General features: G+C 60.2%; 48 protein-coding genes and 1 pseudogene (1 of these 49 only partly in view). 15 read left to right on the forward strand and 34 right to left on the reverse strand.

Annotation, left to right across the window (positions count from 1 at the left end; genetic code table 11):
* Positions 1-159: 159 nt before the first annotated feature.
* The gene (locus FJD34_RS07690; RefSeq protein ID WP_032863355.1) at positions 160-474 is read right to left on the reverse strand and encodes a helix-turn-helix domain-containing protein; all 315 of its coding nucleotides are present in this window, start codon (positions 472-474) and stop codon (positions 160-162) included.
* A gap of 458 nt (positions 475-932) precedes the next feature.
* Here FJD34_RS07690 and FJD34_RS28845 point away from each other — a divergent pair.
* From FJD34_RS28845 to FJD34_RS07700, 3 genes and pseudogenes are all read left to right on the forward strand, one after another.
* A pseudogene (locus FJD34_RS28845) lies at positions 933-1,211 on the forward strand (PAS domain-containing protein); the annotation flags it as partial.
* A 219-nt stretch (positions 1,212-1,430) separates the two neighbouring features.
* Positions 1,431-2,498 carry a methyl-accepting chemotaxis protein gene (locus FJD34_RS07695; RefSeq protein WP_411736489.1) on the forward strand — a complete coding sequence of 356 codons (1,068 nt, stop codon included), beginning with the start codon at positions 1,431-1,433 and terminating at the stop codon, positions 2,496-2,498.
* Between the two features lie 18 nt (positions 2,499-2,516).
* Positions 2,517-4,214, forward strand: a complete 1,698-nt coding sequence (locus FJD34_RS07700; protein ID WP_090291680.1) for a putative bifunctional diguanylate cyclase/phosphodiesterase — start codon at positions 2,517-2,519, stop codon at positions 4,212-4,214.
* Here the strand turns inward: FJD34_RS07700 and FJD34_RS07705 are convergent.
* The gene (locus FJD34_RS07705) at positions 4,187-4,954 is read right to left on the reverse strand and encodes a substrate-binding periplasmic protein (protein ID WP_032863353.1); all 768 of its coding nucleotides are present in this window, start codon (positions 4,952-4,954) and stop codon (positions 4,187-4,189) included. The genes FJD34_RS07700 and FJD34_RS07705 overlap by 28 nt on opposite strands.
* 134 nt (positions 4,955-5,088) lie before the next feature.
* On the opposite strand from FJD34_RS07705, the gene dnaX reads away from it, so the two are divergent.
* The 5 genes from dnaX to FJD34_RS07730 all read left to right on the forward strand — a co-directional run bounded on the left by dnaX (position 5,089) and on the right by FJD34_RS07730 (position 10,650).
* Positions 5,089-7,140: a DNA polymerase III subunit gamma/tau gene (dnaX, locus tag FJD34_RS07710; RefSeq protein WP_032863352.1), complete on the forward strand. Its 2,052-nt coding sequence runs from the start codon at positions 5,089-5,091 to the stop codon at positions 7,138-7,140.
* A 66-nt stretch (positions 7,141-7,206) separates the two neighbouring features.
* Complete coding sequence (locus tag FJD34_RS07715; RefSeq protein ID WP_003193199.1) at positions 7,207-7,545, forward strand: YbaB/EbfC family nucleoid-associated protein; 339 nt, start codon at positions 7,207-7,209, stop codon at positions 7,543-7,545.
* Between the two features lie 139 nt (positions 7,546-7,684).
* Positions 7,685-8,710, forward strand: a complete 1,026-nt coding sequence (locus FJD34_RS07720) for an NADP-dependent oxidoreductase (protein ID WP_090291678.1) — start codon at positions 7,685-7,687, stop codon at positions 8,708-8,710.
* Positions 8,711-8,768: 58 nt separating this feature from the next.
* Entirely contained in the window at positions 8,769-9,371 is a 603-nt protein-coding gene (gene recR / locus FJD34_RS07725) for a recombination mediator RecR (protein ID WP_032863350.1), read from the forward strand.
* A gap of 130 nt (positions 9,372-9,501) precedes the next feature.
* On the forward strand, positions 9,502-10,650 hold the full coding sequence (locus FJD34_RS07730) for an acyl-CoA dehydrogenase family protein (RefSeq protein ID WP_032863349.1): 1,149 nt from the start codon (positions 9,502-9,504) through the stop codon (positions 10,648-10,650).
* Between the two features lie 28 nt (positions 10,651-10,678).
* Here FJD34_RS07730 and FJD34_RS07735 read toward each other — a convergent pair whose 3' ends face one another.
* Together FJD34_RS07735 and fnr are read right to left on the reverse strand one after the other, a co-directional pair.
* Positions 10,679-11,227: an adenine phosphoribosyltransferase gene (locus FJD34_RS07735; protein ID WP_032863448.1), complete on the reverse strand. Its 549-nt coding sequence runs from the start codon at positions 11,225-11,227 to the stop codon at positions 10,679-10,681.
* 90 nt (positions 11,228-11,317) lie between these two features.
* On the reverse strand, positions 11,318-12,052 hold the full coding sequence (gene fnr / locus FJD34_RS07740) for a fumarate/nitrate reduction transcriptional regulator Fnr (protein ID WP_032863348.1): 735 nt from the start codon (positions 12,050-12,052) through the stop codon (positions 11,318-11,320).
* A gap of 154 nt (positions 12,053-12,206) precedes the next feature.
* Here fnr and FJD34_RS07745 point away from each other — a divergent pair, with 154 nt between their 5' ends.
* On the forward strand, positions 12,207-12,677 hold the full coding sequence (locus FJD34_RS07745) for a hypothetical protein (RefSeq protein WP_090291676.1): 471 nt from the start codon (positions 12,207-12,209) through the stop codon (positions 12,675-12,677).
* Positions 12,678-12,683: 6 nt separating this feature from the next.
* Here FJD34_RS07745 and hemN read toward each other — a convergent pair whose 3' ends face one another.
* The 16 genes from hemN to ccoN (FJD34_RS07825) all read right to left on the reverse strand — a co-directional run bounded on the left by hemN (position 12,684) and on the right by ccoN (FJD34_RS07825) (position 27,596).
* The gene (gene hemN, locus FJD34_RS07750) at positions 12,684-14,066 is read right to left on the reverse strand and encodes an oxygen-independent coproporphyrinogen III oxidase (protein ID WP_032863346.1); all 1,383 of its coding nucleotides are present in this window, start codon (positions 14,064-14,066) and stop codon (positions 12,684-12,686) included.
* A gap of 102 nt (positions 14,067-14,168) precedes the next feature.
* Entirely contained in the window at positions 14,169-14,852 is a 684-nt protein-coding gene (locus FJD34_RS07755; RefSeq protein ID WP_032863345.1) for a sulfite exporter TauE/SafE family protein, read from the reverse strand.
* Positions 14,845-15,072 (reverse strand): cbb3-type cytochrome oxidase assembly protein CcoS, encoded by a 228-nt coding sequence (gene ccoS, locus FJD34_RS07760; protein ID WP_032863344.1) that lies wholly within the window; start codon positions 15,070-15,072, stop codon positions 14,845-14,847. The genes FJD34_RS07755 and ccoS overlap by 8 nt, the downstream gene beginning before the upstream one ends.
* Before the next feature lie 22 nt (positions 15,073-15,094).
* The gene (locus FJD34_RS07765; protein ID WP_090291674.1) at positions 15,095-17,545 is read right to left on the reverse strand and encodes a heavy metal translocating P-type ATPase; all 2,451 of its coding nucleotides are present in this window, start codon (positions 17,543-17,545) and stop codon (positions 15,095-15,097) included.
* 115 nt (positions 17,546-17,660) lie between these two features.
* A complete protein-coding gene (locus FJD34_RS07770; RefSeq protein ID WP_032863342.1) occupies positions 17,661-18,200 on the reverse strand; it encodes a FixH family protein in 540 nt (179 codons plus the stop codon).
* Positions 18,201-18,214: 14 nt separating this feature from the next.
* Positions 18,215-19,630 (reverse strand): cytochrome c oxidase accessory protein CcoG, encoded by a 1,416-nt coding sequence (gene ccoG, locus FJD34_RS07775; RefSeq protein WP_032863341.1) that lies wholly within the window; start codon positions 19,628-19,630, stop codon positions 18,215-18,217.
* Between the two features lie 207 nt (positions 19,631-19,837).
* Positions 19,838-20,248, reverse strand: coding sequence for a type II toxin-antitoxin system VapC family toxin (locus FJD34_RS07780; RefSeq protein ID WP_090291672.1), 411 nt, complete (start codon positions 20,246-20,248; stop codon positions 19,838-19,840).
* Positions 20,248-20,502: a type II toxin-antitoxin system Phd/YefM family antitoxin gene (locus FJD34_RS07785; RefSeq protein WP_029300038.1), complete on the reverse strand. Its 255-nt coding sequence runs from the start codon at positions 20,500-20,502 to the stop codon at positions 20,248-20,250. The genes FJD34_RS07780 and FJD34_RS07785 overlap by 1 nt, the downstream gene beginning before the upstream one ends.
* A gap of 150 nt (positions 20,503-20,652) precedes the next feature.
* Positions 20,653-21,627: a cytochrome-c oxidase, cbb3-type subunit III gene (gene ccoP, locus FJD34_RS07790; RefSeq protein WP_032863339.1), complete on the reverse strand. Its 975-nt coding sequence runs from the start codon at positions 21,625-21,627 to the stop codon at positions 20,653-20,655.
* A complete protein-coding gene (locus tag FJD34_RS07795) occupies positions 21,624-21,809 on the reverse strand; it encodes a CcoQ/FixQ family Cbb3-type cytochrome c oxidase assembly chaperone (protein WP_003175465.1) in 186 nt (61 codons plus the stop codon). Before FJD34_RS07795 ends, ccoP (FJD34_RS07790) begins: the two co-directional genes overlap by 4 nt.
* 5 nt (positions 21,810-21,814) lie before the next feature.
* Positions 21,815-22,423, reverse strand: a complete 609-nt coding sequence (gene ccoO, locus FJD34_RS07800; protein ID WP_029300047.1) for a cytochrome-c oxidase, cbb3-type subunit II — start codon at positions 22,421-22,423, stop codon at positions 21,815-21,817.
* Entirely contained in the window at positions 22,423-23,865 is a 1,443-nt protein-coding gene (ccoN, locus tag FJD34_RS07805) for a cytochrome-c oxidase, cbb3-type subunit I (RefSeq protein ID WP_032863338.1), read from the reverse strand. Before ccoN (FJD34_RS07805) ends, ccoO (FJD34_RS07800) begins: the two co-directional genes overlap by 1 nt.
* A 545-nt stretch (positions 23,866-24,410) precedes the next feature.
* Positions 24,411-25,334, reverse strand: a complete 924-nt coding sequence (ccoP, locus tag FJD34_RS07810) for a cytochrome-c oxidase, cbb3-type subunit III (RefSeq protein WP_032863337.1) — start codon at positions 25,332-25,334, stop codon at positions 24,411-24,413.
* Complete coding sequence (locus FJD34_RS07815) at positions 25,331-25,549, reverse strand: cbb3-type cytochrome oxidase subunit 3 (RefSeq protein ID WP_032863336.1); 219 nt, start codon at positions 25,547-25,549, stop codon at positions 25,331-25,333. The genes ccoP (FJD34_RS07810) and FJD34_RS07815 overlap by 4 nt, the downstream gene beginning before the upstream one ends.
* Before the next feature lie 3 nt (positions 25,550-25,552).
* Positions 25,553-26,161: a cytochrome-c oxidase, cbb3-type subunit II gene (gene ccoO / locus FJD34_RS07820; protein ID WP_029300055.1), complete on the reverse strand. Its 609-nt coding sequence runs from the start codon at positions 26,159-26,161 to the stop codon at positions 25,553-25,555.
* A gap of 10 nt (positions 26,162-26,171) precedes the next feature.
* Complete coding sequence (gene ccoN / locus FJD34_RS07825; protein WP_029300057.1) at positions 26,172-27,596, reverse strand: cytochrome-c oxidase, cbb3-type subunit I; 1,425 nt, start codon at positions 27,594-27,596, stop codon at positions 26,172-26,174.
* Positions 27,597-27,675: 79 nt separating this feature from the next.
* Between ccoN (FJD34_RS07825) and FJD34_RS07830 the strand changes: the two genes are divergently transcribed.
* The gene (locus FJD34_RS07830; protein WP_090291670.1) at positions 27,676-28,368 is read left to right on the forward strand and encodes an alpha/beta family hydrolase; all 693 of its coding nucleotides are present in this window, start codon (positions 27,676-27,678) and stop codon (positions 28,366-28,368) included.
* An 83-nt stretch (positions 28,369-28,451) separates the two neighbouring features.
* Here FJD34_RS07830 and FJD34_RS07835 read toward each other — a convergent pair whose 3' ends face one another.
* From FJD34_RS07835 to acnA, 10 genes are all read right to left on the reverse strand, one after another.
* Complete coding sequence (locus FJD34_RS07835; protein ID WP_065942356.1) at positions 28,452-30,017, reverse strand: methyl-accepting chemotaxis protein; 1,566 nt, start codon at positions 30,015-30,017, stop codon at positions 28,452-28,454.
* Positions 30,018-30,111: 94 nt separating this feature from the next.
* On the reverse strand, positions 30,112-31,290 hold the full coding sequence (locus FJD34_RS07840) for a glycosyltransferase family 4 protein (RefSeq protein ID WP_090291668.1): 1,179 nt from the start codon (positions 31,288-31,290) through the stop codon (positions 30,112-30,114).
* Complete coding sequence (locus FJD34_RS07845; RefSeq protein WP_032863332.1) at positions 31,287-32,498, reverse strand: glycosyltransferase; 1,212 nt, start codon at positions 32,496-32,498, stop codon at positions 31,287-31,289. Before FJD34_RS07845 ends, FJD34_RS07840 begins: the two co-directional genes overlap by 4 nt.
* Positions 32,495-34,216 carry a hypothetical protein gene (locus FJD34_RS07850; protein WP_032863331.1) on the reverse strand — a complete coding sequence of 574 codons (1,722 nt, stop codon included), beginning with the start codon at positions 34,214-34,216 and terminating at the stop codon, positions 32,495-32,497. Before FJD34_RS07850 ends, FJD34_RS07845 begins: the two co-directional genes overlap by 4 nt.
* Before the next feature lie 13 nt (positions 34,217-34,229).
* The gene (locus tag FJD34_RS07855; protein ID WP_223232710.1) at positions 34,230-36,428 is read right to left on the reverse strand and encodes a heparinase II/III domain-containing protein; all 2,199 of its coding nucleotides are present in this window, start codon (positions 36,426-36,428) and stop codon (positions 34,230-34,232) included.
* 29 nt (positions 36,429-36,457) lie between these two features.
* The gene (locus FJD34_RS07860; protein ID WP_090291665.1) at positions 36,458-40,069 is read right to left on the reverse strand and encodes a glycosyltransferase family protein; all 3,612 of its coding nucleotides are present in this window, start codon (positions 40,067-40,069) and stop codon (positions 36,458-36,460) included.
* Positions 40,070-40,079: 10 nt separating this feature from the next.
* Positions 40,080-41,342: a UDP-N-acetyl-D-mannosamine dehydrogenase gene (wecC, locus tag FJD34_RS07865; protein WP_032863330.1), complete on the reverse strand. Its 1,263-nt coding sequence runs from the start codon at positions 41,340-41,342 to the stop codon at positions 40,080-40,082.
* Positions 41,339-42,490 carry a non-hydrolyzing UDP-N-acetylglucosamine 2-epimerase gene (wecB, locus tag FJD34_RS07870; protein WP_032863329.1) on the reverse strand — a complete coding sequence of 384 codons (1,152 nt, stop codon included), beginning with the start codon at positions 42,488-42,490 and terminating at the stop codon, positions 41,339-41,341. Before wecB ends, wecC begins: the two co-directional genes overlap by 4 nt.
* A gap of 263 nt (positions 42,491-42,753) precedes the next feature.
* Positions 42,754-43,545, reverse strand: a complete 792-nt coding sequence (locus tag FJD34_RS07875; RefSeq protein ID WP_032863328.1) for a CPBP family intramembrane glutamic endopeptidase — start codon at positions 43,543-43,545, stop codon at positions 42,754-42,756.
* Positions 43,546-43,754: 209 nt separating this feature from the next.
* Positions 43,755-46,496 carry an aconitate hydratase AcnA gene (gene acnA, locus FJD34_RS07880; protein WP_090291663.1) on the reverse strand — a complete coding sequence of 914 codons (2,742 nt, stop codon included), beginning with the start codon at positions 46,494-46,496 and terminating at the stop codon, positions 43,755-43,757.
* 190 nt (positions 46,497-46,686) lie between these two features.
* Between acnA and rlmM the strand changes: the two genes are divergently transcribed.
* Positions 46,687-47,760, forward strand: a complete 1,074-nt coding sequence (gene rlmM / locus FJD34_RS07885; RefSeq protein ID WP_032863326.1) for a 23S rRNA (cytidine(2498)-2'-O)-methyltransferase RlmM — start codon at positions 46,687-46,689, stop codon at positions 47,758-47,760.
* Between the two features lie 38 nt (positions 47,761-47,798).
* Positions 47,799-48,050, forward strand: a complete 252-nt coding sequence (gene tusA, locus FJD34_RS07890; protein ID WP_032863325.1) for a sulfurtransferase TusA — start codon at positions 47,799-47,801, stop codon at positions 48,048-48,050.
* Between the two features lie 157 nt (positions 48,051-48,207).
* Here the strand turns inward: tusA and FJD34_RS07895 are convergent, their stop codons facing one another.
* On the reverse strand, positions 48,208-49,590 hold the full coding sequence (locus FJD34_RS07895) for an MATE family efflux transporter (RefSeq protein ID WP_032863324.1): 1,383 nt from the start codon (positions 49,588-49,590) through the stop codon (positions 48,208-48,210).
* Between the two features lie 142 nt (positions 49,591-49,732).
* On the opposite strand from FJD34_RS07895, the gene pdxB reads away from it, so the two are divergent.
* Positions 49,733-50,878 carry a 4-phosphoerythronate dehydrogenase PdxB gene (gene pdxB / locus FJD34_RS07900; protein ID WP_032863323.1) on the forward strand — a complete coding sequence of 382 codons (1,146 nt, stop codon included), beginning with the start codon at positions 49,733-49,735 and terminating at the stop codon, positions 50,876-50,878.
* 165 nt (positions 50,879-51,043) lie between these two features.
* Here pdxB and FJD34_RS28030 read toward each other — a convergent pair whose 3' ends face one another.
* Complete coding sequence (locus FJD34_RS28030; protein WP_032863322.1) at positions 51,044-51,217, reverse strand: PA1571 family protein; 174 nt, start codon at positions 51,215-51,217, stop codon at positions 51,044-51,046.
* Between the two features lie 245 nt (positions 51,218-51,462).
* Between FJD34_RS28030 and FJD34_RS07905 the strand changes: the two genes are divergently transcribed.
* Complete coding sequence (locus FJD34_RS07905; RefSeq protein ID WP_162237660.1) at positions 51,463-53,238, forward strand: ABC transporter transmembrane domain-containing protein; 1,776 nt, start codon at positions 51,463-51,465, stop codon at positions 53,236-53,238.
* Positions 53,239-53,300: 62 nt separating this feature from the next.
* Here the strand turns inward: FJD34_RS07905 and FJD34_RS07910 are convergent, their stop codons facing one another.
* Positions 53,301-55,229, reverse strand: coding sequence for a transglycosylase SLT domain-containing protein (locus tag FJD34_RS07910; protein ID WP_090291661.1), 1,929 nt, complete (start codon positions 55,227-55,229; stop codon positions 53,301-53,303).
* A 212-nt stretch (positions 55,230-55,441) separates the two neighbouring features.
* Here FJD34_RS07910 and FJD34_RS07915 point away from each other — a divergent pair, with 212 nt between their 5' ends.
* Positions 55,442-57,358, forward strand: a complete 1,917-nt coding sequence (locus tag FJD34_RS07915; RefSeq protein WP_065942391.1) for an ATP-binding cassette domain-containing protein — start codon at positions 55,442-55,444, stop codon at positions 57,356-57,358.
* A gap of 94 nt (positions 57,359-57,452) precedes the next feature.
* Here FJD34_RS07915 and FJD34_RS07920 read toward each other — a convergent pair whose 3' ends face one another.
* On the reverse strand, positions 57,453-57,671 hold the final stretch of the coding sequence (locus tag FJD34_RS07920; protein ID WP_032863318.1) for a universal stress protein. It continues 219 nt past the right edge of the window; the window shows 219 of its 438 coding nt (coding positions 220-438); the start codon falls outside the window, past its right edge; the stop codon is at positions 57,453-57,455.

Raw genomic sequence — 57,671 nt, forward strand, 5'->3', positions numbered from 1 at the left:
GATTCTGCGAAAGGATATCGAATCCGCCTGGGGCGCGCGAGCATGCTGGCAAAAGGCGTGGCCCAGCGCCTGCCAAAAGAGGGGCTGTCCGGTCGGATCATGTCTGGAGGCTGAGGGCAGGCTGCATCAGCGGCCTGCTCTTGTTATGTCGTACGAGCTCTAAGGCTTGGACAAGGCCTGGTCTACCGCCGCTATCAGCTTTCCCAGATCCTTCGGGGTGGCTTTATGAATGACACCGAACAGATAAGCGCGCTGTTCGTCTTCATCGCCCAGATCGGCAAAAAAGACTTTCAGCTTCACTCCCAGAGCCTCCGCAAACAAGAACAGAGCGTCAACGCTGGGTGTATAGGTGCCGGTTTCGAAGCGGCTGATGGTTTTAGGGTCAAAACCGGTTTTCTCACCTAGTTCAGCCTGAGTAAGCCCCGCTACCTTTCGGTAGCGTCTGATGGCTGGACCCAAACTTGAAATTTGCATCGCTCAATTCCCATTTAGAATCAAGAACTTAACGATAAATATTGGCATTAGACAACGGCACGCACCATCACCTTTTCTTGCAAAATGTGATGTAATTCGTAGAATCGGCGTTTAGGACAAGTATTTGGCGGTGTCGTTTCACAGGGCAGCTTTATGAAACAGGAAATCATTGCTTTCTCCTCACTTTCATAAAGGTGGCTGCAAAACAGTTGCTTGGCCGCAGCGCCAGGCTTGCTCTTGCGTGCCCGTGCAGCCCCCGCCTTTCACACCAGACGCTCGAATTAAAGCCTAGTTGATCTTCGTCGAACCGAAGGTCAAGTGCTGGGTAAAACCTGGTTTGGCTGCCAAATGGCGCCAGCCAGCCGATTGACGGTTTACCCGTCTGGAAATACCTCTCTACCTACGGGACCTATCCGGTCCCGGCCGGGTAGATCGAATGCTGTCCATGGAGTTTCAAAGTGCGCGTCAACTTGCCGGTCACCACTGTTGAACAGACTTTCGGGGAGCAGCAACGGCTGATTTCCGCGACTGACATCAACAGTCATATTACCTACTGCAACGCCGAGTTTGCTGCGATGAGCGGCTTTACCCAGGCCGAGCTGATCGGCAGTACCCACAACCTGGTGCGTCATCCGGACATGCCGCCAGCGGTTTTTGAACTGATGTGGCGCTACCTCAAGGCCGGCCACAGCTGGATGGGCGTGGTCAAGAATCGCTGCAAGAATGGCAACTTCTATTGGGTCAGCGCCTATGTGACGCCGATCCTCGAAGGGGGCCGCTTGGTGGGCTACGAATCGGTGCGGGTCAAACCGACGCGCGAGCAGGTCCGGCGAGCCGAAGCGCTCTACGCACGCTTGCGTGCCGGGCGTTCGGCGGTTGCGCCGCTGCAACGCCTTGGTGCGATCAGTCAGGCGCTGGCAGTGCCCGCCCTGGCGGCGGTGGCCGCGAGTGGGGCGGTGCAATGGCTGCCCACGGGGTGGGCGCAGGCATCGACCGCGCTGCTGTTACTCGGGGTGGGTGCCTGGGCGCACCTGCGTCTGGGGCAGCAACTCAAGCAGATTGTCGAGCACACGCCCAATACCTTTTCCGACCCGATCAGCGCCATGACCTACAGCGATGCGCTGGGGCCGGCTGCGCAGTTGGAGATGATCCTGATCAGCGAAGAGGCGCGCTTGAAAACCGCCCTCACGCGCCTCAGTGACCTGGCCACGCAGATGGCTGGGGCGGCGACCGACTCCAGTGCACTGTCGGCGACTACCGAGTCGGCGCTGCTGGAACAGCGCGCCGAAACCGATATGACGGCCGCCGCCATGACCGAAATGGCCGCATCCATCGCCGAAGTGGCGGTGCACGTCCAACAGACCGCCAGCGAAGCCCGTACCGCCAATGACCTGGCTGGACACGGCAGCCAGGTGGTCGGCACCACACGCGAAGCGATTCAACTGCTGGCGGCCACCGTCACCCAGATCAACCAGGCCGTTGGCCACCTGGCCGGCCAGACCCAGGAAATCCGCGTAGCCGCGAGCATGATCCAGGCCATCGCCGACCAGACCAATCTGCTGGCCCTGAATGCCGCCATCGAAGCGGCGCGGGCGGGCGAGCAAGGGCGTGGTTTTGCCGTGGTGGCCGATGAAGTGCGGGCGCTGGCGGGCAAGACCCGGGAGTCGACCGAACAGATCCAGGGCATCATCCAGAACTTGCGCGCCGGCGCCGACGAGGCTGTTGAAATCGCCAGCACCGGCATTCGCGAAGCCGAGCAGGGCGTGCAACAGGTATTGCAAGCGCAACAGGCACTGCTGGGCATTCGCCAGGCAGTGGAGCGCATTACCGGCATGAGTCAGCAAATGGCGGCTGCCTCACAGGAACAATCCCACGTCGCAGAGGATGTTTCACAACAGATCAATAACGTCGCGGCCACGGTGCAAAAGACAGCGGGCAATGCCAACGCTGCAGTCATCCGGGGCCGGGAACTTGAAAGCATCTCTTCCGGGTTGCGTGCCCTGGTCGAGCGGTTCAACCGCTAGCCACCTAGAGCCTCATTCATGGATGAGAAATACCGCAGGGCCGTGGATGCCGCCGCCATTTTCTCCGAGACAGACCTCACCGGCCGCATTACCTACGTCAACGACCAATTTTGCGGCATGTCCGGCTACAGCCGCGACGAGTTGCTGGGGCGCAACCACCGGATCCTCAGTTCCGGGTTGCACCCTGCCGGGTTTTTCCAGGGCATGTGGCGCACCCTTACCGAGGGCAAGGTCTGGCGTGGGGAAATCTGTAACCGCGCCAAGGATGGATCGCTGTATTGGGTCGATAGCACCATGGTGCCACTGGTCGATGAACGTACCAAGCAGGTGCAGAAGTACGTGTCGATCCGTTTTGATGTCAGCGAAAAGCGCCAACTGCTGCAAACCTTGCAATGGCGGGTCGGTCACGATGTGCTGACCGGGCTGCCGAACCGGGCTTACCTGTCGGAGTTGCTGGTGCAGTCCCTGGAGTTTTCCCGCAGCGAGCACATCCCCCTGGCGGTGTGCATGCTCGACCTGGATGGCTTCAAGGCGGTCAACGACGGCTATGGCCATGCCTCTGGCGACCTGTTGCTGGTGGAGGTGGCCAGCCGCCTGCGTGACATCATCCGTGGCGAAGATGTGGTCGCCAGGCTGGCGGGTGATGAGTTCGTGCTGATCCTGCGCTATGTGCGCGATACAGATGAACTGAATCGCGCGCTGCGGCGCATCCTCTCGGCGATTTCCGAGCCTTATTCGATCCTCGGCGCGCAGATCAACGTGTTTGCCAGCATTGGCGTGACCTTGTTTCCGCTGGATGACGAGGACGCCGACACCTTGCTGCGTCATGCCGACCAGGCGATGTATGTGGCCAAGCAGAGTGGTCGCAACCGCTATCAACTGTTTGACGTGTCACTGGAGCAGGAGGTCAAGGCCACCCACCAGACCGTGCAACAGATTCGCCAGGCCCTGGCGGCGGGGGAGTTGTGCCTGCACTTTCATCCCAAGATCAACCTGCGTCATGGGCAGGTCGTGGGGTTTGAGGCACTGCTGCGCTGGCAGCATCCGATACGTGGGCTGGTGTCGCCCAAGGATTTCCTGGCCTTGATCGAGCAGACTGACCTGATCGTCGACGTCGGCGAGTGGGTGATGGATCAGGTAATGGCGCAGATGCGTGAGTGGCAAGAGGCTGGGCATTGCTGGCCGGTCAGTGTGAATATCGCGGCCCGGCATTTCCAGCGCGCGGATTTTGTCGAGCGCCTGCAACAACTGTTGGCGCAGCACCCCGAGGTTGCACCGCACATGCTCGACCTGGAGATTGCCGAGTCGGTGGCCATCGACCATATCGAGCGAGTCACCGAGCACCTTGCAGCATGCCAGGCGCTGGGGGTGCGGTTTTCCCTGGATGATTTCGGCACCGGCTATTCCTCCCTCAGCTACCTCAAGCGCCTGCCGACCCAGACCATCAAGATCGACAAGTCGTTTGTGCGCGACATCCTGCATGACAAGGACGATTTGGCCCTGACTCAGGCGGTGATCGGCCTGGCCCGGGCGTTTGGCCGCGAAGTGATCGCCGAGGGCCTGGAAACCCTGGAGCATGGCCAACTGCTGCTGCGCATGGGCTGTGAAGTGGCCCAGGGTTATTATTTCGCCCAGCCCATGCCGGCTGACGAGGTTCCGGCCTGGGCCGCCGGGTTTGATCTGCTCAACTATGGCGCCGGCGAAGAGGGAAGCTGACGTCCGCGGTCGCCGGTATAGAGCTTGATGATTGCGTCAATCTCTCCTGACATCTTCATGCGCAGCAGCGTACGCAAAATCCGTTGGACGGGCAGGGCTGGGTCGTTGCGCACGAAGCAGCCCAGGCTTTGCTCTTCGACCACTGCCACCACGTGTAACCTGCGACCCACTGGCAACTGTTGATTGAAACGCTCCAGGGTCCATTCATTGGTGACCGCGTACTTGAAGCGTCCGGCTACCAGTTTTTGCAGCACCTGCTCTTCGCTGCGGGCGTCGTCGCGTTTGAGTTGGCCTTTGGCGAATAGCGGTTCAAGGGTCGGGTAGCTGTAATTGAGCACCGTGCCGATATTCTGCGCCGCCAACTTGGGCACGCGTACCGACAACGGGGGAATATGGGCACTGACCAGCACATTGCGCTGCACCAGCAAGGGGATGCTCCACACATGATCGCCTGACAGGTCATTGAGCCACGCTTGTGCGACGTAGCAGCGCACATCGATCTCACCGCGCTCCATGGCCGGGGCGATGCGGGCCCGGGCCAGGACCTGGAACTGCGCTGGATGGCCGACCTGGGTCGCCAGGCTCAACATCAGGTCATACAAAATGCCCTGGGTCGGCTGGTCGTCCTCGATCTGCACCAAGGGCATGGCCCAACTGTCGGAAATCGAGAAGCGCAGCGGTGCAGGTGCCGCCAGGCTCAGTGTGGTTATCATCCATAAAGCGCCCAGGACTACGCGCATAAACTCTCCGGGATCAGCCCTTTGCAGGGCATGCCACTACCAGCTTAGTCAGATTAGGCGAGCGTGCCGGATGCAATTTCCCCCCTGCTCCGCTAGCATTACCGGCTTCCGCTTCCCAGTTGCGACGGTTTTCGATGAGTTATCAGGTTCTTGCACGTAAATGGCGTCCGCGCTCGTTCCGCGAAATGGTCGGCCAGACCCATGTGCTCAAGGCTCTGATCAATGCCTTGGACAGCCAGCGGCTGCACCACGCCTACCTGTTCACTGGCACCCGCGGGGTGGGCAAGACCACTATTGCGCGGATCATCGCCAAGTGCCTGAACTGTGAGACTGGCATCACGTCGACCCCCTGCGGCACTTGTTCGGTGTGCCGGGAGATCGACGAAGGGCGCTTTGTCGACCTGATCGAGATCGATGCCGCGAGCCGCACCAAGGTCGAGGACACCCGTGAACTGCTGGATAACGTGCAGTACGCGCCTAGCCGTGGCCGCTTCAAGGTCTACCTGATCGACGAAGTGCACATGCTCTCCAGCCATTCCTTCAACGCCCTGTTGAAGACCCTGGAGGAGCCGCCGCCCTACGTGAAGTTCATCCTGGCCACCACCGACCCGCAGAAACTTCCTGCAACGATTTTGTCGCGGTGCCTGCAGTTCTCCCTGAAGAACATGACCCCCGAGCGGGTGGTCGAGCATTTGACGCATGTGCTGGGTGTCGAGAACGTGCCGTTCGAAGACGACGCCCTGTGGCTGCTGGGTCGCGCCGCCGATGGCTCGATGCGTGATGCCATGAGCCTGACCGACCAGGCGATTGCCTTCGGTGAAGGCAAGGTCATGGCCGCCGACGTGCGGGCCATGCTCGGCACCCTCGATCACGGGCAGGTCTTTGATGTGCTGCATGCGCTGATCGAAGGCGATGCCAAGGCGCTGCTCGAAGCCGTGCGCCATTTGTCGGAGCAGGGCCCGGACTGGAATGGCGTGCTGTCGGAAATTCTCAATGTGCTGCACCGCGTCGCTATCGCCCAGGCCCTGCCGGAAGGCGTCGATAACGGCCACGGTGACCGCGATCGCGTGTTGGCCCTGGCGCAGGCGTTGCCGGCCGAAGATGTGCAGTTCTACTACCAGATGGGCCTGATCGGTCGTCGTGACTTGCCATTGGCGCCAGACCCGCGCGGTGGCTTTGAAATGGTCATGTTGCGCATGTTGGCGTTCCGCCCGGCGGATACCGCCGACGCGCCGAGACAGCCGCTAAAGCCAGTGGGGATCAGCCAGGCCACAGTTGATTCCGCCAAACCAGTGGCTGGCGCAGCGGTTGCTGCACCAGTGGTCGCGCCGACGCCTGTCGCACCGGAGCCGAAGCCGGTCGTCGCACAGCCTGTGGCGCCCGTGGAGGTAGCTGCGCCGGTTGCCGAGCCTGCGCCCGCGCCTGTGGTCGACCTGCCCTGGAATGAGCCGGTAGAGGCGGTGGTCGAGCAGCAGCCGGCAGTCGAGCCCGTGCTGGAAACCGCTGGCGAACAGCCCGAACTCACGCCAATGCCGACGCCAACTCCCGACAGCGTGGTGCCCGATGCGCCGGAATGGGTCGCCGCGCCCGTGCCTGAGCCGACCTTCGCCGAAGTGGATGCCGCCACGCCGGGCATTGACCTGGACGACGAGCCACCGCTGGACGAAGACTACATCGAGCCGGACATGGATTCGGCCTACAGCTACCTGGACGATCTCGCCAGCGAGCACACCGCCGAGCCTGCGCCCGAGCCCGAGGCGGAACCCGCCGCGATGCCGGCCACGGGCCTGGCCCTGCAATGGCTGGAGCTGTTCCCGAAATTGCCGATCTCCGGCATGACCGGCAGCATCGCCGCCAACTGCACCTTGATCGCCGTCGATGGCGATCACTGGCTGTTGCACCTGGACCCGGCCCACAGTGCCCTGTTCAACGCGACCCAGCAGCGCCGGCTCAACGATGCCCTGAACCAGTTCCACGAACGCACCCTGACGGTGACCATCGAGCTGATCAAGCCCGAGCAGGAAACCCCGGCCCAGGCTGCGACCCGTCGCCGTCTCAACCGTCAGCGCGAGGCCGAGGAGTCGATCCAGGCCGATCCGCTCATCCAGCAGATGATGGAGCAGTTTGGCGCGGTGGTGCGACACGATACTATTGAGCCCGTCGAAGCCCAGGCAGCACAGGGCTGATAATTGAAGGCGCCGTGCCCCAAGGCTCGGCGCCGTATTGATCCACGTACTTTTGAGGTGATTCCCATGATGAAAGGTGGCATGGCCGGCCTGATGAAGCAGGCGCAGCAGATGCAGGAAAAAATGGCCAAGATGCAGGAAGAACTGGCCAACGCCGAAGTCACCGGTAAAGCCGGTGGCGATATGGTCAGCGTGGTGATGACCGGTCGTCACGACATCAAGCGCGTGAGCATCGACCCAAGCGTATTGCCGGGCGTGGGTGAAGACGACCTGGAAATGCTCGAAGCCCTGTTCGCCGCGGCCGTCAACGACGCTGTGCGCAAGATCGAAGCCAACAGCCAGGACAAAATGTCCGGTGTGACCGCAGGCATGCAACTGCCGCCGGGCATGAAGCTGCCGTTCTGATCGGTGACATGCAATAAAAAATGCCAGGCCTCGTGCCTGGCATTTTTGTTTGTGTCGGTCAAAATCGAACGTCAGTATTGCAACAGCTGTCTGCACCCTATACCGCTGAATTCAATCACCGATAAAAGGAGCCTTGCTGATGACTCAAGCCATGACCCTTAACCAGCGCATCGTCCTGGTATCCCGCCCGCAAGGGGCGCCCGTACCGGAGAACTTCCGCCTGGAACGTGTGGCACTGCCAGACCTGGCAGACGGCCAGGTCCTGCTCAAGACCCTGTTCCTGTCCCTGGACCCCTACATGCGTGGGCGTATGAGTGACGCGCCGTCCTACGCCGCTCCAGTGGAAATCGGCGAGGTAATGACCGGCGGCGCTGTCAGCCGTATCGAACAGTCGCGCAACCCCAAGTTTGAAGTGGGTGACCTGGTGGTCGGTGCCACCGGCTGGCAAAGCCATAGCATCAGTGACGGTCGCAACCTGATGCCGGTGCCCAAGGGGTTGCCGAGCCCGTCCATGGCCCTTGGCGTGTTGGGCATGCCCGGTATGACGGCCTACATGGGATTGATGGATATCGGCCAGCCCAAGGCCGGGGAAACCCTGGTCGTGGCGGCGGCCTCCGGTGCGGTGGGCTCGGTGGTCGGTCAGGTGGCCAAGCTCAAGGGCCTGCGGGTGGTGGGCGTTGCGGGCGGCGCGGACAAGTGCCGCTATGTGGTGGATGAGCTGGGTTTTGACGCCTGTATCGACCACAAGAGCGCGGACTTTGCCAATGAACTGGCCCTGGCCTGTTTCAAAGGGGTGGATATTTATTACGAAAATGTCGGCGGCAAGGTCTTCGACGCCGTGCTGCCCTTGCTCAATGCCAAGGCACGGATTCCCCTGTGCGGCCTGATTGCCGGTTACAACGCCCATGAAGCCCCCACCGGACCCGATCGGTTGCCGGCGCTGCAACGCACCCTGCTGACCAAGCGCGTGCGCATCCAGGGCTTTATCGTGTTCGACGACTATGGCGATCGACACCCCGAATTTATCAGTGCCATGGCGCCGTGGGTGCGTGACGGCAAGGTCAAGTTCCGCGAAGACATGGTCGAGGGTCTGGAGCAGGCGCCCGAAGCCTTTATCGGCTTGCTGGAAGGGCGCAACTTCGGCAAGTTGGTCGTGCGTATTTGACGCTTATCCGAGGCGCGGGTATAAACCGCGTCTCGTTGTTTTGTCGGACCTTTGCCCCATGAGCTTCAGCCCCCTGATTCGTCAACTGATCGATGCCCTGCGCACCTTGCCGGGCGTGGGCCAGAAAACTGCCCAGCGCATGGCGCTGCAACTGCTGGAGCGTGACCGCAGCGGCGGCTCCCGCCTGGCCCAGGCACTGAGCCAGGCCATGGACGGCGTGGGGCATTGCCGCCAGTGCCGCACCCTGACCGAAGAAGAACTGTGCCCGCAATGCGCCGACCCCCGTCGCGACGACACGCTGCTGTGCGTGGTCGAAGGGCCGATGGACGTGTACGCGGTGGAGCAGACCGGCTATCGCGGGCGCTATTTTGTGCTCAAGGGCCACCTCTCGCCCCTCGACGGCCTGGGGCCGGAGGCGATTGGTATCCCGCAACTGGTCGCGCGCATTGAAGAGCAGGGCACCTTCAGCGAAGTGATCCTGGCCACCAACCCGACGGTGGAAGGCGAAGCCACGGCGCATTACATCGCACAACTGCTAAGCAACAAAGGCCTGGTCACTTCGCGCATCGCCCACGGTGTGCCGTTGGGTGGCGAGCTGGAGCTGGTGGACGGCGGCACGCTGGCGCACTCGTTTGCCGGGCGTAAACCTATCGCCCTCTAACACCGACCACAAATTCCCAGATATGAATGAGCTTATGTGGGGGATTTTTGGTGGGGTCGAAAATTTTGTGTCGCTTGATAACCAAGCAAGCGCTTGGTAAGTTCGCTCCACCTCTCCGTGGAGCTTGCCGATGTCTGCCTATCAGGAATACTTCGATCCCAGCCACCAATTGGTCCGCGACAGCGTGCGCCGTTTTGTCGAGCGCGAGATGCTGCCGGGCGTCGAGCAATGGGAGGAAGCCGAGCTCTTCCCCCGCGAGTTGTACCTCAAGGCCGGCGCGGCGGGGATTCTCGGGATCGGCTACCCCGAAGCGCTGGGCGGTAGCCACGAAGGCGATCTGTTCGCCAAGGTCGCCGCCAGCGAAGAGTTGATGCGCTGTGGCTCCGGCGGCGTGGTGGCCGGGCTGGGCTCGCTGGATATCGGCCTGCCGCCCATCGTCAAATGGGCGCGTCCCGAAGTGCGCGAGCGCGTGGCGCCGCAAGTCTTGTCCGGCGAGAAGATCATGGCCCTGGCCGTCACCGAGCCCGGTGGCGGTTCCGATGTCGCTAGCCTGCAAACCCGTGCCGTGCGTGATGGCGATTGTTATCGGGTCAGTGGCAGCAAAACCTTTATCACCAGTGGCGCGCGTGCCGACTATTACACCGTCGCCGTGCGTACTGGTGGGCCAGGGTTTGCCGGCATCAGTCTGCTGTTGATCGAGAAGGACACGCCTGGCTTCACCGTTGGTCAGCCGTTGAAGAAGATGGGCTGGTGGGCGTCGGACACTGCCGAGTTGTTCTTCGATGATTGCCAGGTGCCCGTAGGCAATCTGATTGGTGCCGAAAACATGGGTTTTGCCTGCATCATGGGCAACTTCCAGAGCGAGCGCCTGGCTTTGGCATTGATGGCCAATATGACCGCGCAGATGGCCTTGGAGGAGAGCTTGAAGTGGGCCGCCCAGCGCGAGGCCTTTGGCAAGCCGATCGGCAAGTTCCAGGTGCTCAAGCATCGCCTGGCGGAGATGGCCACGGCGGTCGAGGTTTCCCGGGAGTTCACTTATCGCCAGGCGGCGAAGATGGCGGCTGGCAAGAGTGTGATCAAGGAGATTTCCATGGCCAAGAACCTCGCCACGGACACCGCCGACCGCGTGACGTATGACGCGGTGCAGATTCTTGGAGGGCTGGGTTATATGCGCGGCAGTCTGGTGGAGCGGCTGTACCGGGACAATCGGATCTTGTCGATTGGTGGCGGCACTCGGGAGGTGATGAACGAGATCATCAGTAAGCAGATGGGTTTGTGATTGATGAGGCCCGTCCAGGCACCGCAAATCAGCGCTCAGTCAACCCAAACTGCGTCAAACAAAACGTCGGAACCCCCATATCCTCCAAACGCTGCGAGCCACCCAGTTCCGGCAGGTCAATAATCGCCGCCGCTTCGAAAATCCGCGCACCCATACGCCGTGCCAGGTTGGCCGCAGCAATCAAGGTGCCACCTGTGGCAATCAGATCATCGAACATCAATACCGAATCCCCTTCACACAGGCTGTCGGCGTGCACCTCAAGAAAGGCCTCGCCGTATTCGGTCTGGTAACCCTCGGACAATACGTCTGCCGGCAGCTTGCCTTGCTTGCGGAACAGGATCAGCGGCTTGTTCAGTTGGTAGGCGATGATCGAACCGATTAGAAAACCACGGGCATCCATCGCGCCGATGTGCGTGAACTCGGCTTCGACGTAGCGATGGATAAAGGTGTCGGCCACCAGGCGCATGGCCTTGGGCGATTGGAACAGCGGCGTGATATCACGAAAGATCACCCCAGGCTTGGGGAAGTCGATGACGGGGCGAATCAGGGATTTGATGTCGAATGAGTCGAAGGCCATCATCGGGAGTCCTGGGGGCAAAGACTCGTCAGTATACCTGCGGCCCAACCGGTTGGCTTGGCCGCAAGTGTCGCATCCCTTGTACGGCGATCAGCCGTCGAGGGAGCCGCCGGCCAGTGCACACAGCTGGATCGGGTCGAGGATGTGGACTTCCTTGCCCTCGGCGGCGATCAGTTCGTTTTGCTGGAAGCGGGTGAACACCCGGGACACGGTTTCCACCGCCAGGCCCAGGTAATTGCCGATTTCGTTGCGCGACATGCTCAGGCGGAACTGGTTGGCCGAAAAGCCACGGGCGCGGAAACGTGCGGACAAGTTGACCAGGAACGTGGCAATCCGTTCGTCGGCGGTTTTCTTCGATAACAGCAGCATCATTTGCTGGTCGTCGCGGATTTCCCGGCTCATCACGCGCATCAATTGGCGGCGCAACTGCGGCAATTGCAGGGCCAGCTCATCCAGGCGCTCGAATGGAATCTCGCACACCGACGTGGTTTCCAGGGCCTGGGCCGACACCGGGTGAATCTCAGTGTCCATGCCCGACAGGCCAACCAGCTCGCTGGGCAGGTGGAAGCCGGTGATCTGCTCTTCGCCGCTATCGCTCAGGCTGAACGTCTTCAAGGCGCCCGAGCGTACTGCATAGACGGAATCGAACTTGTCGCCCTGGCGAAACAGAAATTCGCCTTTCTTCAGTGGGCGACCACGTTTAACGATTTCGTCCAGCGCATCCATGTCTTCCAGATTCAGCGAAAGTGGCAAGCAGAGGGGCGCCAGGCTGCAATCCTTGCAGTGAGCCTGGCTATGAGCGCGCAGTTTGACTGGCTCGGACATTTCTTAAATCCTTGTGGGAAAACACACATAAGACGTAAGGGTACCGCACTGAGGGACTATCAGGCCAGCCTGTACAAAAAACCGGCAGGGGTATAAAGAATTTTACACAGCGGCCGATGGACTGCTATCGACCAAGAGCTTGGAGGCTCAAGATATGCTTTCCATCGACGGCAATCTCCCGTCCCGCACCACGGTGCCGACTCTGCTTGAGCCGAAAAAAACCAGCACCGTCAGCGAGGCGGGCGAGACCGCAGCGCTGGGTGAAACCAAGCCTGCCGAAGGTGTGAGCGTGACCTTTTCCGGTGCTTCGTTGAGGGCGGCCAACGCCGAGAAAACGGCCAACAACGATATCGAAGAAAGCGGCCTGGACGAAAACGTGCAGAAGCTGCTGAAAATGATTCGCCAGTTGAAGCAGCAGATCGCGGAAAAGATGGCTGAGATGACGGCGATCATGGCCGACAAGCGCCTGAGCCCCGACCAGGCCCAGGCGAAACTGGGCGCCGTGCAAGCGGCGTTAGGCAGCCTGCAAGCCGCATTGACCTCCGCCTATGCGTCCTTGAACGAAGTAATGAAGAACTTGAGTGCCGAGGACGCGGTGAAAGCGGCCTCGTTGATCGCCAAGTAACCTGCTTCAGATCACCCGTGAAAATCGCTGCCTGTTCTGCTGTTGCAGATAGGCATCGAACACCATGCACACCGAGCGCACCAACAGGCGCCCAGCGGGCAATACACGAATCCCCTCGGCGTCGAGTGCGATCAGGCCATCGTTGGCCATCACTTGCAGTTGCGGCCAGACTTCGGCGAAGTAACCGCGAAAATCCACGGTGAACGCCTGCTCGATGTGCTCGAAGTCCAGGCGCAAGTTACAGATCAACTGCTGGATCACTTCCCGGCGCAGACGGTCATCGGCTGTGCAGAGCAGGCCGCGACTGGTGGCCAGTTGTGCGCCGGCCAAGGCGTTCTGGTAGTGATTCAGGTCGCTGCTGTTCTGGCAGTACAAATCCCCAATCTGACTGATGGCCGAGACTCCCAGCCCGATCAAATCACAATGGCCGTGGGTGGTGTAGCCCTGGAAATTACGCTGCAGGGTCGATTCTTCCTGGGCGATGGCCAACTCGTCGTCGGGTAGGGCGAAATGGTCCATACCGATGTAGTTGTAACCGGCTGCGGTCAGTTGCTCGATGGTGTTGTGCAGCATCTGCAATTTGTCGGCAGGGGCCGGCAGGTCGTCGCTGTTGATCCGTCGTTGGGGCAGGAAGCGCTCCGGCAGATGGGCGTAGTTGAACACTGACAGGCGATCAGGCTGCAGGCTGATGACCTCGGCCACGGTGTGGGCGAAATGCTCTGGTGTCTGCTTGGGCAGGCCGTAGATCAAGTCGATATTGATCGAACGAAACTGCAGGGTACGCGCCGCATCGATCACCGCGCGGGTCTCTTCCAGGCTTTGCAGGCGATTGACTGCGCGCTGCACTTCGGGATCGAGGTCCTGCACGCCGATGCTTACGCGATTGAAGCCCAGTTCGCGCAGCAGGCCCATGGTGGCCCAGTCGGCCTCCCGGGGGTCGATCTCGATGCCGTAGTCGCCAGAGTCGTCATCCTGCAAGTTGAAGTGGCGGCGCAGTTGGGCCATCAGTTGGCGCAGTTCGTCGTGGCTGAGAAAGGTCGGTGTGCCGCCACCCAGGTGCAGTTGCTGAACTTGCTGGTTGGGGTCCAGGTGGCAGGCCACCAGTTGGATTTCCTGTTCCAGGCGTTGCAGGTAGGCCTGGGCACGGCCGCGGTCCTTGGTGATGACTTTGTTGCAGGCGCAGTAGTAGCAAATATTCGCGCAGAACGGCACGTGCACATACAGCGACAGCGGGCGTACGGCCTTGCGGCTGTCGCGCAGGGCGTGCAGCAGGTCGAAGGTGCCGACCTGGCTGTTGAACTGCGCGGCGGTGGGGTAGGAGGTATAGCGCGGCCCCGCCAGGTCGTAGCGATGAATCAGATCTGTGTCCCAACGAATGGCGTCGAGCATGCGGGCGTTCCCCGGAATGGCTAGTGGGCCGAGTCTAGGGGCATGGCTGGGCGGTCATCTTGATTTGTATCAACGGGGAGCGGCGCTATGCCACATGGCCTTTTAGTGGCCCATCAGCCAGTGCTGGTGTGGGCCGGGCAGTGTCCAGATACCGAACAGGATCACCAGCAGGCCGCCGGCCATGCGCACACTGCGCTTGCGCAAGAGCGCGGTGATGCGTTCGGCGGCGAGCCCGGTGGCCAGTAATACCGGCCAGGTGCCGAGGCCGAAAGCCAGCATCAACAGCCCGCTATCCAGTGCGTTGCCCTGGCTGGCCGCCCAGAGCAGCGTGCTGTAGACCAATCCACACGGCAACCAGCCCCAGAGCGCGCCCAGCAGCAAGGCGCGCGGCAGGCTCGACACCGGCAGCAAACGGTTGGCAACCGGCTGGATATGGCGCCACAGGCCGCGCCCGAGGCTTTCGATGCGGGTCAGGCCGCTCCACCAGCCGGCCAGGTACAGGCCCATGCTGATCAACAGCAGGCCGGCGAGGATGCGCATGAACATCGCGGCCGGGCTGTTGGCCACTGCCCAGCCGGCCAGGCCAATCAGCACGCCGGCCGTGGCGTAGCTGAGGATACGCCCCAGGTTGTAGGCCAGCAGCAGGCGAAAACGCCGGCTGCGCTGCTCCGCAGGGATCGCCAGGGTCAGCGCGCCCATCAGGCCGCCGCACATGCCCAGGCAATGACCGCCGCCCAGCAGGCCGAGGATCAGTGCGGAAACCAGCAGCGGCGCTAGCTCAAGCATGGGGTGGCGCCGGTTCGTCAGGCTTGCTCGGTGGCTGCGGATGGCTGCTGGCTTCGTCGACGGCGGCCAGGTGCTTGGGGTCCTGGTCATCGAACAGCACGCTGTGGGCCGGTCCGTCGAGGTCGTCATACTGGCCGCTGTCCACCGCCCAGAAGAAGATGTAGATGGCGATGGCGACGATCAGCAGTGCCGCTGGAATCATTACATAAAGAGCTGGCATCGCTACTCCATGCCCGTGCGGCTCAAGCCGGCAGCGGACGGGGCTGAGGGGTGGCGCTCGCGGCGCTGGCGCGCGGCAGGCGAGTCAGGCGCAGGGCGTTGAGCACCACAGTCAACGAACTGAGGGACATGCCGATCGCCGCCCAGATCGGCGTGATCCAGCCAAGGGCGGCGAACGGCAACATCAGGCCATTGTACAGCCCGGCCCACAGCAGGTTTTCAATGATTACGCGGCGCGTGCGCCGTGCCAGGCTGAAGGCTTGTACCAAGGCATCGAGGCGGTTGGACAGCAGCACCGCATCGGCGCTGGTTTTCGCCAGGTCAGTGGCCGAGCCCATGGCCACGCTGATATCGGCGGCGGCCAGTACCGGCACATCGTTGACCCCGTCGCCGAGCATCAACACCTTGCGGCCTTCCTTGTGCAACTGTTGCAGCACTTGCAGCTTGTCATCCGGGCGCAGGCCACCACGGGCTTCGTCGATGCCCAACTCGGCGGCGACGCTGGCGACCATCGGTGAGCTATCCCCCGACAGCAGCAAGGTACGCCAGCCCCGTGCTTTGCACGCGGCCAGCAGCGCCGGTGCATCACTGCGCAGGCGATCATCGAGGACAAACCAGGCCAGGGCGCCGTTGGTGTCGCCCAGCAGCAGCCATTGGCCAGCGTCTTGCGGCGAGTCGGGAATTGCGCAGCCGCTCAGTTCGCAGACAAAGGCCGGCTGGCCGATACGCAGCAGGCGCTCGCCAACCCGGCCTTCCAAGCCCAGGCCAGGCGTGCTCAGCACTTCGTCGGCGGCCATCGGCGCACGGCCGAAGGCCCGGGCAATCGGGTGTTCGGAGCGGTTTTCGAGGGCGGCGGCCAGGGCCAGGGCGAGGTCGCTGCTCATGCTGCCCAGCGGCCGAATGGCGCGCAGGGCCAGGCGGCCTTCGGTCAGGGTGCCGGTCTTGTCGAAAATCACCGTGTCGATCTGATTCAGGCCTTCCAGCACATGGCCGCGGGTCAGTAGCAGGCCGAGTTTGTGCAGGGTGCCGGTGGCGGCAGTCAACGCGGTGGGGGTCGCCAGGGACAGGGCGCACGGGCAGGTCGCCACCAGCATCGCCAGGACAATCCAGAATGCCCGTGACGAATCCAGTTCCCACCACAGCAGGCCGATCACGGCGGCAGCGATCAATGAGCACAGGAGGAACCATTGCGCAGCGCGGTCGGCGATTTCGGCCAGGCGTGGCTTTTCTGCCTGGGCCCGCTCCAGCAGGCGCACGATGGCCGATAAACGGGTGTCATGGCCCAGGGCGCGCACCTCAACGGTCAACGCGCCTTCGACGTTGAGGGTGCCAGCGGTGACGCTATCGCCGGCTTGGCGCGGTTGTGGCAGATATTCGCCGGTGAGCAGGGATTCATCGATGCTCGACTGGCCATCCAGGATCACGCCATCGGCCGGCAGGATCGCGCCTGGATGCACCAGCACCCGGTCGCCCAGGGCCAGTTCGGTGAGCAGGATGCGTTCGCTATGGCCATCGCTTTTCAGGCGCAGGCACGAGGCCGGCAGCAGGTTGACCAACTGGGCGGTGGCCGCAGCGGTGCGCTCGCGGGCCCGGCGCTCCAGGTAGCGTCCGGCCAGCAGGAACAGGGCGAACATGCCCACGGCATCGAAATACAGCTCGCCGACCCCGGTGATGGCGGTCCAGATCCCCGCCAGGTAAGCGCCGCCGATGGCCAGCGAAACCGAGACATCCATGGTCAAGTGACGGGTGCGCAGGTCACGCATGGCGCCCTTGAAAAACGGTGCGCAGCTGTAGAACACGATCGGTGTCGTCAGAAAGAGCGCGACCCAGCGCAGGATCACATGCAGTTCGGGGCTGAGGTCGATATTGAATTCCGGCCAGGTGGCCATCGTCGCCATCATCGCCTGGAACCACAACAGACCGGCAACGCCGAGTTGGCGCAGGGCCAGGCGGTTTTCGCTGGCCAACTGTTCAGCGGCACGGTCGGCTTGATAAGGGTGGGCGGCGTAGCCGATCTGGCGCAGCTCGCTGAGCACTTGGCTCAACGGCAATTGCGCGTCGGCCCAGCGTACATGCAGGCGATGGTTGGACAGGTTCAGCCGCGCCTCGGCCACGGCCGGCAGGCTGCGCAGATGTTTCTCGATCAGCCAGCCACAGGCGGCGCAGCTGATGCCTTCCATCAACAGGGTAGCTTCGGCCAGGTCGCCGTCGTGGCGCACGAAAGGTTTTTGCACATCGGCGCGGTCGTACAGCGCCAGTTCGTCGACCAGTTGCACGGGCAAGGCTTCGGGGTTGGCCGAGGCCTCGCTGCGGTGTTGGTAATAGCTCTCCAGGCCACCTGCGACAATCGCCTCGGCCACCGCCTGGCAACCCGGGCAGCAGAGCTCACGGGGCTCGCCGAGGATCACCGCAGTGAAGCGGCTGCCGGGCGGGACGGGGAGGGCGCAGTGGTAGCAGGGGATTGGGGTGGTCATGGCTTTGGATCTGTATGGGCGGGGAGGGCCTCATCGCCGGCAAGCCGACTCCTACAAGGTTATCGCACACTCCCTGTAGGAGCCGGCTTGCCGGCGATGCGCGAAGCGCAGGCTTTCAGTTCTTCAGGTCTTCGGCACCCTGCAACGGCTCGTCACCCAACTTCAGGTCGGTGCCGTGGCTGACTTCTTCCTCTTCAAACATGCGCCAGGTCCTGTCGCCTTCCACCCCCAGCAGTTCGACGAAGCGCCGGCCTTCGACCTTGTCGGTGACCTGGCCGATATACCGACCCGGCTCGCTCTCGCTACGGGTGAGCATGACCTTGCGGTCTTTCTCCGGCTGGGTCGGCGAAATCAGGTTCAGTTCCAGCGTGGCCGGCCCGCTGTTGCCGGTGAGGTGCAACTCGACTTCGCCGGTCAGCTCATCCAGGTGCATGGTGGCGCGCATTTGCAGGGTCTGGGCCAGCAATTCGCGGTCCAGGGAGCGGTTGATGCCTTTGCCGGCCTCGTAGTAGTTGTCGTTGACCAGGTTGTCCGGGTTGTTCACCGCGATGGTCACCATGGACAAGGTCAGCGTCACCGAACAGGCCAGGATGGCAATGATGATCCAGGGCCAGAGGTGCTTGTACCAGGGGCTTGCGGCAGTTGCTACGGGCATTGTTCTGCTCTCTTTCAACGAATTTGTGGGCCGATGAACCGGCTCTTGGCTTCAACGTGGACGCTGTCATCGTCCGCATCCTTGAGGATGAATTTCACCTCGTTGGTGGTCGATGGCATTTGTTCCGGCGCGCTCGACAGTTCCACCGGCATGGTGAAGATTTCCCCGGCGGCGACCTTGATCTCGCGCTTGCCTTGCAGCTTGAGGTCCGGCAGGCCCGTGGCGTCTAGCACGTAGGTGTGGTCGCGCTGGTCCTTGTTCATGATCTTCAGGCTGTAGACGTTCTCGATCCGCCCTTCGGCGTTTTCGCGGTACAGCACGCGGTCCTTGCTGACGTCGAAACCCACCAGCGAGCGCATGAAGAATGCGGTGGCCAGCAGGCTGATCATCGCCAGCAGCACCAGCGCATAGCCGATCAGGCGCGGGCGCAGCTTGTGGGTCTTTTGCCCCGACAGGTTATGTTCGGTGGTGTAGCTGATCAAGCCGCGCGGGTATTCCATCTTGTCCATGATGGTGTCGCAGGCGTCGATGCAGGCGGCGCAGCCAATGCACTCGATTTGCAGGCCGTCACGAATGTCGATACCGGTGGGGCAGACCTGCACGCACATCGTACAGTCAATGCAATCCCCCAGACCCTGGGCCTTGTAGTCGACACCTTTCTTGCGTGGGCCACGCACTTCGCCACGACGCGGGTCGTAGGACACGATCAGGGTGTCCTTGTCGAACATCACACTCTGGAAGCGCGCATACGGGCACATGTAGATACACACTTGCTCGCGCAGCCAGCCGGCGTTGCCATAAGTGGCGAGGGTGAAGAAACCGACCCAGAAGTACGACCAGCCATCGGCCTGGCCGGTGAAGAACTCGAACACCAGTTCGCGGATTGGCGAGAAGTAGCCGACAAAGGTCATGCCGGTGACAAAACCGATCAGCAGCCACAGCGTGTGCTTGCTGAGTTTACGCAGGAACTTGTTGGCGCTCATCGGCGCCTTGTCCAGCTTGATGCGCTGGTTGCGGTCGCCCTCGGTGACCTTTTCGCACCACATGTAGATCCAGGTCCACACACTTTGCGGGCAGGTATAACCACACCAGATACGCCCGGCGTACACCGTGATAAAGAACAGGCCGAAGGCCGAGATGATCAGGATGCCTGACAGCAGGATGAAGTCCTGGGGCCAGAATGTCGCACCGAAGATAAAGAATTTGCGCTCTGGCAGGTTCCACCAGACCGCCTGGTGTCCGCCCCAGTTCAGCCACACCGTACCGAAGTACAACAGGAACAGGCCGGCACCGCCGAGCATCCGCAGATTGCGGAACAGCCCGGTAAAGGCACGGGTGTAGATTTTCTCTCGCGAGGCGTAGAGATCAACGGTGTTGCTGGTTTTTTTGGCAGGTGGGGTAACGTCATGTACCGGAATCTGGTTGCTCATCATTGCATCCCACGGCAGTGGAGATTTGCCTCGGCCAGTACGTGCCAGCCGGGGTCAAAATAGGGGTGTTGCAGTGGCGTAATGATACGCCTGTAGTACCGATGAACGGGTGCGACCTTTGGTCGCGTTGGGGGAAATCAATTGATGGTGTACGTGACTTGAATCAATTGACAGGTTGAGTATGGACGGTTTTTCAGGGTCCGAAGGTCATTCGTCCCATGGATTGATCAGTGTCACACCGCTGCTTTGGAAGTCGGCGACATTGCGGGTGACCACGGTCAGGCCGTGAACCAGAGCGGTTGCGGCGATCAGCGCATCACCTTCGTTGGCACGATCCGGTACATGCAGGCTGGCGCAGCGCAATGCCACGGCAGCGTCAATCGGCAGGATCCTGGCATCGAAGGCCGGCATGACGTGGCGTTTGAGCCAGGTGCGCAAGACCTTGCCCTGCGCGGGGTCACGGCGCTCCATTCGCAGCACCCCAGTCTCCAGCTCCTTCAAGGTAATCGCCGAAATGTACATGCGTGGCGCGGCGATGGTTTTGGCCCACGCCACCACATTTTTGTCGGCCTGGGGTTTGCGTAACTCGGAAATGACATTGGTGTCGAGCAGATACATCAAGAGAGGTCCACGGGTCGATGAATAATCACGGCGCGCTCGGTTTCAAATTCGATATCCGCCGCTTCTGGCATCACCAACAGATCAACAATGTCGGCGTTGATACCTGTCAGTTTTTGGTAGTCCTCAATACTTAGCAGTACATGGGCAGGCTTGCCTCGGTCGGTGATAAAAACCGGTCCTTGGCGCGCGGCTTTTTTGGCACCGCTTGTGTCTTGGTTGAATTCGCGACTGGAGATGGTCGTAATTGTCATGGGGCGCCTCCCAGTGGATGGGTGAATGTAGTTACGTTACTACTGTGCAGTGAAAGGCTACAAGCTTCAAGCTACAAGCGGTCGATGTGTTTCACATAAAAAAGCCCCGCCAGCATGACGCTGGCGGGGCTTTTTCTTGCGGCTTGCCGCTTACTTCTGCTCTTGCTGCTCTTTGTGCGACAAACTGTAAACATACGCCGCCAGCAAATGCACCTTGTCGTTACCCTGCAACTGCTCTTGTGCAGGCATCTGGCCCTGGCGGCCGTAACGGATGGTCTGCTGCAGTTGGGCGAAGCTCGAACCGTAGATGAACGCGCCCGGGTGGGTCAGGTCAGGCGCGCCCATCGCTGGGGTGCCTTTGCCGGTCGGGCCGTGGCACGCCACGCAGTTGGCGGCGAACAGTTTCTCGCCGTTGGCCACGTCGGCCTTGGCGCCTTCCGGCAGCTTGCGGCCATCGAGGTTGGTCAGCACGAAACCGGCGACGTCGGCCACGCCTTGTTCACCGATCACTTCAGCCCAGCCCGGCATGACCGCGTGACGGCCAGCCATGATGGTGGCCTTGATGGTTTCCGGTTCGCCGCCCCAGCGCCAGTCGGCGTCGGTCAGGTTGGGGAAGCCATAGGCACCCTTGGCGTCGGAACCATGGCACACCGAGCAGTTGGAGGCGAACAGGCGGCCACCCATCTTCAGGGCTTGCGGATCCTTGGCCACTTCTTCAATGGGCATGGCGGCAAACTTGGCGAAGATCGGCCCGAACTTGGCGTCCGAGCGGGCCATTTCCTTTTCCCACTCGTGCACGCCGGTCCAGCCGCTCTGGCCGTTGGCGAACGGGGTTTGCTTCTCGTTGTCGAGGTAGGCATAACCCGGCAGCAGGCCTTTCCAGTTGCCAAGGCCCGGGTACAGCACCAGGTAGCCCAAGGCGAAGATGATGGTGCCGACGAACAGCATGAACCACCACTTTGGCAGCGGGTTGTCGTATTCCTCGATGCCATCGAACGAGTGGCCAACCGTCTCGTCCGTTTGTTCGGCGCGCTGGCCCTTGCGGGTCGACAGCAGCAGCCAGGTCAGGGCAAAAATGGTACCCAGACTGAGGACTGTGACGTACAGACTCCAGAACGTAGTCATTCTTTGTTACTCCTAGAAGCTTGCTCGACGTGCTTGATGGCTTCGGGATCATCCGCAAAAGGCAGCAAGGTCGCGTCTTCAAACTCTGACTTGCGCTTGGGGCTGAACACCCACAACGCCAGGCCGATAAAGGCCACCATCACGACAACGGTGCCCAGGCCTCGAATCATCCCGATATCCATTCAGATCACCGTTTGCTTTTGATGATGGTGCCCAGGCCTTGCAGGTAGGCCACCAGCGCGTCCATTTCGGTCTTGCCCTTTACAGCTGCCTGGGCACCGGCGATGTCTTCGTCGGTGTAAGGCACGCCGAGGGTGCGCAAGACTTCCATTTTCTTGGCAGTGTCTTTGCCGTCGAGCTTGTTTTCCACGAGGAACGGGTACGCCGGCATTTTCGACTCGGGCACCACGTTGCGCGGGTTGTACAAGTGCGCACGCTGCCAGTCATCGGAGTAACGACCACCCACGCGGGCCAGGTCCGGGCCGGTACGTTTGGAACCCCACAGGAACGGGTGGTCCCACACGCTTTCACCGGCAACCGAGTAGTGGCCATAGCGTTCGGTTTCGGCACGGAACGGACGGATCATCTGCGAGTGGCAGCCGACACAGCCGTTGGCGATGTAGACGTCGCGGCCTTCCAGTTCAAGGGCGGTGCGCGGCTTCATGCCTTCGACCGGCTTGTTGGTCACGTCCTGGAAAAACAGCGGAACGATCTGGGTCAGGCCGCCGATACTCACGGCGATGACCATGAAGAAGGCCAGCAGGCCGATATTCTTCTCGACTACTTCATGCTTCATCAGTGAGCTCCCACGACAGCGATCTTGGCGGCGGCTTCAGCGGCTACAGGGTCCGCGGCACGCACGGTGCGCCAGACGTTGTAGGCCATGAACAGCATGCCGCTGGCAAAGAACGCACCACCAAGGGCGCGCACGATGAAACCAGGATGGCTGGCTTGCAGCGCTTCGACGAAGGAGTAGGTGAGGGTGCCGTCATCGTTGATTGCACGCCACATCAGGCCCTGGGTGATGCCGTTGACCCACATCGAGGCGATGTAGAGCACGGTACCGATGGTGGCCAGCCAGAAGTGCGTATTGATCAGGCTGGTGCTGTGCATCTGCGCACGGCCGTAGAGCTTGGGAATCATGTGGTACAGCGCGCCGATGGAGATCATCGCGACCCAGCCCAGAGCGCCGGCATGTACGTGGCCGATGGTCCAGTCGGTGTAGTGGGACAGCGAGTTGACGGTCTTGATCGCCATCATCGGGCCTTCGAAGGTCGACATGCCGTAGAACGCCAGCGATACCACCAAAAAGCGCAGGATCGGGTCGGTGCGCAGCTTATGCCAGGCGCCCGAGAGGGTCATCATGCCGTTGATCATGCCGCCCCAGCTTGGAGCCAGCAGGATGATCGACATGGCCATGCCCAGGGACTGTGCCCAGTCCGGCAGTGCGGTGTAGTGCAGGTGGTGAGGACCGGCCCAGATATACAGGGTGATCAGCGCCCAGAAGTGCACGATGGACAGGCGATAGGAGTAGATCGGACGCTCGGCCTGTTTCGGCACGAAGTAGTACATCATCCCCAGGAAGCCGGTGGTCAGGAAGAACCCTACGGCGTTGTGGCCGTACCACCACTGGATCATCGCATCGGTCGCACCGGCGTAGGCCGAGTAGGACTTGAAGAAACTGACCGGCAGGGACGCGTGGTTGACGATGTGCAGCATCGCGGTTACCACGATGAACGCACCGTAGAACCAGTTACCGACGTAGATGTGCTTGGTCTTGCGTTTGACGATGGTGCCAAAGAACACGATGCCGTAGGTCACCCAGACGATCGCCAGAAGGATGGCAAGGGGCCATTCCAATTCCGCGTATTCCTTGGTGGTGGTGAAGCCCATTGGCAGGGTGATGATGGCGCCGACGATGACTGCTTGCCAGCCCCAGAAGGTGAAGGCGGCGAGGCCGTCGGAAATCAGTCGCGTCTGGCAGGTTCGCTGCACGACATAGTAGGAAGTGGCAAACAGTGCACATCCGCCGAAGGCGAAGATCACCAGGTTGGTGTGCAGTGGGCGTAGGCGTCCAAACGTCGTCCATGGCAGGTCGAAGTTCAACTCCGGCCAGACCAGTTGCGAGGCGATGAAGACACCGAGCCCCATGCCAAGGATCCCCCAGACCACCGTCATGATGGCGAACTGGCGGACTACCTTATAGTTATAAGCAGTCGGACTGATTGCTGTGCTCATTCTAAGGTTCCACGGTTTAGGTGTTTTATTAGGATAAAAATCGGCCGCAAGTATGGACAATGCGAAGTGCCATTGCAACGTAACGCTGACCTGCGTCAATGCGTTTCAAGCCAGATTCTGCGCCCTTTCCCTGTTTGGCGTAAGGACAAAATCAAAAATGAAAAGCTGACGGGTTGGACAGGAATTTTGAGGGGGCGCAGGTACTTGCAACGCGATGTGTAGGGACACGCTGCCAAGGTGACGAATGGTCGGTGGCACGATAGCCGGTAACTGTCAGCCCTTGCGCCTGTCACCCTGCTGGAATGTCTGACTCATCGCGTGCAAGTTAAGCTGCGACCGATCAACGCCGGCCCACTGTCGAAACAAGCGTAGACCCGAATGGCGAGAGGGGAAAGGTGTGCTTTAGAAGGGTGTGACAATAGGGCGCAGGGCGCAGCGGTTAGTAGCAAGCTGCAAGCGGCAAGTTTGGAGCGGGGAGAGGGAGGGCTGAAAAGGCTGCAAGAGCCGAGTTGAGGACTCTTCTCTTGCAGCGTGTAGCTTAAAGCTTACTTCTGCTCTTTCTGCGACAGACTGTAGACGTAGGCGGCCAGCAAGTGGACCTTGTCGTTGCCTTGCAGTGCTTCCTGCGCCGGCATCTGGCCTTGACGGCCGTGGCGGATGGTTTGTTGCAACTGCGCAAGGCTGGTGCCGTAGATGAAGCCGGCAGGTTGCGTCAGGTTTGGCGCGCCCATGGCTTCAACACCGTGGCCCTCTGGGCCGTGACATGCCACGCAAGTGGTGTCGTATGCTTGCTTGCCAGCGGCCAGGTCGACCTTGCTGTCAGCCGGCAGCGGCAATTTGGCCAGGTCGTGACGTACATAAGCGGCGACGTTTTTTACACCGTCTTCGCCCAGCACTTCACCCCAGGCCGGCATCGCTGCGTGGCGACCGTTCATGATGGTCAGCTTGATTGCATCAGCCGAACCACCCCAGCGCCAGTTGTCGTCCGCCAGGTTCGGGAAGCCGTAGGCGCCCTTGGCGTCGGAGCCATGGCACACCGCGCAGTTGGAGGCAAACAGGCGACCGCCCATTTTCAACGCTTGCGGGTCCTTGGCCACTTCTTCCACGGGCATGGCTGCGAATTTGGCGAAGATCGGCCCGAACTTGGCGTCGGCCTTGGCCATTTCCTTGTCCCATTCCTTGTTCTGGGTCCAGCCGTCTTCATAGCCCGGCAATACGCCTTTCCAGTTGCCCAGGCCCGGGTAGAGGATCAGATAGCCGACGGCAAACACCAGGGTTCCGGCGAACAACAGGAACCACCATTGCGGCAGGGGATTGTCATATTCCTCAATCCCGTCGAAGGCGTGGCCCATGGTCTGGTCGACGCTGCCCTTGGTCTCGCCCTTGCGGGTGCCGAACAGCAGCCAGGTCAGGCCGATCAGGCTGCCCAGGGTCAGTACACAGATCCATGTACTCCAAAAGGTAGTCATGGCCGAATGCTCCTTGTTACAGGCTCTTCTTGAGCGTCGGATGGGGTGCCAATGGCGTCAGGCTTAGGCTCATCGGCAAATGGCAGCAGGCAGGCTTCGGCGAACTCCGGGTTGCGCTTGGCGTTGAACACCCACAGCGACAGGCCGATGAAGGCAATCGCCACCACCAGCGTGCCGAGTCCGCGGATCATTCCGGTATCCAGTTCAAAACCCATGGGTCACCTCTTGCTCTTGATTGCAGTGCCGAGCACTTGCAGGTAGGAGACCAGAGCGTCCATTTCGGTCTTGCCCTTGAGGCTGTCCACGGCCGCGGTGATGTCCGCGTCGGTGTACGGCACACCGAGGGTACGCATGACCTTGAGCTTGGTTTCGGTGTGGCTGCTGTCGACCTGGGCCGTCACCAGCCATGGGTAGGCCGGCATCTTCGACTCAGGCACGACGTTGCGCGGGTTGTACAAGTGCGCGCGGTGCCAGTCGTCGGAGTAGCGAGCGCCGACCCGGGCCAGGTCGGGACCGGTACGCTTGGAGCCCCACAGGAACGGGTGGTCCCATACGCTTTCGCCGGCAACCGAGTAGTGGCCGTAGCGTTCGGTTTCGGCGCGGAACGGCCGGATCATTTGCGAGTGGCACTGTACGCAGCCTTCGCGGATGTAGATGTCACGGCCTTCCAGTTGCAGCGCGGTATAGGGCTTCATGCCTTCGACCGGCTTGTTGGTCACGTCCTGGAAGAACAGCGGGACGATCTGCGTCAGGCCGCCGATACTCACGGCCAGCACCATCAGCAGCATCAGCAGGCCGACGTTCTTTTCAATCGTTTCGTGTTTCATCATCGACTCCTCAGGCCATCTGCGCCGCAGCGGCTACTTCGGCAGGTTGTGCCGAACGCACGGTGCGCCAAGTGTTGTAAGCCATCAGGAACATGCCGCTGAGGAAGATCGCACCGCCCACCAACCGCACGATGAAGCCTGGGTGGCTGGCCACCAGGGTTTCGACGAAGGAGTAGGTCAAGGTGCCGTCTTCGTTGACCGCACGCCACATCAGGCCCTGGGCAATGCCGTTGACCCACATCGAAGCGATGTAGAGCACGGTGCCGATGGTGGCCAGCCAGAAGTGCGCGTTGATCAGGCCGAGGCTGTACATCTGCTCGCGACCGAAGACTTTCGGGATCATGTGATACAGCGCGCCGATGGAGATCATCGCCACCCAACCGAGGGCGCCGGCGTGTACGTGGCCGATGGTCCAGTCGGTGTAGTGGGACAGGGCGTTGACCGTCTTGATCGCCATCATCGGACCTTCAAAGGTCGACATGCCGTAGAACGCCAGGGATACCACGAGGAAGCGCAGGATCGGGTCGCTGCGCAGCTTATGCCAGGCGCCCGAGAGGGTCATCATGCCGTTGATCATGCCGCCCCAGCTGGGTGCCAGCAGGACCAGCGACATCACCATGCCCAGGGACTGTGCCCAGTCCGGCAGCGCGGTGTAGTGCAGGTGGTGAGGACCGGCCCAGATGTACAGGGTGATCAATGCCCAGAAGTGCACGATGGACAAGCGATAGGAGTAAACCGGACGCTCGGCCTGTTTCGGCACGAAGTAATACATCATCCCCAGGAAGCCCGCGGTCAGGAAGAAACCTACGGCGTTGTGGCCATACCACCACTGCACCATGGCATCCGTCGCACCACCGTAGAGGGAGTAGGACTTGGTCAGGCTGACCGGGATTTCCAGGTTGTTGACGATATGCAGGATCGCCACGGTGATGATGAAGGCACCGAAGAACCAGTTACCGACGTAGATGTGCTTGGTGTTGCGCTTGGCCACGGTGCCGAAGAACACGATGGCGTAGGCGACCCAGACGATGGTGATCAGGATGTCGATCGGCCATTCCAGCTCGGCGTATTCCTTGGAACTGGTGTAGCCCAGTGGCAAGCTGATTGCTGCCAGCAGGATCACCAATTGCCAGCCCCAGAAGCAGAACGCGGCGACTTTGGGCGCGAACAACTGGGTCTGGCAGGTGCGTTGCACCGCGTAGAAGGAGCTGGCAAACAGCGCACAGCCACCAAACGCGAAAATCACCGCGTTGGTGTGCAGTGGGCGCAATCGACCGAAACTGGTCCAAGGCAGGTTGAAGTTGAGTTCGGGCCATACCAACTGGGCGGCGAGAAAAACCCCGAGCCCCATGCCGACGATGCCCCACACCACCGTCATAATGGCGAATTGGCGGACCACCTTGTAGTTATAGGCGGTACTTAAAGTAGTGTTCATGGTTCCCCATCCACGGTTCAACCCAAGCAGATGCGGCACTTGGGCTGGAGTTATAGGCAGACTAAAAAGCGAGGCAAGCATGGGCAAAGAGCACAAGGCCAGTATTGACGGGGATCAATGGGCGCAGTGTGTGCGTGAACAGGGCTGGTTGTGGAATGCGGCTACGCGCGTTGGCGCAGGCCCATCACCGACGCTGATCCTGGCCCACGGTGCGGGTGCGCCGATGGACTCGGGTTTCATGAGCGATATGGCTGTACGCCTTGCCCGGCATGGGGTGAACGTGTTGCGCTTCGAGTTTCCCTACATGGCCCAGCGCCGTGTGGACGGGGGCAAACGCCCACCGAACCCAGCGCCGAAACTGCTGGAATGCTGGCGCGAGGTATATGCCCGGGTGCGACGTCATGTCGCTGGGCCTTTGGCGGTTGGCGGCAAGTCCATGGGCGGGCGGATGGCCAGTCTAGTGGCCGATGAGTTGGCGGCTGATGTGCTGGTGTGCCTGGGTTATCCGTTCTATGCGGTGGGCAAGCCGGAAAAACCGCGGGTCGAACACTTGGCTGGGCTGAAGACGCCGACGTTGATCGTGCAGGGCGAGCGCGATGCGCTGGGCAATCGGGCGGCGGTGGAGGGTTATGTGCTGTCGCCGAGCATCGAGGTGATGTGGCTGGTCGCGGGGGATCATGATTTGAAGCCGTTGAAGGCTTCGGGGTTCAGTCATGAGCAGCATTTGGAGGCTGCGGCGGTGAAGGTGGCTGGGTTTTTAGGCGCCTGTTAGAGCCTCATCACAGGCAAGCCAGCTCCCATTTTGATCTGTGAATACATTCAAAATGTGGGAGCTGGCTTGCCTGCGATAGCGATCTAGCGGTTAAACCGCTCCACCAGCGAATACTGCGTATTGGCCGTATGGGTCAGTTCTTCACTCAACTGCGCCGAATTCAACGCCTGCTCCGAGGTCTGGTCGGCCAACAGCGCAATGGTGCTGATATTGCGGCTGATCTCTTCGGCCACCGAGCTTTGCTCTTCAGTCGCCGCAGCGATCTGGGTGGTCATGTCGGTGATATGCGCCACCGCTTCACTGATCCCCACCAGCGCCGCGTCCGCTTCCATTACCCGCGCCACACCTTCTTCAGCCTGGCGATGCCCGGCATCCATGGTCTGCACGGCGGTGCTGGCGGTCTGTTGCAGCTTGGCGATCAGGGCATGGATCTGCCCGGTGGATTCGCTGGTACGTTGCGCCAGTTGCCGCACTTCATCGGCCACCACCGCAAAGCCCCGGCCCATCTCACCGGCACGCGCCGCTTCGATGGCCGCGTTCAAGGCCAGCAGGTTGGTCTGGTCGGCAATGCCCTTGATTACATCCACCACGCCGCCGATTTCGTCGCTGTCCTTGGCCAGTTGGGTCACGGTCACGCCGGTTTCCCCGACCACCACCGACAGGCGCTGGATGGCTTCGCGGGTTTCCCCGGCAATGTCGCGGCCGCGGCTGGTAAGGCGATTGGCTTCCTGGGTGGCATCCGCCGTGCGCTGTACATGACTGGCGACTTCCTGGGTGGTCGCGGCCATCTGATTGACGGCGGTGGCCACCTGTTCGGTCTCCACGCGCTGGCGCTCCAGCCCGGTGGAGCTGTTGTGCGCCAGGGTATTGGACTGCGCGGCCTGGTCGTTGAGGTGCTCGGCGGTGTCCTGCAAACGGGTCAGGCAGGTCTTCAGACGCGCTTCCTGGCTGAGGATCGACATCTCCAGTCGCGCCTGGGCGCCACGGCTGTCGGTGTACATCTGCGCGATCAGCGGGTCGGAGGTGGTCTGTTCGGCCAGGCGCAGCAGGCGCTTGAGGCCACGCTGTTGCCAGCTCAAGCCAAGCAGGCCCAGCGGCACCGACAACGCGGCGGCCAGGGCAAAGCCCCAGTGGGAATTGAGCCAGATGCCAATCAGGAAACTCAGCTGGCTGACCAGGATAAACGGCAGCCAGTCCTGCAGCACCGGCAGCCATTTATCACTGCGCGGGATCGCCGACTTGCCCTGGTTGATCCGCTGGTACAGCGCTTCGGCACGGCGGATCTGCTCGGCAGTCGGCTTGACCCGTACCGATTCGTAGCCGATCACCTGTTCGCCGTCGAACACCGGGGTCACATAGGCGTTGACCCAGTAGTGATCGCCGGTCTTGCAGCGGTTCTTGACGATGCCCATCCATGGCAAGCCTTGTTTGAGCGTCGCCCACATATGCCCGAACACAGCGGCTGGCACGTCGGGGTGACGTACCAGGTTGTGCGGGGCGCGCATCAGTTCATCCCGGGAAAACCCACTGATCTCGACAAACGCATCGTTGCAGTAGGTGATCACGCCTTTGGCATCGGTCGTGGAGATCAACCGTTGTTGAGCGGGGAAGGTACGTTCGCGCTGGGTAACGGGTTGGTTATTACGCATGATTGATCAATCCGCAAGGCTTTGACAGGTTGTCGGCCGGCGCGGGCTTTTATTTAGCTTATTTTTGCAATAATCGGCGCGGCCTTGTGCTGTTCTATGGATTGCTCCCGGTGCCCAATATGTCCAGCGCCATGCGTTGCTGGATGGTCGTACGCGTGTAATCGCGGACGAATGCTGACCGGTCGGTTGTTCCCAGATGCAGTCGCGTCAGTGCGGCAACGGCCGAATCCAGGTCGGCGGGGGTAAACACCGAGGCATTGGCGATATGCGTGTCGGTGAAGTGTTTTGCATAGCCTTCCAGGCCCGCCAGGATCGGCTTGCCGGTAGCGGCATACTCAAACAACTTGGAGGGGATGACTTTGAGGAAGGCCTTGAACGTATTGAGGTGCAAAAACAGTACATCGGCTTGGCGGTAGTAATGGATCAACTCGGCGCGGGGTGTCGGGGCAATCAGCTCGACATTGGTTATCTGCCGGCGCTCCAGCACGTCACGCAACTTTTGTACGGTGTTGCCATGCCCAATGATGTAGAAGTACGCGCGTTCAGCCAGTCTTTCTGCCAGTTGCGGGATGATCTTTTCCAGGCCCTGGCCTGCACCGATGTTGCCGGCATACACGATTTTCAAGCGGCCTTTGTTTGGGTAAAGGCCGGCAGGAGGGAGAGGCTGAAGAAACAGTTCGTCAACACCATGGGTATAAGTGGAAAAATTTTTGTCGGGATAATGCTCTTTGAAGTAAGCGAGAAACCCCGGTGAGATCAGGTTAATCCGTGATGCCTGGTTGATGGTCAGCCGTTCGACCCGTGTAAACATACCGGCCAGTATCTTGCCGACGATTCCCGGGAACAGCTCGGGCAAGACATCGACGAAGATATCGCGAATATCAAGGTACAGCGGTGTTTTGCGCCAACGCGCGATAGCGCTGGCCAGGGCCGCCGTCATCAGTCGCGAGGAGGAACCAAGGATCATGTCGTACTCCCTGTTCTTCACCGCTTTGCGCACGCCATCGGCATAGACACAAAAGCCCCATGCCTGGCCCAGAAGGCCGTTTTTATGCTTGGGCAGGGCAATGCGCGTAATGGTCAGCCCCGGGCGTGGCGGGTTGTAGTCGCCGGGGGTGTAGTGTGAGGGATAGCGGCTGGGATGGGTGGTCACTACGTCAACCTGTACGTTGTGGGTTGATTGGGCGAGTAATGCCTCCACGAGTGCTTCGATGCGAAACGCTGCAAGGTCAGGCGGGTAATGAAAGCTCAACAGCAGAATACGGACAGTCATGGATAAACCTGCGCTTTTCCCGCGAGCAGGCGCTGGTAGAGGGTTACCAATTGGCTCTCTTGCTGTTCCCAGTTCAGATGTGGCCTGGCCCTGGATGCGTTGCGAGCGTACTTGCGGCGCAGGGTGGGGGAGTCGACCAGGCTTTGGAGGGCTGTGCGCAGTTGCAGGTCGTCGCCGGCGTTGGCCAGTAGTCCTAGGTCATGGGTTTTGACGACCCGGCGGATTTCCGGAAAATCCGTAGCCACCACGGGCAGCCCGGCAATCACGTATTCGAATAGCTTGTTGGAGTCTGTGCTGAAGTGGTTCAGGCAGGTATTTTCGATAGGCTGGACGCCAATATCGGCCGATGCGGTATAGCTGGGTAAATCGGCCAGGGAAACGGTGGGGATGAAATGCACGCGTTCGCTCAAGCCCAGTTCGCGACTTAGCGCCATGAGTGGCAAGGTCAACCGGCCTGCGCCTATCAATACAAAATAGGCCTCTTGCACGTTGGCGGCTACTCGCAACAGACGCTCCAGCCCGCGCCCCTGCTGCAACCCGCCTTGATAGACGATAATTGGCCAGGCCTGTTGCAAGCCCAACTCTTCACGAATACGTTGGGTTGGCGGGCACACAGTCAATCGCGGGCGATTTTGCAGGACCAACGGGCGAACAATTCCATAGGCACGGGCAAAAAACTTTGCTCGCGTCGTCGTGGTGGTCAGGGTGGCCTGGGCCCTGGGCATCAACGTTTGCTCAATTCGCGCCACACACCCACGAAAGCGCGAGTAGCCCTCGCGGCTGGTGCTGATTTCGTGAGCGTCATAAACCAACTGCGCGCCACTGAGGCGGGCGGCCAACCAAGCGGTTGGCAGTGTATTAACGTCATGGGCGTGGATGACCGCTGCACGATGCAGGGCCATGCGTACCAGCAGGCCGACATGAGTCCATAGCCGGGCGATGAGGCGCATTGGTGACAGTGTGTTCCCCGTTGCCGATGGGGCCACGGCGTGGCCAGGCCCGGCGGCCCGTACCCGCCAGAATGGGCGCCGGGCTACGCGGATCACTTGGATGCCTTCGTTGAGGGTTTCTTTTTGCCGGGTGACGCCCGGGGTGTGCAGCGCAAACACCGTGACCTGATAGCCGGCCGCCTGCAGTGTCTGGGCCTGTTTCAATACGCGGGCGTCGTGACGGAACTCGTTCCAGACGATCATGGCGATCTTTTTCATATCCGCGACTCCTGCTGTTGCGGGGCCGTTTCCTGGGCATAGGCGGCCATGATGGGGGGAAGTAACTTGGCTGCCGAAATGAAGTGTTGCTTTGCCACAAGCCTGTCCAGCGCTGATAACAGGACTGAAAGGGTGAATAGTTGAAATGAAAGATGACGTGTGTCGTCGCGATTCAGTTGCAGGTCATGAAAAATGCCGTGCAGTTGTTGTAGCTCTTTTTTCGACGTGGGCCATCCTGCTCCGACGGGTTCGAGACTCCACAGGCCCCAGTGGCTTACATAGAGCTTGCCCTGTGGGTCGCTTAATAAATGATCTTTGTGTATGTCGAAATTTGCTATTTGCAGTGGGACTTTTTTCAAGTGGGACACTATATCTGCGCGTGCTGCTATAAACGCTTGCAGGATGTCTGCATAGTGAGTGGTGTCGATCGCTAGTTCAAATGCTGAAAGATTGTGTGGGGTGAGGCGATCCCATAGTAAGGGCTGAGAGTTTAAAAACAGCTCAGTAAGATTTGCCGCTGGCAGGGTTCTCATCATGTCTTTAAATACACTATGCATGGGGTGCTTTATGTATAAAGGGTCGCACTTTTCGAGTGAGGTCCATTCAAAGACATGACAGTTGAAATTTTCTATAGCGCTGGCCCCCAGGAACGGAAGAGTGGGTAAGTTAGTATGCTGGGTGTTCGCCAGTAACATTGCTTCACTGATGGCCAGGTTTTTTCTTTTTGAGTTGAAGATTTTTATAAGAAACCGGTGTTTCTGCGCAGTGGCCGTATGGCGGGCGGTGACCTCGAAGGCCGCAATGTCGTGTATTCCGATTTGGTGCCATTTCGCGTCGATGACGTTGTAAGAGGCTCCTGTAATTTCAGAGATGGCGTTGCCGATAAGAGAGTGGCGTACATCAGGCTTGAGAAGTGTCCATAAAATATCAGGGCTGTTGTCAGAAGTTGCGAGAAATGGCATGTTAAAAAGTAAGTTCGAAATTTTAACATGTTGAGTCATCAAGCTATGGGTGTCCTGAATCAGGATGGCCGCGCGTTGCATTATCTGGCGCGCCAACATAAGCCCAATCAATGCTGCGATTATGTTGGAGGAAGTTGTATTCAGCAGGTCGTAAAATATAAAACCGAAGGCGGCAAGAAATCCCAGTGAAGCAACGGTGTTGGGTATTTCTAGAACCTCTGTGGTGGGGGCGGGTCGTACAAATATGTACACGCTGCCCGCTAATGCGCAGATACCCAGGAGTGCGAAAAATAGTCCTTTATACATGATGCCCAGCACCATCAGGGCAGCGGTGATGAATAGCGTGTTTGCCAGGCTTCTGGTCAATCTTGAGAATGTACGGGTTGTGAGATTTTCCTGGTCTTCGAACGGAATCATATTGGCGCAGTTGACGATAAGTTGCTGGGCGCCGCGCTCGGTAAAGCTCTTGATTTTATTTTCTGCAAGCAAATGGGTCAGGTATAAAAATATTGCCGCTATGCTCAAGTAGGTAAAGAGGGTTTTGCGCCCCAGGGATGCAAGTGCTGCGGGGAAGTAATCCGGGATGAAGGGGGACCCCATCAGGATAATGGCTTTTATCGGCAGGAAAAATGCACTGAGTAAACTGAGCTGCGATACCAGCATGAGTACGATCAGCAAAAATGTATGACCGGGAACGCTGCCCACGACTTTTACGCAGACGGAGCAATACCAATGCAGTGGAGTGGCTGGGTGCATACAAGCTCCGGGTTTACGGGGTCGGCGTATTTGAAGAGGCGCTTATCTGAAAGGTTGAACACCCAGGCAGGGGGATTCTGAACGCCACCACTGTCGTTGCCTGTGCTTGCATGAAGCCGAGGCCGGCCATGGCATTCAGATCAGCGGACTCGTGCCATCCAGAAATGACGGTAAAGCGGTTGCTGCTGAGAATATCCAGGCTGCATCGTGAATGGGGGTGGGACAACTGCACCCCTTGTTCAATGGGGGTCACGATGACCCCATCGCCACAATGAAAGAGGGTGAACGCCTCGGTAGTGCCGTCACCCGTCACCGTGTCCGTGATACGAAAATCCAGTACGTCGAGGGTGCCTTCAATAGACCTTGAAACCACATATCCGTGGTAGGCAGAGTGCGAGCTGTGCATGTGGAAAATTGAATTCTCCACCGCGCCGGTGAGCTGTGCAAGATTTGGTTCAATGCTGTAATGAGCGCCCCTGATTGCGACGTTGTTATGTGCCCACGCACTTCTGAGGAATGTTTCCAGCGGTTTTTTATATTCGTGCGAGTTGAAGCTTGGATCTATCAGCCATTCAATGCCATCCATGTATAGCGTGAACGAAAGATTGTCCTCATGTTTGTGCGTCTGGCACAGAGAAGTTGCAAATAAGCACAGCATATAAGCGTGCGTTTGGTGATTGCTCTTGATGACTGCATAGCCAGCCTTTGGCAGTATCTCGACGCTATTGTTGCTGTAAGGGGTGAGTGCTCCAGGTGCGCTCGTAGGGTTGGCCTTGCGGAACGTATCGCCTTGCGCGGGGGTTCTATTGTCGGGGTACTTTAATAGCTCTGAAAACTGCATAAGCTCATGGGCTATGTCCGGGATGCTGCTGTGTCCTCCATTCAACAAGGCCAGTTCGCCGGCAAAGGTAATCAGGCGTTGCACGCCCTGATGATAGCCAATCGAATTTTCGATAAAGATGGCGTAGCCATTGTCGCGGATGATCAAGTTGTCCAACTGATCTTCAAGGCGTACCTGCGCCCTGCAAGCCCAGTTTTGCGCACAAGGCAGCTCTGGCATGGCTAATGCTGCGGCCAAGAGTGCCGTATCCTGAAACCACGCATGGTTGTGATAACGCGTCAACTGGTGCGAAGCATAAAAGGCCTCGGAGGCCAGCAACTGCGCGTGCCTGAACATTGCACTGCGTAAGCGTGACATGAAGCGTCGGTCGAAATTGTACTGTGCACCCATGTCCCACATCAGGATAAACGCGAGCATTCGCTCGGCCGTGCCGTGGTCGTACCAGGCATATTTTTTATCGGCGTCATGGGTGAAATAGCTGTGTTCGAGCCAGTTGCCGATAAACTCCCGGGCAGAAAAAACAGCGGCGATATCCTCATGGTTGCGCGCATAGACCATCAGCATTGCGGCAGGATGCAATGCGTGCCAGGAAAATCGGTAGGTTCCAGTATCTTGCAGCCTATCCGGAAGTTTTTTTTCAGCAGGCCAGGCGAGACTCACGTCACCGGACAGAGGACAGTCGCCATGGGCAAGGTAGGCTTGGACTTGCTGCTCTGAATGGGTAAAGCATTGCTCAAAATAGGCATACAGCTTTTCGATAAAAACCGCCGGTAAGCGCGATATTTTGCTTTTCTGGTTCGGGTCAATTTGATCAGGCCCGCTCGACCATGGAGGTGGCGTTGTACGTTCTCGCCAACAGATAACTTCTTCAACTTTCAGTTCGGAGCCCTCTGGCAGTGGATGCCCCTTGAAGAATATTTTTACCTCGCAAACTGTCGAATCGACGACGTGTTGCCAGTCGTTTTGTATGCCAAAAGCGAGATCGCCATAGCCAAACGAAAAATCTACCCATTGGTTGATAGCCGTGTTAGCCAGCTTTATGTGTTTATATCCTTCACTGGAGTCGTAGCCGATAGCCATGTATTTCAATGACTGCCAACCAGATATTTTAAAGCGAATGCTAAGCCCGTTTGCCACGTAGGGATTGGGGAGTGAAAGCCTTATTTGATGCGTGTTTTTGTCTTCATGGAATAAAAACGCCAAGCCGCAAACCGTTTTCCGAGCTTTGGCATTACCCTTGAATGCTGTCGCTTCAAGCGGGTAATAGTCTTCCCCGGATATCTTGTTGGTGAAATGTAAGCTGCTTTCTATTTGCCTGTCTGGAGTGCGGCATTCCGGGGGCGAGGTTTGGCTAGACGCTTTTTTTATCATGAGGTTATGTACGCTCAGTCGCTGTTTAACTAAACATCAATCAGTTTTAATTCCTGCGCCAAGATTCTGTTCATCGACGTTTGGCGTTCTATTCTTGCGCGCGCAGCCATGGATAACTCATGGAATAGTTGGGGTGTTTCTACAAGCCTGGCGATGCCCGCTGCGAGTGCTTCGGCGTCGTTGGCAGGTGCCAGGATTGCGCAACGCTCGTCGACAAATTCCGGGATGGCGGTCACGCCATTGGTGATGGGGACCAACCCTGAAGCCATTGCCTCATCGCGGGAAACACCGTGGGTATCTGCCCGACTAGGGCACAGGAAAATCCCATATTGCTTGTGTAAGGCGGCTATTTCCTGCTGCCTGAGGAAGCGGTTTTCTATCTTTACATTTGGGTATTTGCGCAGGGGGGCCAGGGTTTCCTCAAACAGGGTGCCGTCTCCCACTAGATGGAATTCCAGCTCGGCAAAGTACGGTTTGAGGGCGAGCAGTTCGATAGCCCGCACGCTCAAATCATTGGCATATTTTGCAGAGGCATAGGGGCGAATCGACAAGATTTTCCTACGCTGCTCGACGGGTTTTTCTTCATAGGAAAACAGCACTGTATCGATCGGGTTATGAATGATCTCGTACTGGGCGTCTGGCAGGCGGAAACCGAGGTCCTCCATGACTTCTTCGGCAAAATGACGGGATACGAATACCAGCTTGAGATTAGCGGGCATGGGCGCAAGCAGGTTGTGCCAGAAGTGCAGGCGCTTTTCGCTGTCAAGTTTGGCCAGTTGCCGGTGCTCTTCGCTATTGCTGTTGTATACACGACGCCACCATGGCTGGATCTCGGCGCCATGGACCCAGACGATGATGCGGATGCTCTGCGCGTACCGGCGTAGGACTTCCCACATCGACGGATCCAGGAAGTGCACCAGGACGACGTTGTACGATCCCGACTCAAGCATTTTCACCAGGCTGTCCTGGGAGCCGGTCATCACATCGACGTTTTCGAACTCCTGATAACCCGCTGATTGATTGGCGCGTAGACGGAAGACATCGACTGCAATACCGCGCTTCTGGTAGGCGATAACACGTGTGTGAACGAAACCGTTGCGATACAGGTCGTCATAGGCGGGGTAATGGTTGGTCAGCAGCAAGTGCCGGGCCTTGGCGAGCAAGGTCGAGGGTTGCAGGTTTCGATGCCCGAGCAACAGTGCCGTGATGGCTGCAGTTCCACTGCCGTAGACCCGCAGTCCCAAGCGCAGGTGCGCCGTTTCCGGCGGTATGTCACAGGTCTGATTGCGATTGGCCGGTGCCATGGAGTGTCCGATACGTTGCTCATGCGTATCCAGGAACAGGACGACCAATTGGATGTTCAGGCCGGGTGTGGCGTCCAGGCACAGTTTCAGTGGCGCGCCGCCCAGTTGCGCAACGCTCAGTACCTGCTTGGCATACCAGTACTCGTGTTTGCCATCTGCGAGGGATGAACTGATATGCCAGGTCTCCCCATCGATGCGATCCTGCAACACCCTGCTGCTGATCGGGCCAAACTGCCGGGCCAATGTCTGGCCGCTGAATTGCGCGTTGTGGGTGCTTGTTTTCAGCGCCGGGATGGCTTCTGCCCGTTGCAGTAATTGATCGAGGTGGATACCGGTATTGATCTCAAGATCGTCGACGGTCTCGCTGACCTGCTGCTCGTTGTTATTCGCGGCATTCTTGCAGTAATTGAAGGCGTCGATCGCCAGGCCCTGTGGATCCCGGTATTCAAGGGTTTGCGAGCCGTTGAGCCAATCGCCTGCGGTTTGCCTGGGCAGGGATGAGGTTTTGATCAGCGAACAACGCGCCGCGATTGCGCTTGCATGTCGGTATTCCTGATCGGCGTTGTGCAACTGGATAGCGCCGCTGTTCGCCGCGTAATGAGTCACCTTGCCGATCACCGTGGCCTGGCTGTAGCTCGCTGCCAGGGCCAGGTCCAGCAGGTAGTTGGCCCCGTAGTAGTCCTCGGCCAGCATGGTGCCGAACCAGGAGGCGTCGTTGGCCAGTTCTTCCAGCGTGAGGGTATTGAGTTGCTGATAGCTGAGTAGGCGTAAACGTGGATCCAACGGGCAGGCTTCAAAATTCACTGCAACATACATGACGACATTGGCGTAGCGCTGGCGCTGCAAGTGTCGGCCCAGGGCTTGGAACTCGGTATCGTCAGCGGCACAGGCGAGGAGGCAAATCGAGGGCAGGCTATCGTGTTTGGCACTGCCGTTTACCTTGGTCATGACATAACTCAAGCGGTGCGCGTAGGTGTGTTCCTGCATGACCTTGCGCAGCCCGGCCAAGCGCAGTTTGGCGCTGTTCTGGGGGGTGTCCGTGAGCATTGTGAGACGTTGCAGGACTTGTGCACTGTTGTCGCTGGTGATCACCAGATCGCCAAACAACAAACGCAGGCCACGGGAAAAATTGCTGACCGTCAGGGTGTTGGAACCGAGCAGCTCGAAAATGCGTCGGGCAAACATGGATTGCGATTGCTTGATCGAGTTGAGGTTGACCCCATAGCGATAGCCTTTGTAGGCCAAGTCCATGTGTGCGCTGCTCAACGTACCGACAATGTACGGTCGATACGCGAGGGGGAACTGATAGTTGGGGTCTTGTTTTTCCAGGTTGCGATCGAAGATGTCCAGCGGGCGAAACTGCGGTAGATCCCGCAGGAAATGGTCCAGATCACGGGTTCGTTCGGGATAGCGCACGTAGTACGCACCAGCAAAGCAGAGCGCATCTTTGCGCTGATACAGTTCAATCGGATTGTGCAGCACCGGTTGGCAGGCAAAAGGCAGCAAGTAGACGCGCTCATGGCCCAGTGCGCCTTTGTAACGATGAATGCAGTCGATATCGGTGGTAAAGACAGTATCGAATTGCTTGGCGGTGGAAAGGAACGTCTCAAAGTGCACCGGATCTTCTTTGTTCCAGAACACCGTGGGCACGCCGTGCGCTTTGCACCACTTCAAGACACCTCGCAGTTCCTCGCTGTTGTGCCCCACCTTGTTTTTCCATAAGGCGTCCTTGCCGCACCAGGCCGACTCGATAAACAGCAGCTCGGGTTGGAATGCCTGCAACTCGGCCAGGCTGTTGGCGGGTGTCAGTTGTAATAGCTGGCATTCGTGGCGGTACGCCTCGTAGGAAAATTCGTCCATTACACAGGCGACTTTCAGGCCCTTGCTGCTGTGGTTGGCACCAGGCAGCAGGTGATTGCGAATGTGCCTGGCATTCTCCAGGGGCTGGGGCGTGGGTGTCGCCATGATGGCGCGCACGGCCGGCAGTGGCACTCGCTCGATGCGCGCATTGGTTTGAGTGAGCGCACGGTTCTTGCGGGCCTGGCGGTACAACTTGAACAGCGTCGCCGGTAGGCGCACCCACCCGCCCAGGGTGCGAATGCCCACCTTCAGCTCATAGCCCAGCCGATAGGTCATGCTTGCGCGCGTCTTGATCAGCCGTTGCTCCGCCAGGTGGCGCCTGGCGTTGGCGGTGTGCAGTTGCTCATGGCTGGCTGAGACTTGTTCAAGGGCCTGGGCGAGGGCGGTCTGGAGCTGATGGATCTGTTCGGTGGCCGTGTGATGTTCCTGCTGGGTCTGGGACAGTTGTTGGCGCAAGGAGCGTTCGACTGCATTCATTGTCACCCCCTCAGGTCGCCAGCACGCCGGCAGCGTCAATCACTAGAAGGTCTGCGCCCCTGCTGGACATCAAGGCGAACTCGCGGTGCCTGACCAGTAATACATGAATCTGTGCGCGTTCCAGGGCATCGGCGGTATCGGTCAGTGAATGCATAGACATATCAGCCGGCAGTGCCTCAATGTTCGGCTCCACCAGCAACAGTTTTACCCCAAGCACCTCCCCCAACTGCTGGGCGATAAACAGGGCAGGGCTCTCGCGCAGATCATCAATGTCGGCTTTGAATGCCAGGCCATAGCAGGCAATGCGTACGTTGCCGGCCCGCAAGTCCGCGCGCTTGAGCAACAGGTTTGCCAGTGCCAGCTTGACCTGTTGGATGACCCACTGCGGTTTTCTGTCATTGACTTCGCGGGCCGTGCGGATCAATTGCGCCAGCTCAGGGGTCTTGCTGACGATGAACCACGGATCAACGGCGATACAGTGGCCACCGACCCCTGGCCCTGGCTGGAGTATGTTCACCCGCGGGTGATGGTTGGCCAGGCGAATCAGTTCCCAGGGGTTGATTTTCAATTGTGCGCAGATCATTGAAAGCTCATTGGCGAAGGCGATGTTGACGTCGCGAAAGCTGTTTTCAGTGAGCTTGCACATCTCCGCTGTACGCGCATCAGTCACGATGCACTGGCCTTTGACGAACGTCTGGTAGAGCTGTGCGGCGGCAGCGGAACAGGCTGGCGTGATACCACCGATGATCCGGTCATTGCTCACCAGTTCGCGCAGCACATGGCCCGGCAACACCCGCTCCGGGCAGTGGGCAACACGGATATCACTGGCTTCGCCGTGGGTGGTGGGGAAGGTCAGGTCGGGGCGGGCCCGGGCGAGCCACTGGGTCATGCGCTCGGTGGTACCCACCGGAGAAGTGGATTCGAGGATGACCAGGTCACGCCTTTTCAGGACCGGGGCTAGGGCTTCGACAGCCGCCCTGATGTAGCTCAAGTCAGGCTCATGGTTGTCCTTGAACGGTGTGGGGACGGCGATCAGGAATGCTTGCGCAGGCTCCACCGTGGTGGTTGCCCGCAGATAGCCTTGGGTGATCACCGCATGTACCAGCAGTTCCAGCTCGGGCTCGACAATATGCACGGCCCCGCGATTGATGATGTCCACGGTGCTCTGGTTGATATCCACCCCGATTACCTGCTTTTTGCGCGAGGCAAAAATGGCGGCTGTCGGTAAGCCGATATAACCGAGGCCCATCACACAAATCCTTGCAACACTCATGCAACTGCCTCGTTCTTTTGAGCAAGGCTCAACAGCGCAGCGCGAATACGGATGCATGCATCGCCGTCGCCATAAGGGTTATGGGCGATGCTCATTTGCCGATAATCGGCTTCGTTTTCGAGCAGCCTGCTCAGGTGATGGGTAATACAGCCGACATCGGTGCCGACCAGCTTGACCGTCCCCGCTTCGACCGCTTCGGGGCGCTCGGTGGTATCGCGCATCACCAGCACCGGCTTGCCCAGCGCAGGTGCTTCTTCCTGGATACCGCCTGAGTCAGTGAGGATCAGGTACGCACGGGTCATCAGATATACGAAGGGCAGATAGTCCTGGGGAGCGATCAGATGCACATTGTCGATCCCCGTCAGTAGGCGCTTTACTGGCGTCTGCACATTGGGGTTCAGGTGTACCGGATAAACAAAGGCTACCTCTGGAAAGCAGCGGGCACTGTTGGCCAGGGCTTGGCAAATGCGCTCAAAGCCGTCGCCAAAGTTTTCCCGGCGGTGGCCGGTCACCAGGACCATGCGTTGCCCCTCGGGCAGGAAGGCGAATTGGCAATCCAGCGCGATACGCAGCGGTGATAAGGGGGGGCCTAGTTTCTCTACCGTACTGAGGAGCGCATCGATCACCGTGTTCCCTGTGACATGGATGCGTTCAGGTGCGACGCCTTCATTGAGCAGGTTCTGCCGGGATGTGTGCGTCGGCGCAAAATGAATCGTCGCCAGGCTGCCGGTCAGGCGCCGATTGCCTTCCTCGGGCCACGGCGAGTAAAGGTCGTTGGTGCGCAGCCCGGCCTCGATATGGGCAATCGGGATTTTGCGGTGATAGGCCGCGAGGCTGGCGGCGAAGGTGGTGGCTGTATCGCCGTGTACCAGGATGATGTCTGGCGTGAAGTCGTCCAGTACCGCCTGCAGCCCTTGAATGATGGCCGTCGTTACATCCGCCAGGTTCTGGCCGGCCTTCATGAGGTTCAGGTCGTAGTCAGGTACCAGTTCAAACAGGTCAAGTACCTGGTCCAGCATCTCCCGGTGCTGTGCGGTGACACAGACTCTTGAGTTGAAGTGCGCGTCATTTGCCAGTTGGATGACCAGCGGGGCCATCTTGATGGCTTCCGGGCGAGTGCCAAAAACGGACAGGGTCTTGAGGGGCATGGGCGTGGACTCTTGTTCAAGGCCTGATGGAAAGACGCAGACGGGTCGTCCCTGGAAGGCGGGTGCGCGGGTTCCTTCAACGCAGATCAAGGCAAGTGAAGGCCTGGTGACTGGGTTGTGTTTATTGGTGTGGTATGAAGGGGCTGTGGGCATTGTGCCCAAAGGTGCTGGGGGTGCCTACTGACCGAACGGTTAGTCGAGTGGGGGCTCGAAAACACACAGCCGCCCGAAGGCGGCTGTGTGTTCACTGCGTGGGGGCTGGTTCAGCCCGCGAGCATCGGGTAGGTAAACAGTCCGAAATGCAGCAGATTCAAGCCAAAGTGCGTAGCAATCGCCGCGCCCAGGCCACCGAAGCGGTACGCCAGGCCATAACCCGCGCCGGCGATACTGGCCAGCAGCACCCACTGCCAGCCTGCGCCCACGTGTACCAGGCCAAACAGCAACGAAGCCAGCAACAAGGCGAGGTTTTCGCCATAGGGCAGTTGCTGGAAGCGTCGGCTCAAGCCGCCCTGGATGTAGCCGCGAAACAGCGCCTCCTCGACCAGGGTCACCAGCAACAGGTTGTTCAGCACCCATAGCCATGCCTGGTCCGGCCACTTTGGCGCCCAACTGATGATGCCCAGAAGCACCGCACCGCCGAGGGCGGCAATAGTTGTCAGGGTCAAGGCCAGGGCCGTGGCATAGATCGACAGGCGCAACGGGCGGCGGGCGACGATCCATGGACAGGCGAGCAGCAGCCACAAGCCAATCAGCGGTTTGTCCTGGTTCAAGTACATCGAGAAGGGCACCGCATCGGCGGTGAAGCGCTGCGGGTCGATCCCACGACCGTTGTAGAAACCGGGCAGCCAATGCATCGCCAGGCCCAGGGCCAGTACGATGAACAGGCCATGGCCGAGGTAGCGCGCCCATGGGTTGCGTTGTTGGCGCACGGCATACCCGGCCACCAGTAACAGGCCGATAGATACCAGGGCCAGTAAACCCAGTTGCCCGTAGGTCAGGGCCAGTCCATAGCCAATGGAAAGAAGTACCAGGTACAGCCAGGGTAAAGCGGGCATTGAGAATCCTTACACAGGTCGATGTAGGAGCGAGCTTGCTCGCGAAAAACCTCAAGGCACCTCGCGCGTCCAGGCTGCCCGCGTTTTCGTTGGCGACCTTCGCGAGCAAGCTCGCTCCTACAGGGAAATAGGTGCGCATTATAGCGGCGGTGACTGAACGCTAAAATGAAAACACCGCCCGAAGGCGGTGTTTTGTCTGGCTTGACGCGTTACGAAGCAATCAACTGGCGCAGCACGTAATGCAGAATCCCACCCGCCTTGAAGTATTCCACTTCATTGAGGGTGTCGATCCGGCACAGCACCTCGACCTTCTCGCTGCGGCCATCTTCGCGAGTGATCACCAGCGTCAGGTTCATGCGTGGCTCGATCTCGGTATCGGTCAGGCCCAGGATGTCGATCTTCTCCTTGCCGGTCAGCTTCAGCGCCTTGCGGTTCTGGTCCAGCTTGAACTGCAGCGGCAGCACGCCCATGCCCACTAGGTTGGAGCGGTGGATCCGCTCGAAGCTCTCGGCAATCACCGCCTTGACCCCCAGCAGGTTGGTGCCCTTGGCAGCCCAGTCACGGCTGGAGCCGGTGCCGTATTCCTGGCCGGCGATCACCACCAGCGGCGTGCCGGACGCCTGGTATTGCATGGCGGCGTCGTAGATCGGCATTTTCTCGCCTGTCGGGATGTAGAGGGTGTTGCCACCTTCTTCGCCGCCGAGCATTTCGTTGCGGATACGGATGTTGGCAAAGGTGCCGCGCATCATCACTTCATGGTTGCCGCGCCGTGAACCGTAGGAGTTGAAGTCCCGGGGTTCCACGCCCTGTTCGCGCAGGTAGTGGCCGGCCGGGCTGTCGGCCTTGATATTGCCGGCCGGGGAGATGTGGTCAGTGGTCACCGAGTCGCCGAGCAGGGCCAGGATATTGGCGCCTTGCACATCCTTGATCACCGGCAAGGGGCCGGCGATGTCATCGAAGAAGGGCGGGTGCTGGATATAGGTGGAGTCCTTTTGCCACACATAAGTCGCAGCCTGTGGCACTTCAATGGCTTGCCACTGCTCGTCGCCGGCAAACACCTCGGCGTATTCCTTGTGGAACATACCGGTGCTGACTTGCGCCACGGCGTTGGCGATCTCCTGGCTGCTGGGCCAGATATCGCGCAGGTACACAGGCTGGCCATCCTTGCCGGTGCCCAGGGGCTCGCTGCTGATGTCGATCCGCACGGTTCCGGCCAGCGCATAGGCCACCACCAGCGGCGGCGAGGCCAGCCAGTTGGTTTTCACCAGCGGATGCACGCGGCCTTCGAAGTTACGGTTGCCGGACAGCACTGACGCCACGGTCAGGTCGGCTTTCTGGATGGCTTTTTCGATCGGTTCCGGCAGTGGCCCGGAGTTGCCGATGCAGGTGGTGCAGCCGTAGCCGACCAGATCGAAGCCCAGTTGATCGAGGTACGGCGTCAGGCCGGCGGCGTTGTAGTAGTCGGTGACCACCTTGGAGCCCGGTGCCAGGGAGCTTTTTACCCAAGGCTTGCGGGTCAGGCCCTTTTCCACGGCTTTTTTCGCGACCAGGCCGGCGGCCATCATCACACTCGGGTTGGAGGTGTTGGTGCAGGAGGTAATCGCGGCGATCACCACCGCGCCGTTTTTCAGGCGATAGGTCTGGCCTTCGAAGTCGTAGTCGGCTTCGCCTACCAGGTCGGCATTGCCCACCGCGACACCGCCGCCGCCTTCGCTTTCCAGGCGACCGACGTCTTTATTGGCCGGCTTGAACTGCAAGTCGAGAAAGTCAGTGAATGCCTGGCTCACGTTGGGCAGCGAGACCCGGTCCTGCGGGCGTTTCGGCCCGGCCAGGCTGGCTTCGACGCTGCCCATGTCCAGGGCCAGGCTGTCGGTGAACACCGGTTCTTCACCGGCCTTGCGCCACAGGCCCTGGGCCTTGGTATAGGCCTCGACCAGCTTGACCGTGGCGTCAGGCCGGCCGGACAGGCGCAAGTAGTCCAGGGTCACTTCATCTACCGGGAAAAAGCCACAAGTGGCGCCATATTCCGGTGCCATGTTGGCAATCGTGGCGCGGTCGGCCAGGGGCAGGTCGGCGAGGCCGTCGCCATAGAACTCGACGAATTTGCCCACCACGCCTTTTTTACGCAGCATCTGCGTGACGGTCAGCACCAGGTCGGTGGCGGTGATGCCTTCTTTCAATTTGCCGGTGAGCTTGAAGCCGATCACTTCCGGGATCAGCATCGACACCGGCTGGCCGAGCATCGCCGCCTCCGCCTCGATACCGCCCACGCCCCAGCCCAAAACGCCGAGGCCGTTGATCATGGTGGTGTGGGAGTCGGTGCCCACCAGGGTGTCGGGGAAGGCATAGGTACGGCCGTCTTCGTCCTTGGTCCACACCGTGCGGCCCAGGTATTCCAGGTTGACCTGGTGACAGATGCCCGTACCCGGCGGGACCACGCTGAAATTATCAAAGGCGCTCTGGCCCCAGCGCAGGAACGCATAGCGTTCACCGTTGCGCTGCATTTCGATATCGACGTTTTGCTCGAAGGCGTCGGCATTGCCGAACTTGTCGACCATCACCGAGTGGTCAATCACCAGGTCCACCGGCGACAGCGGGTTGATGCGCTGCGGGTCGCCACCGGCCTTGGCCACGGCGGCGCGCATGGCGGCCAGGTCGACCACGGCGGGCACGCCGGTAAAGTCCTGCATCAGCACCCGGGCCGGGCGGTACTGGATCTCGCGGTCGGAGCGGCGCTCCTTGAGCCAGGCGGCAAGCGCCTTGAGATCGGCGCCGGTCACGGTTTTTTCATCCTCCCAGCGCAGCAGGTTTTCCAGCAGCACCTTGAGGGACATCGGCAGTTTATCCAGGTCACCCAGGCTCTTGGCGGCTTCGGGCAGGCTGAAGTAGTGGTAGGTCTGGCTGTCGATTTGCAGGGTCTTAAGGGTTCTCAGGCTATCAACGGATGACATTACATGACTCCTTATGGTCCGCACGGCTACGGACCTGACGGGACGAACAGAGCTTCTAACCTAGCCTTGTTTTCAGTAGCTGGCTAATAACTGGACTCTATGGACAAGTCCAAGGTTCCGAAGTCAGTTATCATGCGCGCGTTTTCATGACAGGCATTGCGATAGAGCAAGCCAGTTGCCAGGAGAGTTGATGAACACCCTTTTTATGCACTGCCGCCCGGGTTTTGAAGGCGAAGTCTGTTCCGAGATCGCGGAACACGCCGCGCGCCTGAACGTTTCGGGCTATGCCAAGGCCAAGACCGGCAGCGCCTGCGCCGAATTTGTCTGCACCGAGGAAGACGGCGCCCAGCGCCTGATGCGCGGCCAACGCTTTGCCGAGCTGATCTTCCCGAGGCAGTGGGCGCGTGGGGTTTTCATCGATTTGCCGGAAACCGACCGCATCAGCGTCATTCTCGCGCACCTGCGGGACTTCCCGGTGTGCGGCAGCCTGTGGCTGGAGATGGTCGATACCAATGACGGCAAGGAACTGTCGAACTTCTGCAAGAAATTCGAAGTGCACCTGCGCAAGGCCCTGCTGGGCGCCGGCAAACTGGTGGAAGATGCAAGCAAGCCGCGCCTGCTGCTGACTTTCAAGAGCGGCCGCGAAGTGTTCATGGGGCTGGCCGAGTCAAACAACTCGGCCATGTGGCCGATGGGCATCCCCCGCCTGAAGTTCCCTCGCGACGCACCCAGCCGCTCGACCTTGAAGCTGGAGGAGGCCTGGCACCACTTTATCCCCCGGGACCAGTGGGACGAGCGCCTGCACGGTGACATGACCGGCGTAGACCTCGGCGCAGCGCCAGGCGGCTGGACCTGGCAACTGGTCAACCGTGGCATGCTGGTCACCGCCATCGATAACGGGCCGATGGCCGAAAGCCTGATGGATACCGGTCTGGTGCAACACTTGATGGCCGATGGTTTTACCTTCACCCCCAAGCAGCCGGTGGACTGGATGGTCTGCGATATCGTCGAGAAACCGGCGCGCAACGCGGCCCTGCTGGAAACCTGGATCGGCGAAGGGCATTGCCGCGAAGCGGTGGTCAACCTCAAGTTGCCGATGAAGCAGCGTTACGCCGAAGTGAAGCGCCTGCTGGAGCGTATCGAAGAAGGCTTCAAGGCGCGGGGCATTCGGGTGGAGATCGGTTGCAAGCAGCTGTACCACGACCGCGAGGAAGTCACCTGCCACTTGCGCCGTCTGGACGTAAAGAAACCCAAGGCCCGGTAAGCGCAACCTTGTAGGAACCGGCTGTTTAGGAGTGAACGATGAGTGACATTTTTGACCCTGCCGTCGACGGCACCCTCGACGCCACCGGCCTCAACTGCCCGGAACCGGTGATGATGCTGCACCAGCACATCCGCGACCTGGCGCCCGGCGGCCTGCTCAAGGTCATCGCGACTGATCCCTCGACCCGCCGCGATATCCCCAAGTTCTGTGTGTTCCTGGACCATGAACTGGTGGAGCAGCGCGAAGAGGCGGGTACTTACCTGTACTGGATTCGCAAGAAGTCCACTTGAGGCAGGTGCCTACTGTAGGAGCGAGCTTGTCTCCGGGCGGCGTTCCGACGAAAAACGTTAACGATAACGCGAAAAAACTGACACCCCGCGTCGCTCTCAGATTTCTCGTCGGAACGCCGCCCGGAGACAAGCTCGCTCCTACAGCGGGCAGTCGCGCTTAAACCTGGCGAATGCGCTTGCGCGCACTACGTGCCAGGCGGACCACCAGCATGGCCGCCGCGCAACTGAGGCCAACGATCAGCCCCTGCCACAAGCCGCTCGGGCCGTTGGCCTGGCCCAGCCAGTCGGTCAGCCCCAGCAAGTAACCGACCGGCAGGCCCACGCCCCAATAGGCGAACAGGGTCAGGATCATCGTCACCCGGGTGTCCTGATAGCCGCGCAAGGCGCCTGCCGCCGTGACCTGGATCGCATCGGAAAACTGGAACAGCGCTGCAAACACAATCAGCATCGCCGCCACCTGGACCACCAGCGGGTCGGCGGTGTAGATCGTGGCGATCTGCTCGCGGAACAACAGCATCAGGCTGCACGATACGCAGGCATAGGCCAGTGCGGTGCCCATCCCCACGCCTGCGGCAAAGCGCGCTTCGCGGGGCTCGCCACGGCCCAGGGCCTGGCCGACGCGCACGGTCACCGCCATGCTCAGGGAGTAGGGGATCATGAACACCAGCGAGCTGAAGTTCAGGGCGATCTGGTGCCCGGCCACCACGGTCGCGCCCAGGCTGCCGATCAGTAGGGCGATTACCGCAAAGATGCTCGACTCGGCAAAAATCGCAATGCCGATCGGCAGGCCAATGCCCAGGATGCGCTTGATCACCGCCCACTGTGGCCAGTCGAAGCGCTTGAACAGCTCGCTGGCCTGATAGACAGGTGCCCAGCGGGTCCAGCCGGCGAAGCCCAGCATCATTGCCCACATCACAATCCCGGTGGCCCAGCCGCAGCCCACGCCGCCCATGGCCGGCACACCGAAATGGCCATAGATGAACACGTAGTTCAGCGGGATATTCAACGCAAGCCCGGCCAGTCCGAGGATCATGCTTGGACGTGTGCGGCCCAGGCCGTCACTGAAACAGCGCAGCACGTAATACAGCGCCACTGCCGGCATGCCCGCGGCAATGCCATGCAGGTAGCCCATGCAGGGTGCGATCAGTTCGGGGTCGACATTCATCGCATGCAGGATCGGTTCGGCGCTGATCAGCAGCACTGACGCGGTACACCCCACCACCAGCGCCAGCCACAGCGCCTGGCGCACCAGCGGGCCGATCTCGGTGTGGCTGCCGGCGCCAAAGCGCTGGGCGACTTTGGGGGTGGTGGCCAGCAAGGTGCCAGTCATCAACAGATACACCGGGATCCAGATGGAGTTGCCCAGGGCTACCGCCGCCAGGTCCCGCGAACTGACGCGCCCGGCCATCACCGCATCGACAAAGCCCATGGCGGTGGTTGCCAGTTGCCCGATCATGATCGGCAGGGCCAGCGCCAGCAGGCTACGGACTTCCCGGCGAACGCGGGCAGGGCGGGAGAGGGGCAGAGTGGCAGTGTTCACGTGCAGATGTCCGATAAGGGGGAGCGCAGGACGGCGCATTCTACGCCTTGACGGATGAGTCAGGAAAATACCTGTGTAGCGGATTTGTAAACGTTCCACGGGCCGGTGCCTGTACACTGCGGATCCGCCAAAGGAGCCTGCCATGCTGATTGTTGCCGACGAAAATATCCCGCTGCTCGATGCGTTCTTCGAAGGGTTTGGCGAGATCCGCCGGGTGCCAGGGCGTGCCATCGACCGCGCCGCCATTGAACAGGCCGATGTGTTGCTGGTGCGTTCGGTGACCAACGTCAACCGTGCGCTGCTGGAAGGCACACCGGTGCGTTTTGTCGGCACCTGCACCATCGGTACCGATCATTTGGACCTCGACTACTTTCACAAGGCCGGTATCCAATGGTCCAGCGCGCCGGGCTGTAACGCCCGGGGGGTGGTGGACTATGTGCTGGGCAGCCTGCTGACCCTGGCTGAAATCGAAGGGGCGGACCTGACCCGGCGCACCTATGGCATCGTCGGTGCCGGTGAGGTGGGTGGGCGGCTGGTCAAGGTACTCAAGGGCCTGGGCTGGAACGTGCTGGTCTGTGATCCGCCACGCCAGGTCGCCGAAGACGGTGATTACGTCAGCCTGGAGCAGATCATCGAACAGTGTGATGTGATCAGCCTGCACACCCCGCTGAAAAAGTCCGGCAGTGGCTCGACCTGGCATTTACTGGATCGCCAGCGTCTTGAGCAGCTCAAGCCGGGCACCTGGCTGATCAACGCCAGCCGTGGCCCTGTGGTGGATAACGCGGCGCTGCGCGAGGTGTTGCTGGAGCGCGAAGACCTGCAGGCGGTGCTGGACGTGTGGGAAGGCGAGCCGCAAGTGGATGTCGAATTGGCCGAGCTGTGCGTGCTGGCAACCCCACATATCGCCGGCTACAGCCTGGACGGCAAGCAGCGCGGCACCGCGCAGATCTACCAGGCGCTGTGCGCGCACCTTGGTCAGCCGGCGACTATTTCGTTGAGTGACCTGCTGCCTGAACCCTGGCTGGCCGAGGTTACCCTCAATGCCAGCACTGATCCGGCCTGGGCCCTGGCGACGCTGTGTCGCAGCGTCTACGACCCGCGCCGCGACGATGCGGACTTTCGCCGTAGCCTGGTAGGAACAGTGGAAGAACAGCGCAAGGCATTCGACCTGCTGCGCAAACACTACCCGGAGCGCCGCGAGATCGATGGTTTGAAAGTGCGGATCAACGGTGGGTCGCCAGTGTTGTCGGGCATCGTCGCCGCACTGGAAGCACAGAACATCCTGTAGGAGCGTGCTTGTCTCCGGGCGGCGTTCCGACGAAAAACCTGAGAGCCACGCTGGGTGTCAGGTTTTTCACGTTATCGTTAACGTTTTTCGCGAGCTAGCTCGCTCCTACAGGAAAGGCATAAAAAACCCGGCCACTTGGGCCGGGTCTGAAAGAGCTGGGGCGTATCAGCCTTGCTGGGCAGGCTTGACCAGTTTCTGCTCCAGTTCGGCGCACGCGCCCTGGATCATCTCTTCGGTAATCTGCACTTCGCGACCCTGGGCATCGATGTACGAGCAGGGCAACTGCTGTGGCTGGCGGATTACTTCAACTTTGTCAGTGCTGCTGGTTTGCAAGGACATGGCCTGTCTCCTCATCAGGTTGTGTACCTACTCTAATTCCCCCGCGTGACCGAGCTGTTACAACTCCAGAGCCCGTCGGTGGATCGAATGCCCAGTCCAGCAGAAATCGCCGCGGATTTCCAGCCGGACTTTAGACCGATAGCCTCTAGGACCTAGTCTTGCCGGGCATAATTAACCTGACTCATTGTGATTTACCCAAGTTCAATCCTATTGCGGTGTAGGCTTGAGGGTGTCTTCCTCAGGTGATGCTCTCCATGCTTTCAGCCCGTCAACGCCGCGCCATCCGCCTGGCCATGCGCTTTATCGCCCCGTATCGCTGGCAGGCCACCGGTGCCTTGCTCGCACTGATTGTCACTGCAGGGATTACCTTGTCCATGGGCCAGGGCATTCGCCTGCTGGTGGATCAGGGTTTCATGACCCAATCGCCGCACCTGCTCAACCAGTCCATCGGCCTGTTCATGATCCTGGTGCTGGGCCTGGCGGTGGGCACCTTTACTCGTTTTTACCTGGTGTCGTGGATCGGTGAGCGTGTGGTGGCGGACATTCGCAGGCTGGTGTTCAACCATCTGATCTACCTGCATCCAGGGTTTTATGAAAACAATCGCAGCTCGGAAATCCAGTCACGCTTGACCGCCGACACCACCTTGCTGCAATCGGTGATCGGTTCATCCCTGTCGCTGTTCCTGCGCAACGCATTGATGGTTATCGGTGGGATTGTGTTGCTGTTTGTCACCAATCCAAAACTCACCAGCATCGTGGTGGTGGCGTTGCCGCTGGTGCTGGCGCCGATCCTGATTTTCGGCCGCCGCGTGCGCAGCCTGTCACGCCTGAGCCAGGACCGGATTGCCGACGTCGGCAGCTACGTGTCTGAAACCCTGGGCCAGATCAAGACGGTGCAGGCCTACAACCATCAGGTGCAGGATGAGCAGCGCTTCGCCGTGACCGTTGAGGAGGCGTTCGCCACGGCGCGCAAACGCATCGTCCAGCGCGCCTGGTTGATCACCCTGGTGATCATGTTGGTGCTGGGTGCGGTAGGCGTGATGCTGTGGGTGGGCGGCATGGATGTGATCGCCGGGCGCATCTCCGGTGGCGAGCTGGCGGCGTTCGTGTTCTATAGCCTGATCGTGGGCAGCGCCTTTGGCACCTTGAGCGAAGTGATCGGCGAGTTGCAGCGCGCGGCCGGGGCGGCGGAGCGGATCGCCGAGTTATTGCAGTCGCGCAATGAAATCCAGGCCCCGCCCGATGGTGCGGTCAAGCTGCCAGAACGGGTCAGTGGTCACCTGGAGCTACAAAACCTGCATTTTTCCTACCCGTCGCGTCCCGATCGCTACGCCATCGATGGGCTGAGCCTGAGCATCAATGCCGGTGAAACCCTGGCTTTGGTTGGGCCGTCCGGTGCCGGTAAATCAACGATTTTTGATCTATTGCTGCGTTTCTACGACCCGCAACAGGGGCAAGTGCTGCTGGAAGGCCGGCCTCTGAGCGCATTGGACCCGTTGGACCTGCGCCGCTGTTTTGCCCTGGTATCCCAGAGCCCGGCGCTGTTTTTTGGCAGCGTTGAAGAAAACATCCGCTACGGCAACCCCAAGGCCACACCTGCCCAGGTCGAAGAAGCGGCGCGCATCGCCCACGCCCATGATTTCATCCTGCAAATGCCCCAGGGCTACCAGACACATCTGGGGGATGGCGGCATGGGCCTTTCCGGTGGGCAGCGCCAGCGCCTGGCCATCGCCCGGGCCTTGCTGGTCGATGCGCCGATCCTGCTGCTGGACGAAGCCACCAGCGCCCTCGACGCCCAGAGCGAGCATCTGATCCAGCAGGCACTGCCGCAACTGATGGAGGGGCGTACCACTCTGGTGATCGCCCACCGTCTGGCCACAGTGAAAAACGCCGACCGGATTGCGGTGATGGATCAGGGGAAATTAGTGGCGGTGGGCACGCATCAGCAACTGATCGCCACTAATCCGCTGTATGCGCGCCTGGCAGCCCTGCAATTCAACGACAATCACGACGCCCTATAAAAAATGCCCGCGTTTCACAACGCGGGCACTTGCTGCTTCAAGCTTGCCGCTTTCGGCTGTTGTTACTGATCATCAAAATAGCGCTCGTGCCAATCCACCAGCGGTTGTGGCGAGTTGAGCTTCTGCCCGTAGATCACCGAATAAGACAGCACGTTCTGCACATACTGGCGGGTTTCGTCGAACGGGATGCTTTCCACCCACACGTCGAAACTCAGGTGATCGGCGCCGCGCAGCCATTGGCGTACGCGCCCTGGGCCGGCGTTGTAGGCGGCAGACGCGAGCACGCGGTTGCCGTTGAACTGGCTGTGCACCTGGCTCAGGTAGGCGGCGCCGAGTTGGATGTTCTTGTCCGGGTCCAGCACCTGCTGCGGTGACGCCAGTGGGATGCTGAATTTGCGCGCGGTTTCCTTGGCGGTGGCGGGCATCAGTTGCATCAGGCCGCTGGCGCCAACGCCGGAACGGGCGTCATCCATGAAGGCGCTTTCCTGGCGAGTGATGGCAAACACCCAGCTCGAATGCAGGCCACGGACCTTGGCTTCACGTACCAGGGTGTCGCGGTGGGCCATGGGGAAGCGGATATCCAGGTCGTCCCAGTACTTGGCCTGGCTGATGGTGCGGATCGCCGGGAAGTACCATTTCATGTCGTAGGCGAGCTTGGCCTGGGCGACCATTTCGTCACGGTTGAAGTGGCGGCTGACGTGATACCACTCGCGGCGGCCGTCGACGATCTGGCCACGGGCATAAAACTCCAGGGCGCGGCGCACACCCGGGGTGTTGCGCACCTTGTTGATCAGGGCCTGGCTCATGACCAGAGGCTGGTTGTTCAACTGATAGGGGGCCTGGGAGCGATCCGCCGCGAGGAAGCCATAAAAATCCCGCTCCTTTGCCAGGCCTTTGTACAGCACCAGCGCTTGCGGGTTCTTCGGCTCGGCCAGTTCCAGGGCGCGGGCCTGCCAGTAGCGCCAGCGGTTGGTAGTGGCCAGGTCCTGAGGCAGCTTGCGGGTCAACTGGTAGGCATCTTCCCAGCGGGCCAGGCGCAGCAGCAGGCGCAGGCGCCATTCGGAGACGGTGTTGTCACGCAGCTCCGGGTCGTACTTGCTCATCACGTCCAGGGCGCGGGGGTCATAGCGTCGCGCCAGGGTCAGGCCGATTTCCCGGGCGATGGACACTTTTTCGTCACGGGAGAAGTGCATGCTGCTGGCATAACCATCCAGCAGGGCCATGGCTTGTTCCGGGTCCTGGCGCGCCAGGCGGCGCAGGCCCAGGCCGACGGCGTCGGACATGGCTTCAGTGGCAGGCAGGAAGCGCGAGGGGTCACTGAGCATGGCGGGCTTTTGCGCCACGTCCACCATCAGGCGGCCCTGGGCGCCCAGGGTGGGCAAGGTTTTCACCAGGCTGTTGGCCAGCGGATAGTTGCGGGCTTCGGCGGCGAGTTTGGCGCGGTCCCAGATTTTCTGCTCGGTCAATTGGCCGGCGGCGGCCCATTGGCCAAAGGTGGCATCACAGGCAGCCGGTTGGGATTTGCCGGTCATCCACAGGGCTTCGGCGGTCTTGTAGCCTTCGGCCTTGAGGTTGTTGCTCAACTGGTATTGGCCGTGCAGGCAGTCCAGCTCGGTGAAGTTGAGCTTGGCGTCGTAGTACTTTTCAAAGGTCTTCCAGTCGCCACGCTCGGCGAGCCAGCGCAACCAGCGCAGCTTCATCCAGTTGGCCTGGGGCAGGTCGCCATGCTTGGCCAGGAACTGTTCGATTTCCTGGTTGCTCGCGGATTTGAGGCGCGCGGTCAGTTCGTCGTAGGCCAGGTAAGGCGTCAACGGGTAATCGGCCAGGGCCTGGCTGTATTGCATGTACGGGCCGGTGTCGCCCTTGGCCAGGGCCCGCTTGGCTTGATCGTAATATTGGCGTTGGGTGGTCAGGTCCACTGCCTGGGCAGTCTGGACGGCGGTGGAGGAAAGAAGCAGGCAAGATAAAAAGCTGAAAAGGCGACTGCGCATGAGACGTCCGTGCAAAGAAATCAGGACTAGTGCCGGCGCCGCCGACACTGATTGCCCCTAGCTTAGCCTTTTGCCCGCAGCCGGTGAAAGCTTTGCAGGTCGCTTCGCTGAAGTTCTCAAGAAATGTCCTACAGAACGTGTCGGGCATGAAAATGCCGGCCGCTTCACCCCCCAACTCAGGTAGAATGCGCGCCCAGTTTTTGGAGAAGCGTATGACCCTGCTCAAATTCAGCGATGTGTCCCTTGCTTTCGGCGCTATGCCGTTGTTGGACAAGGTGTCCTGGCAGATCGCCCGTGGTGAGCGGGTGTGCATCATCGGCCGCAACGGCACCGGCAAGTCCAGCATGATGAAGCTGGTCAAGGGCGACCAGAAGCCCGATGACGGCTCCGTGTGGCGTGCCCCGGGCCTGAAGATCGGCGAGTTGCCGCAAGAATTGCCGGTGGCCGACGAACGGACCGTGTTCGACGTGGTTGCCGAAGGCCTCGACGGCGTAGGCGAATTGCTTGCCCAATACCATCATCTGGCGCAGAACTGCGTCACCGAGGAAGACCTGGACAAGCTGATGCACGTCCAGCAAGACCTCGAAGCCCGTGATGGCTGGCGCTTGCAGCAACTGGTCGACAGCACCTTGAGCCGCCTGCAACTGCCGGCCGACAAGACCCTTGCCGAACTGTCCGGCGGCTGGCGTCGCCGTGTGCTGCTGGCCCAGGCCCTGGTGTCCGAGCCGGACCTGCTGCTGCTCGATGAACCGACCAACCACCTGGATATCGGCGCGATTGCCTGGCTGGAGGAAGCCCTCAAGGACTTCCAGGGCGCCGTGCTGTTTATCACGCACGACCGTTCTTTCCTGCAGAACCTTGCTACGCGCATCCTCGAACTGGATCGCGGCGGCCTGATCGACTGGAACGGCGACTACGCCAGCTTCCTGGTGCACAAGGAAGCCGCGCTGTCCGCTGAAGAAACCGCCAACGCGCTGTTCGACAAGAAACTGGCCCAGGAAGAAGTCTGGATCCGCCAGGGCATCAAGGCGCGCCGCACCCGTAACGAAGGCCGCGTACGTGCCCTGAAAGCCTTGCGTGTCGAGCGTAGCGAACGTCGCGAACGCACCGGCAAGGCCAATATCCAGCTCGATACCGCCGACAAGTCGGGCAAGCAGGTCATGGTCCTGGAGAACGTCAGCTTCCATCACCCGGATGGCCCGTTCCTGATCAAGGACTTCTCCATGGTCCTGCAGCGCGGCGACCGTATCGGTCTGCTGGGCGCCAACGGTACCGGCAAGACCACTTTGCTCAAGCTGATGCTCAGCGGTCTGCAACCGACCAGCGGCACCGTGGAAGAGGGGACGCGCATCGATGTGGCCTACTTCGACCAGTTGCGCCACCAGTTGGACCTGGAAAAGACCGTGATCGACAACGTCGCCGAAGGCCGCGACTTTATCGATATCGACGGCCAGAGTCGCCACGTGCTGAGCTACCTGGGCGACTTCCTGTTCAGCCCGCAACGTGCCCGCACACCGGTCAAGGCCTTGTCTGGCGGTGAGCGTGCGCGCCTGCTGCTGGCCAAGCTGTTCAGCAAACCTGCCAACCTGCTGGTGCTCGATGAGCCGACCAACGACCTCGATGTGGAAACCCTCGAACTGCTGGAAGAGGTTCTGCTGACCTTCAACGGCACCGTGCTGATGGTCAGTCACGACCGGGCATTTCTCGACAACGTGGTCACCAGTACCCTGGTCTTCGAAGGTGAAGGCAAGGTGCGCGAATACGTCGGTGGTTATCAGGACTGGCTGCGCCAGGGCGGCTCGCCGCGCCTGCTGGGCGTGACCGAGAGCAAGTCCGGCAAGGCCGACTTGAATTCTGCGGTGGTTGCACCTGCCGCTGCTGAGCCTGTTCAGGACGCTGCGCCGGCGGCCAAGAAAAAGCTCAGCTACAAGCTGCAGCGTGAGCTGGAAGCCTTGCCGGGTGATATCGACGCCAAGGAGCAGCAGATCGCTGCTGTGGAAGCCGAAATGGCTGACGCGGGTTTCTACCTGCGTCCTGCGGCGGAAACGGCCAAGGTCATCGAGTCCCTGGAGAAGTTGAACCAGGAGTTGGAAGTGCTGGTTGAGCGTTGGGCCGAGCTGGATGCCTGATTGATTCAGCGGCAATAAAAAACCGGCGCTCTTAGGAGCACCGGTTTTTTTATATGAAATGCAAGCCAGCTCCTACATTTGATTTGCAGTGTTCTTACGAGCTCTTTACCAGCTTCACTGCCAGTACGTCGCACGGCGCGCCGTGCAGTACATCATTGGCCGTGGAGCCCAGCAGCAGCGCCAGGCCATGACGCCCATGGCTGCCAACGACGATAAGGTCGCAGTTCTGTTCTTTGGCCAGGTGATGGATTTCCTGGCGTGGTTGGCCATAGGTCAGGTGGCTTTGGTCTTTTTTCAACGCGGGATACTTGGC

Source organism: Pseudomonas brenneri (assembly GCF_007858285.1).
GTDB classification, from domain to species: Bacteria; Pseudomonadota; Gammaproteobacteria; order Pseudomonadales; family Pseudomonadaceae; genus Aquipseudomonas; species Aquipseudomonas brenneri.

Coding starts and splice junctions, on each gene's coding strand:
- ccoO (WP_029300055.1), bottom strand. CDS start 26,161: ATGAAACACGAAACGATTGAAAAGAACGTCGGCCTGCTGATGCTGCTG.
- fnr (WP_032863348.1), bottom strand. CDS start 12,052: ATGTCCGAGCCAGTCAAACTGCGCGCTCATAGCCAGGCTCACTGCAAG.
- FJD34_RS07850 (WP_032863331.1), bottom strand. CDS start 34,216: ATGCACCCAGCCACTCCACTGCATTGGTATTGCTCCGTCTGCGTAAAA.
- FJD34_RS07845 (WP_032863332.1), bottom strand. CDS start 32,498: ATGAAAAAGATCGCCATGATCGTCTGGAACGAGTTCCGTCACGACGCC.
- ccoN (WP_032863338.1), bottom strand. CDS start 23,865: ATGAGCACAGCAATCAGTCCGACTGCTTATAACTATAAGGTAGTCCGC.
- ccoN (WP_029300057.1), bottom strand. CDS start 27,596: ATGAACACTACTTTAAGTACCGCCTATAACTACAAGGTGGTCCGCCAA.
- FJD34_RS07755 (WP_032863345.1), bottom strand. CDS start 14,852: ATGCTTGAGCTAGCGCCGCTGCTGGTTTCCGCACTGATCCTCGGCCTG.
- FJD34_RS07705 (WP_032863353.1), bottom strand. CDS start 4,954: ATGCGCGTAGTCCTGGGCGCTTTATGGATGATAACCACACTGAGCCTG.
- FJD34_RS07815 (WP_032863336.1), bottom strand. CDS start 25,549: ATGGGTTTTGAACTGGATACCGGAATGATCCGCGGACTCGGCACGCTG.
- FJD34_RS07910 (WP_090291661.1), bottom strand. CDS start 55,229: ATGCGCAGTCGCCTTTTCAGCTTTTTATCTTGCCTGCTTCTTTCCTCC.
- FJD34_RS07915 (WP_065942391.1), top strand. CDS start 55,442: ATGACCCTGCTCAAATTCAGCGATGTGTCCCTTGCTTTCGGCGCTATG.
- rlmM (WP_032863326.1), top strand. CDS start 46,687: ATGAACACCCTTTTTATGCACTGCCGCCCGGGTTTTGAAGGCGAAGTC.
- FJD34_RS07835 (WP_065942356.1), bottom strand. CDS start 30,017: ATGCGTAATAACCAACCCGTTACCCAGCGCGAACGTACCTTCCCCGCT.
- FJD34_RS07715 (WP_003193199.1), top strand. CDS start 7,207: ATGATGAAAGGTGGCATGGCCGGCCTGATGAAGCAGGCGCAGCAGATG.
- wecC (WP_032863330.1), bottom strand. CDS start 41,342: ATGAGTGTTGCAAGGATTTGTGTGATGGGCCTCGGTTATATCGGCTTA.
- wecB (WP_032863329.1), bottom strand. CDS start 42,490: ATGCCCCTCAAGACCCTGTCCGTTTTTGGCACTCGCCCGGAAGCCATC.
- acnA (WP_090291663.1), bottom strand. CDS start 46,496: ATGTCATCCGTTGATAGCCTGAGAACCCTTAAGACCCTGCAAATCGAC.
- FJD34_RS28030 (WP_032863322.1), bottom strand. CDS start 51,217: ATGTCCTTGCAAACCAGCAGCACTGACAAAGTTGAAGTAATCCGCCAG.
- pdxB (WP_032863323.1), top strand. CDS start 49,733: ATGCTGATTGTTGCCGACGAAAATATCCCGCTGCTCGATGCGTTCTTC.
- FJD34_RS07795 (WP_003175465.1), bottom strand. CDS start 21,809: ATGGATATCGGGATGATTCGAGGCCTGGGCACCGTTGTCGTGATGGTG.
- tusA (WP_032863325.1), top strand. CDS start 47,799: ATGAGTGACATTTTTGACCCTGCCGTCGACGGCACCCTCGACGCCACC.
- dnaX (WP_032863352.1), top strand. CDS start 5,089: ATGAGTTATCAGGTTCTTGCACGTAAATGGCGTCCGCGCTCGTTCCGC.
- FJD34_RS07690 (WP_032863355.1), bottom strand. CDS start 474: ATGCAAATTTCAAGTTTGGGTCCAGCCATCAGACGCTACCGAAAGGTA.
- FJD34_RS07745 (WP_090291676.1), top strand. CDS start 12,207: ATGCTTTCCATCGACGGCAATCTCCCGTCCCGCACCACGGTGCCGACT.
- hemN (WP_032863346.1), bottom strand. CDS start 14,066: ATGCTCGACGCCATTCGTTGGGACACAGATCTGATTCATCGCTACGAC.
- FJD34_RS07875 (WP_032863328.1), bottom strand. CDS start 43,545: ATGCCCGCTTTACCCTGGCTGTACCTGGTACTTCTTTCCATTGGCTAT.
- FJD34_RS07700 (WP_090291680.1), top strand. CDS start 2,517: ATGGATGAGAAATACCGCAGGGCCGTGGATGCCGCCGCCATTTTCTCC.
- ccoG (WP_032863341.1), bottom strand. CDS start 19,630: ATGAGCAACCAGATTCCGGTACATGACGTTACCCCACCTGCCAAAAAA.
- FJD34_RS07735 (WP_032863448.1), bottom strand. CDS start 11,227: ATGGCCTTCGACTCATTCGACATCAAATCCCTGATTCGCCCCGTCATC.
- FJD34_RS07770 (WP_032863342.1), bottom strand. CDS start 18,200: ATGCCCGTAGCAACTGCCGCAAGCCCCTGGTACAAGCACCTCTGGCCC.
- FJD34_RS07830 (WP_090291670.1), top strand. CDS start 27,676: ATGGGCAAAGAGCACAAGGCCAGTATTGACGGGGATCAATGGGCGCAG.
- FJD34_RS07840 (WP_090291668.1), bottom strand. CDS start 31,290: ATGACTGTCCGTATTCTGCTGTTGAGCTTTCATTACCCGCCTGACCTT.
- FJD34_RS07905 (WP_162237660.1), top strand. CDS start 51,463: ATGCTCTCCATGCTTTCAGCCCGTCAACGCCGCGCCATCCGCCTGGCC.
- FJD34_RS07765 (WP_090291674.1), bottom strand. CDS start 17,545: ATGACCACCCCAATCCCCTGCTACCACTGCGCCCTCCCCGTCCCGCCC.
- FJD34_RS07780 (WP_090291672.1), bottom strand. CDS start 20,248: ATGTATCTGCTCGACACCAATGTCATTTCCGAGTTACGCAAACCCCAG.
- FJD34_RS07785 (WP_029300038.1), bottom strand. CDS start 20,502: ATGACAATTACGACCATCTCCAGTCGCGAATTCAACCAAGACACAAGC.
- FJD34_RS07860 (WP_090291665.1), bottom strand. CDS start 40,069: ATGAATGCAGTCGAACGCTCCTTGCGCCAACAACTGTCCCAGACCCAG.
- FJD34_RS07855 (WP_223232710.1), bottom strand. CDS start 36,428: ATGATAAAAAAAGCGTCTAGCCAAACCTCGCCCCCGGAATGCCGCACT.
- FJD34_RS07720 (WP_090291678.1), top strand. CDS start 7,685: ATGACTCAAGCCATGACCCTTAACCAGCGCATCGTCCTGGTATCCCGC.
- FJD34_RS07730 (WP_032863349.1), top strand. CDS start 9,502: ATGTCTGCCTATCAGGAATACTTCGATCCCAGCCACCAATTGGTCCGC.
- recR (WP_032863350.1), top strand. CDS start 8,769: ATGAGCTTCAGCCCCCTGATTCGTCAACTGATCGATGCCCTGCGCACC.
- ccoO (WP_029300047.1), bottom strand. CDS start 22,423: ATGAAGCATGAAGTAGTCGAGAAGAATATCGGCCTGCTGGCCTTCTTC.
- ccoP (WP_032863337.1), bottom strand. CDS start 25,334: ATGACTACCTTTTGGAGTACATGGATCTGTGTACTGACCCTGGGCAGC.
- ccoP (WP_032863339.1), bottom strand. CDS start 21,627: ATGACTACGTTCTGGAGTCTGTACGTCACAGTCCTCAGTCTGGGTACC.
- ccoS (WP_032863344.1), bottom strand. CDS start 15,072: ATGCCAGCTCTTTATGTAATGATTCCAGCGGCACTGCTGATCGTCGCC.